The sequence below is a fragment of the Gordonia sp. 11cp genome, assembly GCF_057767225.1.
Genome location: NZ_CM173437.1, coordinates 2,815,484 through 2,873,154, shown reverse-complemented (window position 1 = coordinate 2,873,154; position 57,671 = coordinate 2,815,484). Strand labels below are relative to the sequence as shown.

At 69.4% G+C, this 57,671-nt stretch carries 43 protein-coding genes, 4 tRNA genes and 1 riboswitch (2 of these 48 running past the window's edge); of the genes, 21 read left to right on the top strand and 26 right to left on the bottom strand.

All coding sequences use genetic code 11. The features are described 5' to 3' along the window. The first annotated feature begins 90 nt into the window (after window positions 1–90). Window positions 91–272: riboswitch (cobalamin riboswitch) on the top strand. Window positions 273–319: 47 nt separating this feature from the next. The 4 genes from AC3B6C_RS12845 (at window position 320) to AC3B6C_RS12830 (ending at window position 5,188) form a co-directional block, all read left to right on the top strand. Further along, window positions 320–1,399 (top strand): FecCD family ABC transporter permease, encoded by a 1,080-nt coding sequence (locus AC3B6C_RS12845; RefSeq protein WP_488373006.1) that lies wholly within the window; start codon window positions 320–322, stop codon window positions 1,397–1,399. Further along, window positions 1,396–2,226: an ABC transporter ATP-binding protein gene (locus tag AC3B6C_RS12840; protein WP_488373004.1), complete on the top strand. Its 831-nt coding sequence runs from the start codon at window positions 1,396–1,398 to the stop codon at window positions 2,224–2,226. Before AC3B6C_RS12845 ends, AC3B6C_RS12840 begins: the two co-directional genes overlap by 4 nt. Before the next feature lie 82 nt (window positions 2,227–2,308). Next, complete coding sequence (locus AC3B6C_RS12835; RefSeq protein WP_488376254.1) at window positions 2,309–3,334, top strand: ABC transporter substrate-binding protein; 1,026 nt, start codon at window positions 2,309–2,311, stop codon at window positions 3,332–3,334. Window positions 3,335–3,532: 198 nt separating this feature from the next. Next, complete coding sequence (locus tag AC3B6C_RS12830; RefSeq protein ID WP_488373003.1) at window positions 3,533–5,188, top strand: HNH endonuclease signature motif containing protein; 1,656 nt, start codon at window positions 3,533–3,535, stop codon at window positions 5,186–5,188. A 100-nt stretch (window positions 5,189–5,288) separates the two neighbouring features. On the opposite strand, the gene rplA is transcribed toward AC3B6C_RS12830, so the two are convergent. From rplA to AC3B6C_RS12780, 10 genes are all read right to left on the bottom strand, one after another. Next, entirely contained in the window at window positions 5,289–6,005 is a 717-nt protein-coding gene (gene rplA / locus AC3B6C_RS12825; RefSeq protein ID WP_010841971.1) for a 50S ribosomal protein L1, read from the bottom strand. Window positions 6,006–6,088: 83 nt separating this feature from the next. Then, window positions 6,089–6,523 (bottom strand): 50S ribosomal protein L11, encoded by a 435-nt coding sequence (rplK, locus tag AC3B6C_RS12820; protein WP_004021736.1) that lies wholly within the window; start codon window positions 6,521–6,523, stop codon window positions 6,089–6,091. 146 nt (window positions 6,524–6,669) lie between these two features. Next, on the bottom strand, window positions 6,670–7,539 hold the full coding sequence (nusG, locus tag AC3B6C_RS12815) for a transcription termination/antitermination protein NusG (protein WP_488373002.1): 870 nt from the start codon (window positions 7,537–7,539) through the stop codon (window positions 6,670–6,672). A gap of 70 nt (window positions 7,540–7,609) precedes the next feature. Next, window positions 7,610–8,083, bottom strand: coding sequence for a preprotein translocase subunit SecE (secE, locus tag AC3B6C_RS12810; RefSeq protein ID WP_010841973.1), 474 nt, complete (start codon window positions 8,081–8,083; stop codon window positions 7,610–7,612). A gap of 39 nt (window positions 8,084–8,122) precedes the next feature. Further along, window positions 8,123–8,195: transfer RNA gene (locus AC3B6C_RS12805), tRNA-Trp, on the bottom strand. Between the two features lie 242 nt (window positions 8,196–8,437). Continuing rightward, a complete protein-coding gene (locus tag AC3B6C_RS12800; protein WP_488373001.1) occupies window positions 8,438–9,535 on the bottom strand; it encodes a fused (3R)-hydroxyacyl-ACP dehydratase subunits HadA/HadB in 1,098 nt (365 codons plus the stop codon). 97 nt (window positions 9,536–9,632) lie between these two features. After that, window positions 9,633–9,800 carry a 50S ribosomal protein L33 gene (rpmG, locus tag AC3B6C_RS12795; RefSeq protein ID WP_003929651.1) on the bottom strand — a complete coding sequence of 56 codons (168 nt, stop codon included), beginning with the start codon at window positions 9,798–9,800 and terminating at the stop codon, window positions 9,633–9,635. Between the two features lie 93 nt (window positions 9,801–9,893). Then, a tRNA-Met gene (locus tag AC3B6C_RS12790) sits at window positions 9,894–9,967 on the bottom strand. A 21-nt stretch (window positions 9,968–9,988) separates the two neighbouring features. Then, window positions 9,989–10,061, bottom strand: a tRNA-Thr gene (locus AC3B6C_RS12785). 117 nt (window positions 10,062–10,178) lie between these two features. After that, window positions 10,179–10,259: transfer RNA gene (locus tag AC3B6C_RS12780), tRNA-Tyr, on the bottom strand. Between the two features lie 127 nt (window positions 10,260–10,386). Here AC3B6C_RS12780 and AC3B6C_RS12775 point away from each other — a divergent pair. Together AC3B6C_RS12775 and htpX are read left to right on the top strand one after the other, a co-directional pair. Next, window positions 10,387–10,878 (top strand): YajQ family cyclic di-GMP-binding protein, encoded by a 492-nt coding sequence (locus AC3B6C_RS12775; RefSeq protein ID WP_044505993.1) that lies wholly within the window; start codon window positions 10,387–10,389, stop codon window positions 10,876–10,878. Between the two features lie 159 nt (window positions 10,879–11,037). Then, window positions 11,038–11,904 carry a zinc metalloprotease HtpX gene (gene htpX / locus AC3B6C_RS12770; RefSeq protein ID WP_488373000.1) on the top strand — a complete coding sequence of 289 codons (867 nt, stop codon included), beginning with the start codon at window positions 11,038–11,040 and terminating at the stop codon, window positions 11,902–11,904. 55 nt (window positions 11,905–11,959) lie between these two features. Here htpX and AC3B6C_RS12765 read toward each other — a convergent pair whose 3' ends face one another. Next, on the bottom strand, window positions 11,960–12,976 hold the full coding sequence (locus AC3B6C_RS12765; RefSeq protein WP_488372999.1) for a polyprenyl synthetase family protein: 1,017 nt from the start codon (window positions 12,974–12,976) through the stop codon (window positions 11,960–11,962). A gap of 118 nt (window positions 12,977–13,094) precedes the next feature. Between AC3B6C_RS12765 and AC3B6C_RS12760 the strand changes: the two genes are divergently transcribed. Both AC3B6C_RS12760 and AC3B6C_RS12755 read left to right on the top strand, forming a co-directional pair. Continuing rightward, window positions 13,095–14,354 (top strand): geranylgeranyl reductase family protein, encoded by a 1,260-nt coding sequence (locus AC3B6C_RS12760; RefSeq protein ID WP_488372998.1) that lies wholly within the window; start codon window positions 13,095–13,097, stop codon window positions 14,352–14,354. 122 nt (window positions 14,355–14,476) lie between these two features. After that, window positions 14,477–15,448, top strand: coding sequence for an oxygenase MpaB family protein (locus AC3B6C_RS12755; protein WP_488372997.1), 972 nt, complete (start codon window positions 14,477–14,479; stop codon window positions 15,446–15,448). On the opposite strand, the gene AC3B6C_RS12750 is transcribed toward AC3B6C_RS12755, so the two are convergent. Further along, window positions 15,445–16,167, bottom strand: coding sequence for a demethylmenaquinone methyltransferase (locus AC3B6C_RS12750; protein WP_488372996.1), 723 nt, complete (start codon window positions 16,165–16,167; stop codon window positions 15,445–15,447). The genes AC3B6C_RS12755 and AC3B6C_RS12750 overlap by 4 nt on opposite strands. A 73-nt stretch (window positions 16,168–16,240) precedes the next feature. Beyond that, window positions 16,241–17,401, bottom strand: a complete 1,161-nt coding sequence (locus tag AC3B6C_RS12745) for a glycosyltransferase family 4 protein (RefSeq protein ID WP_488372995.1) — start codon at window positions 17,399–17,401, stop codon at window positions 16,241–16,243. A 109-nt stretch (window positions 17,402–17,510) separates the two neighbouring features. On the opposite strand from AC3B6C_RS12745, the gene AC3B6C_RS12740 reads away from it, so the two are divergent. Further along, window positions 17,511–18,131 (top strand): Type 1 glutamine amidotransferase-like domain-containing protein, encoded by a 621-nt coding sequence (locus AC3B6C_RS12740; protein WP_488372994.1) that lies wholly within the window; start codon window positions 17,511–17,513, stop codon window positions 18,129–18,131. On the opposite strand, the gene AC3B6C_RS12735 is transcribed toward AC3B6C_RS12740, so the two are convergent. Together AC3B6C_RS12735 and menD are read right to left on the bottom strand one after the other, a co-directional pair. Continuing rightward, window positions 18,112–18,618 carry a hypothetical protein gene (locus AC3B6C_RS12735; RefSeq protein ID WP_488358709.1) on the bottom strand — a complete coding sequence of 169 codons (507 nt, stop codon included), beginning with the start codon at window positions 18,616–18,618 and terminating at the stop codon, window positions 18,112–18,114. The genes AC3B6C_RS12740 and AC3B6C_RS12735 overlap by 20 nt on opposite strands. Window positions 18,619–18,690: 72 nt before the next feature. Next, entirely contained in the window at window positions 18,691–20,394 is a 1,704-nt protein-coding gene (menD, locus tag AC3B6C_RS12730; RefSeq protein WP_488372993.1) for a 2-succinyl-5-enolpyruvyl-6-hydroxy-3-cyclohexene-1-carboxylic-acid synthase, read from the bottom strand. A gap of 63 nt (window positions 20,395–20,457) precedes the next feature. Between menD and AC3B6C_RS12725 the strand changes: the two genes are divergently transcribed. From AC3B6C_RS12725 to AC3B6C_RS12710, 4 genes are all read left to right on the top strand, one after another. Then, entirely contained in the window at window positions 20,458–21,075 is a 618-nt protein-coding gene (locus AC3B6C_RS12725) for a class I SAM-dependent methyltransferase (protein ID WP_488372992.1), read from the top strand. 54 nt (window positions 21,076–21,129) lie between these two features. After that, window positions 21,130–22,215 carry an AbrB family transcriptional regulator gene (locus tag AC3B6C_RS12720; RefSeq protein ID WP_488372991.1) on the top strand — a complete coding sequence of 362 codons (1,086 nt, stop codon included), beginning with the start codon at window positions 21,130–21,132 and terminating at the stop codon, window positions 22,213–22,215. 57 nt (window positions 22,216–22,272) lie between these two features. Beyond that, window positions 22,273–23,580, top strand: a complete 1,308-nt coding sequence (locus tag AC3B6C_RS12715; protein ID WP_488372990.1) for a saccharopine dehydrogenase family protein — start codon at window positions 22,273–22,275, stop codon at window positions 23,578–23,580. Between the two features lie 257 nt (window positions 23,581–23,837). Then, window positions 23,838–24,284 carry an Hsp20/alpha crystallin family protein gene (locus AC3B6C_RS12710; RefSeq protein ID WP_055475173.1) on the top strand — a complete coding sequence of 149 codons (447 nt, stop codon included), beginning with the start codon at window positions 23,838–23,840 and terminating at the stop codon, window positions 24,282–24,284. 125 nt (window positions 24,285–24,409) lie between these two features. Here the strand turns inward: AC3B6C_RS12710 and AC3B6C_RS12705 are convergent, their stop codons facing one another. Further along, on the bottom strand, window positions 24,410–25,615 hold the full coding sequence (locus AC3B6C_RS12705) for an EAL domain-containing protein (RefSeq protein ID WP_488372989.1): 1,206 nt from the start codon (window positions 25,613–25,615) through the stop codon (window positions 24,410–24,412). Between the two features lie 459 nt (window positions 25,616–26,074). On the opposite strand from AC3B6C_RS12705, the gene AC3B6C_RS12700 reads away from it, so the two are divergent. Then, window positions 26,075–27,280 carry a GGDEF domain-containing protein gene (locus AC3B6C_RS12700; RefSeq protein WP_231632658.1) on the top strand — a complete coding sequence of 402 codons (1,206 nt, stop codon included), beginning with the start codon at window positions 26,075–26,077 and terminating at the stop codon, window positions 27,278–27,280. Here AC3B6C_RS12700 and AC3B6C_RS12695 read toward each other — a convergent pair. Next, on the bottom strand, window positions 27,226–27,984 hold the full coding sequence (locus tag AC3B6C_RS12695; RefSeq protein ID WP_156354189.1) for a hypothetical protein: 759 nt from the start codon (window positions 27,982–27,984) through the stop codon (window positions 27,226–27,228). The two genes, AC3B6C_RS12700 and AC3B6C_RS12695, sit on opposite strands and share 55 nt — an antisense overlap. A gap of 170 nt (window positions 27,985–28,154) precedes the next feature. On the opposite strand from AC3B6C_RS12695, the gene AC3B6C_RS12690 reads away from it, so the two are divergent. Continuing rightward, window positions 28,155–30,281 (top strand): Rv1355c family protein, encoded by a 2,127-nt coding sequence (locus AC3B6C_RS12690; RefSeq protein WP_488372988.1) that lies wholly within the window; start codon window positions 28,155–28,157, stop codon window positions 30,279–30,281. 10 nt (window positions 30,282–30,291) lie between these two features. On the opposite strand, the gene AC3B6C_RS12685 is transcribed toward AC3B6C_RS12690, so the two are convergent. Further along, window positions 30,292–30,942 (bottom strand): PaaI family thioesterase, encoded by a 651-nt coding sequence (locus AC3B6C_RS12685; RefSeq protein ID WP_488372987.1) that lies wholly within the window; start codon window positions 30,940–30,942, stop codon window positions 30,292–30,294. A 34-nt stretch (window positions 30,943–30,976) separates the two neighbouring features. Beyond that, the gene (locus tag AC3B6C_RS12680; RefSeq protein WP_193748569.1) at window positions 30,977–31,234 is read right to left on the bottom strand and encodes a hypothetical protein; all 258 of its coding nucleotides are present in this window, start codon (window positions 31,232–31,234) and stop codon (window positions 30,977–30,979) included. A 180-nt stretch (window positions 31,235–31,414) separates the two neighbouring features. On the opposite strand from AC3B6C_RS12680, the gene AC3B6C_RS12675 reads away from it, so the two are divergent. Continuing rightward, the gene (locus AC3B6C_RS12675; RefSeq protein ID WP_488372986.1) at window positions 31,415–32,389 is read left to right on the top strand and encodes a 1,4-dihydroxy-2-naphthoyl-CoA synthase; all 975 of its coding nucleotides are present in this window, start codon (window positions 31,415–31,417) and stop codon (window positions 32,387–32,389) included. On the opposite strand, the gene AC3B6C_RS12670 is transcribed toward AC3B6C_RS12675, so the two are convergent. The 4 genes from AC3B6C_RS12670 to AC3B6C_RS12655 form a co-directional block, all read right to left on the bottom strand. Further along, window positions 32,383–34,143: a DUF4012 domain-containing protein gene (locus AC3B6C_RS12670; protein WP_488372985.1), complete on the bottom strand. Its 1,761-nt coding sequence runs from the start codon at window positions 34,141–34,143 to the stop codon at window positions 32,383–32,385. The two genes, AC3B6C_RS12675 and AC3B6C_RS12670, sit on opposite strands and share 7 nt — an antisense overlap. Then, window positions 34,140–34,727: a low molecular weight protein-tyrosine-phosphatase gene (locus AC3B6C_RS12665; protein ID WP_488372984.1), complete on the bottom strand. Its 588-nt coding sequence runs from the start codon at window positions 34,725–34,727 to the stop codon at window positions 34,140–34,142. The genes AC3B6C_RS12670 and AC3B6C_RS12665 overlap by 4 nt, the downstream gene beginning before the upstream one ends. Beyond that, window positions 34,721–49,735 carry an amino acid adenylation domain-containing protein gene (locus AC3B6C_RS12660; RefSeq protein WP_488372983.1) on the bottom strand — a complete coding sequence of 5,005 codons (15,015 nt, stop codon included), beginning with the start codon at window positions 49,733–49,735 and terminating at the stop codon, window positions 34,721–34,723. The genes AC3B6C_RS12665 and AC3B6C_RS12660 overlap by 7 nt, the downstream gene beginning before the upstream one ends. Window positions 49,736–50,438: 703 nt before the next feature. Then, window positions 50,439–51,503, bottom strand: a complete 1,065-nt coding sequence (locus AC3B6C_RS12655) for an LLM class F420-dependent oxidoreductase (protein WP_488372982.1) — start codon at window positions 51,501–51,503, stop codon at window positions 50,439–50,441. Between the two features lie 141 nt (window positions 51,504–51,644). Between AC3B6C_RS12655 and AC3B6C_RS12650 the strand changes: the two genes are divergently transcribed. From AC3B6C_RS12650 to menE, 4 genes are read left to right on the top strand one after another with little or no spacing between them, the layout of a single operon-like run. After that, a complete protein-coding gene (locus tag AC3B6C_RS12650; RefSeq protein ID WP_488372981.1) occupies window positions 51,645–52,940 on the top strand; it encodes an inorganic phosphate transporter in 1,296 nt (431 codons plus the stop codon). 2 nt (window positions 52,941–52,942) lie between these two features. After that, window positions 52,943–53,224: a hypothetical protein gene (locus AC3B6C_RS12645; RefSeq protein ID WP_010842001.1), complete on the top strand. Its 282-nt coding sequence runs from the start codon at window positions 52,943–52,945 to the stop codon at window positions 53,222–53,224. A gap of 29 nt (window positions 53,225–53,253) precedes the next feature. Beyond that, window positions 53,254–53,622, top strand: a complete 369-nt coding sequence (locus tag AC3B6C_RS12640) for a DUF3349 domain-containing protein (protein ID WP_488372980.1) — start codon at window positions 53,254–53,256, stop codon at window positions 53,620–53,622. Then, complete coding sequence (menE, locus tag AC3B6C_RS12635; protein WP_488376253.1) at window positions 53,619–54,779, top strand: o-succinylbenzoate--CoA ligase; 1,161 nt, start codon at window positions 53,619–53,621, stop codon at window positions 54,777–54,779. Before AC3B6C_RS12640 ends, menE begins: the two co-directional genes overlap by 4 nt. An 83-nt stretch (window positions 54,780–54,862) precedes the next feature. On the opposite strand, the gene AC3B6C_RS12630 is transcribed toward menE, so the two are convergent. Next, on the bottom strand, window positions 54,863–55,738 hold the full coding sequence (locus AC3B6C_RS12630) for a DUF559 domain-containing protein (protein WP_488372979.1): 876 nt from the start codon (window positions 55,736–55,738) through the stop codon (window positions 54,863–54,865). Between the two features lie 170 nt (window positions 55,739–55,908). Here AC3B6C_RS12630 and AC3B6C_RS12625 point away from each other — a divergent pair, with 170 nt between their 5' ends. Next, entirely contained in the window at window positions 55,909–56,778 is an 870-nt protein-coding gene (locus AC3B6C_RS12625; RefSeq protein ID WP_488372978.1) for a 1,4-dihydroxy-2-naphthoate polyprenyltransferase, read from the top strand. Between the two features lie 18 nt (window positions 56,779–56,796). Here AC3B6C_RS12625 and AC3B6C_RS12620 read toward each other — a convergent pair whose 3' ends face one another. Then, a protein-coding gene (locus AC3B6C_RS12620; protein WP_488372977.1) for an ATP-dependent Clp protease ATP-binding subunit crosses the window boundary here: on the bottom strand, window positions 56,797–57,671 show its 3' portion. Its footprint extends 7 nt past the window's final position; the window shows 875 of its 882 coding nt (coding positions 8–882); its start codon lies beyond the right edge, outside the window — the gene reads right to left on this strand; it ends in the stop codon at window positions 56,797–56,799. Continuing rightward, window position 57,671, bottom strand: partial view of a hypothetical protein gene (locus AC3B6C_RS12615; protein WP_014925567.1) — a 1-nt sliver only. Its footprint extends 281 nt past the window's final position; a 1-nt sliver of its 282-nt coding sequence is all that appears in the window; its start codon lies off the right edge, out of view — the gene reads right to left on this strand; only part of the stop codon is in view: it crosses the right edge, with 1 base visible at window position 57,671. Before AC3B6C_RS12615 ends, AC3B6C_RS12620 begins: the two co-directional genes overlap by 8 nt.

Sequence of the window (57,671 nt, the reverse complement as noted above, 5' to 3'; positions counted from 1 at the left end):
AGGTCGTCGCGTCCAGCCTAGGCGGTGACACCCGGGATGTCCGGGCACGGCGACCGACCCGCGCCGCGCCCGGCTCGGGTGGATGTTGATAGCCTCACGACCGAGAACGGTCGCACCTGCACGCGCGGGTGCCGGGGAACCTGGTGCGAATCCAGGACTGGCGCGCAGCGGTATGGGGGACGGAACCGGCACGAAGCCACTGGGGAGACCCGGGAAGGCGCCGGTTCCGAACGAACCCGAGTCCGAATACCCACCGCTCTCGCTCGAGTCCACCGTGTATCTCGCGCACAGATACCCAGACCGTAAGGCCGTACCCGCCGTGTCCCGTCGTACCGTCGGCACGACCGAGATCGCCACCGCTCCGCCGGTTCGGCGACTCCGTTCGACGCCGCTAGCCGCAGTTCTGCTCGTCCTCACCCTCCTCAGCATCGCCCTGGCCACGGCGTTCGGCGCCGAGACCATTCCCGTCGCCGACGTGTGGAAGACCGTCGTCGGTCGCCTGACCGGTGCGGAACCCGACACCGCGCACGCCGTGATCATCTGGGATCTCCGTCTCCCCCGGTCCGTCCTGGCCGCGCTCGTCGGCGCCGGCCTCGCACTGGCCGGCGCTCTCATGCAGGCCCTGGTCCGCAACCCACTGGCCGAGCCCTACCTGCTGGGCGTGTCGGCAGGTGCGGCGGTCGGGGCCACCGCCGTCATGACCCTCGGTGTGCTGGCCGGCCTCGGGGTGTGGTCGCTGTCCGGCGGGGCGCTTCTCGGCGCACTCGCGGCCACCGTCACGGTGTACCTGGTCGCCCGCGCGCAGGGCGGGTTGACCGCGCTGCGACTCATCCTCTCCGGCGTGGTGTTGTCGTCGGCCTTCATGGCGCTCTCGTCGCTGCTCGTGTTCACCGCCGCCGATCCACACGCCGCCGACAACGTGATGTTCTGGATGCTGGGCAGCGTCGCCGGCGCCACGTGGGCGAAGGTGCAGATCGCGGGGGTGGTCGTGCTGGTCACCGTGATGGCGATGCTCGCGATCCATTCGTGGCTCGACGCCTACGCGGCCGGCACGGACACCGCGACGTCACTGGGGGTACCGGTCCGCGCGATGCGCAACGCGCTGTTCGGGATTCAAGGCGTCCTCGTCGGCGTCCTCGTCGCGGTGGCGGGCGGGATCGGTTTCGTCGGTCTCATCGTTCCCCACGCCGCCCGGTTGCTCGTCGGCGCCACCCACCGCGCGATGCTGCCGGTGGCGGTCTGCGGCGGGGCGCTGTTCCTGGTGTGGGTCGACGTCATCTCCCGGGTCGCCGCCGCGCCTCGGGAGATGCCTCTCGGTATCGTGACCGGGCTGATCGGCGCACCGATCTTCCTGTTCCTCATGGGTCGACGCCAGTACGTGTTCGGCGGGGGCTCATGACCGACGCACCCCGGCACCCGTCGATGGCGTTGCGCGCGAACGCACTCGCTTGCCGGCGGGGCGGTCGCGTCGTGCTGCGCGATGTCCACCTCGACGTCCCGGCGGGCACCCGACTGGCGATCGTGGGTCCCAACGGCTCGGGCAAGACCACCCTGCTGCGCACCCTGTGTGGTCTCGAACGCCCGGGCGCCGGCACCATCGACGTGGGCGGCGACGATCTGCACCGCATCCCGTCACGGCAACGCGCGCGGTCGATCGCGGTGGTCGGTCAGGAGGAACAGCCCTCCGCCGAACTGACCGTCGCCGAAGCGGTCGGACTCGGCCGGACCCCGTACCGGTCGGCCTGGTCCACCGGGAGTTCCGACGACTCGACGGTGGTCGCCGACGTGCTGGCGCGGGTCGGCCTCGACGGCTGGGGCACCCGCTCGTGCACCACCCTGTCCGGCGGCGAACGGCATCGCGTCGTCCTCGCCCGTGCACTCGCACAGCAGACCCCGATCCTGGTGCTCGACGAACCCACCAATCACCTGGACGCCGCCTGGCGCCTCCGGCTGATGGACATCCTCGACGAACTCGACGCCACCGTCCTCGCGGCGATGCACGACCTCGACCTCGTGCTACGCCACTTCGATTCCGTCGCAGTGGTTTCCGATGGTGGTGTGGTCGCCCACGGCCGACCTGTCGAGGTCTTGACGCCGGATCTGCTGGCCAACGTCTTCGAGGTGTCCGGGACTGTCGTCACGCACCCGTCGACGGGCTTACCGCACCTGCTGCTCGACACCCCGACCTCATCTGTGCCCCGAACCCGCCTGTCCCCCGAGCTCTGACGAAAGTCACCCCGTGAGAGGAAAACCCTTGAGTACACGTTCCTTCCGAATCCACCCGACCGCAGGCGTCCTGGTCGCCGCGTTGACCCTGGGGGCTGTCACCGCCTGCGGAACCGACAGCACCGCCGCGCCGGAAAGCACTGTGACCGTGACCAATTGCGGAACCGACGTCGCATTCCCCCAGCCCCTCGATCGACTGTTCGTCAACGACGGCGGCATGATCGCGATCGCACTGGCCGCGGGCGCCCGGGACAGCATGGTGGCGGTCAGTGCGCTCGCCCGCGACAAAGACGTCCTGCGGCTCGAGTACGGACCTCAGGTGGACACGCTCAACGAGGTCGCGGCCGAACGACCCACTCTCGAGAACATCGTCGCGGCCGAACCCCAGGTTCTCTACGCCGGATACAACTACGGCATGAGCGAATCCCGCGGGATCACGCCGGAGATCCTCGCCTCCCACGGCATCGACGTCTACCAGCTGTCCGAGGCATGCCGGCAGGTCGAGGGTGAGGCGCAGCGCGGCACCATGGACCCGTGGGTCGCGCTCGACACCGATCTGCGCAACATCGGCACCATCACCGGCAACCCGGATCAGGGCGCCGCTGCGGCCGACGAAGTGTCCGATCGCCTCGAAAAGCTCCGCGCCGCTCCGCAACCGGCCGACAAGCCCACGGTCTTCGTCTTCGACAGCGTGTCCGACACCATCTTCTCCTCGGGGTCCTACGGCGGCCCGCAGGGCATTCTCGACGCCGCCGGCGCCCGCAACGCGACGGAGGACATCCAGGACACCTGGACCGCCGTCAGCTGGGAACGCCTCACCACCGCCGACCCCGACGTCATCGTGTTCGTCGACTATCCCGGCCAGTCGGTCGACGAGAAGATCGCCGCGCTCCGGTCGAACCCGGCGAGCCGAAACCTCAAGGCGGTGCGCGAGAACCGATTCGTGAACCTGCCGTACGCGATGTGGGTGTCGAGCCCGCTCAACATCGACGCCGCCGAGATCATGCGCAACGTCCTCGAGAACCACGGTCTCGCACCGGAATCCGGGATCACCCCGACCCTCGACGTCGCGCAACTGGACCTCGGGGGCAACAACTGGCTGGAGTGAGGCCGACGTCGGGCTTGCGGCCCCGTGGACCACGCAGCCTTCGTGGACACGGGCCTCGTCAGCGGCCCTATCATAAGCCACCGACAGATCGCCGTCGCTCAATAGCTTTGCACAACAGAGATTTTGGCCTCACCGTACGTCCACTTCGGTGTACACTCGAACGTACATTCGCAGCTACGGTTCTCGGGGGTGACCGTCATGGCCGACACCACGCACATCGACGGTTCGCTGCCCACGTCGCGGGCGCCCGAACTCCTCGCCGAACTGCACCGGCTGATCGGTGAACTACAGACCGTCGACCTGAGCGCGTGTTCGGATACCGAACTCGTCGACGTCGCCGCCGGCACCGAGAAAGCGATCGCCCGCCTCACCTACGCCGGTGACCGGCAGATGGTCACCATCGCCGACCGCGACTTACCCCATCGCACCGGATACCGCTCCATCACCGCGTTCATCACCCACCGACTGAGGGTGTCGGACCCGATGCGCCGCAACAACCAGCGTGAGGCGACCGCCACCCACCTCACCCACACCGGCGAAGCACTGCCACCCGAACACCCCACCCTCGCCGAGGCGTTGGCCGACGGCCGGGTCGGCACCGCCCACGTCCGGGCCGTCATCGATGTCCTCGACCAGATCCCACATGGCACCGACCACGATGTGAAAGTCGCTGCCGAACGACAGATGGCCGAGATCGCCGAAGCCCACACCCCCGCCGACATCACCCAACTCGGCGCACGGCTCCTCGCCCACCTCGACCCCGACGGCACCCTGGCCGACGACACCGAACGCAAACGACGCCGCAACCTGTGGGTCAACCGCCAACGCGCCGACGGCACCGCCAAACTCACCGGCACCCTCACCCCCGAACTTGCCGCCCGCGTCACCATGCTCTTGGCCGTCTGGGCCAAGCCCGGCATGAATAACCCAGGTGATCCAGATTCGCCGACCGGTTCGGTCGAGGACGCCGACCCCGAACAACTGGCCGCCGCAGCCGACCGAGACGACCGCACGCCGGCCCAGATCAACCACGACGCGCTCAACGCGCTACTGAAGGCTGTCCTCGAGGACGGACTGCTCGGGAGATCTCACCGCGGACTACCCGTGCAACTGATCATCAAAGCCGACCTCGGCGACCTCGTCCGTGAAGCCGGACTCGCCACCACCGCCACCGGCACCCTGCTGCCCATCCCCGACCTGATCGCCATGGCCGGTGAGGTCCAACCCTGGCTCGCGATCTTCAAGAACTCCACCACTGTGCCGCTGTACTTCGGTAGGGGCAAGCGTCTGGCCACCCGCGAACAACGCTTCGTCTCCTTCGCCCGTCCCGACGGCGAAGTGTGCTCGGCACCTGGGTGCGATCAACCCGCCACGCAGGTGGAACTCCATCACGCCGACAAGGATTGGGCCAAAGGCGGTCTCACCGACATCGACGACCTCGCCCCGGCCTGCCCGCGGCACAACCGCATGGTCGGCACGAACCCCGGCCAGTACACCACCCGGATCGAACGGTCCGGACCCGACGAAGGCCGCTGCGTCTGGCGATTGAACGCCGAACCCGGCGCGCCACCCAACCCCGGTCGCCTCAACCGCCGGCCCGACATACCTCGGCGGTTCGCAGAACATCTGAACACCGTGCGCGACGAGATTCACGGACCGACCACCCGGCCCGGCGAACAGGCGCGCCCAGACCAGTCGCGCCCCGACGCCATCGGCCACGGCGACCGCGGCCGACGCCTCGAACTCGCCTACCGACAACTCGTCCACCCACCGGCACCGCCGGAGCACCTCACCACCCAACCCCTGACCCCAGTCGAAGCAGCCCTCACACGCATACTCGCCGACCACGCGTGAGTGCCACCCAACGCGGCGAGCGGACCACGCAGACACAACACGAGGGGCCCGGCATCGGAATGCCGGGCCCCTCGTGGGTGTCAGTGCGCCTGATGCGAGATCAGGCCTGCGGTGCCTCCGCGAAGTTGCGGGCGACCGCCGGGTCGACCGGGATGCCCGGGCCCGTGGTGGTCGAGACGGTGACCTTCTTGATGTAGCGGCCCTTGGCTGCCGACGGCTTGGCGCGCATGATCTCGTCGTAGGCGGCGCCGTAGTTCTCGGCCAGCTTGGCCGGGTCGAACGAGGCCTTGCCGATGACGAAGTGCAGGTTGGCTGCCTTGTCGACGCGGAAGTTGATCTTGCCGCCCTTGATGTCGTTGACGGCCTTGGTGACGTCGGTGGTCACGGTGCCCGTCTTCGGGTTCGGCATCAGGCCGCGCGGTCCGAGGACACGCGCGATGCGGCCGACCTTGGCCATCTGATCCGGGGTGGCGATCGCGGCGTCGAAGTCCAGCCAACCGCCCTGGATGCGCTCGATCAGGTCCTCGGCGCCGACCTCGTCGGCACCGGCGGCGGTGGCCTCGGCGGCCTTGTCGCCGGCGGCGAACACGATCACGCGGGCAGTCTTACCCGTGCCGTGCGGCAGATTGACGGTGCCTCGAACCATCTGGTCTGCCTTACGGGGGTCGACGCCCAGGCGAATCGCGACCTCGACGGTCGCGTCGGTGTTCTTCGACGACGTGTCCTTGGCGAGCTCCACAGCCTCCAGCGGGCTGTACAGCTTGGTCTTGTCGACCTTCTCGGCCGCGGCCGCGTAGGCCTTGCTCTTCTTGCTCATTGCTCTGTTCCTTCTCCGCACTCGAACGGCGGGGTGTGTGGTGCGGGCCGAGCCGGCCCTCCCACGGGGATGACTTGGGTGTGTCAGCCTTCGACGGTGATGCCCATGGACCGAGCAGTGCCGGCGATGATCTTCGCGGCCTGATCGATGTCATTGGCATTGAGGTCTTCGGCCTTGGTCTTGGCGATCTCACGGACCTGGTCCATGCTCACCTTGCCGACCTTGTTGGTGTGGGGCTCGCCGGAGCCCTTCTGCAGCCCGGCGGCCTTGAGGAGGAGCTTCGCAGCCGGCGGGGTCTTCAACTTGAAGTCGAAGGAGCGATCTTCGTACACGAAGATCTCGACCGGGATGACGTTGCCACGCTGCGACTCGGTCGCCGCGTTGTACGCCTTGCAGAACTCCATGATGTTCACGCCGTGCTGACCGAGCGCCGGACCCACGGGCGGGGCCGGGTTGGCCTGGCCTGCCGAGATCTGGAGCTTGATGATCCCGGCGAGCTTCTTCTTCTTGGGAGGCATCTTCTGTTCCTTGCTTGTTTCCTTGCGAATTCACGCCCGCTGGAGACGTGAAAGTCTGTGTTTGTCTGCTTCTCCCGCTCCCTGAGGTGCGAGCGAAGCTCTCCCCCTCCGCCCCCTGAGGTGCGAGCGAAGCGAGCCTCGAAGGGTCAGATCTTCTCGACCTGATTGAACCCGAGCTCGACCGGCGTCTCACGACCGAAGATCGACACGAGCACCTTGACCTTGCGCTGCTCGGCGTTGACCTCGCTGATCGACGCGGGAAGCGTGGCGAACGGGCCGTCCATGACGGTGACCGACTCGCCGACCTCGAAGTCGACCTCGATGACGTTCGACGCGGCGGCGGCTGCGGCCTCGACACCCTCGGCGGCGGAACCCCGCGAGGAGGCCGGCTTCTTCGCCTCGGTGCGCGGCATCAGGAACTGCAGCACCTCGTTGAGCGAGAGCGGCGACGGCTTGCTGGTCATCCCGACGAAGCCGGTGACACCCGGCGTGTTGCGCACGGCGCCCCACGACTCGTCGTTGAGTTCCATGCGAACCAGGATGTAGCCCGGCAGCACCTTGCGGTTGACCTTCTTGGGCTGGCCGTTCTTGATCTCGGTGACCTCTTCGGTCGGCACCTCGACCTGGAAGATGTAGTCCCCGACATCGAGATTCTGCACGCGGGTCTCGAGGTTGGCCTTCACCTTGTTCTCGTAACCGGCGTAGCTGTGGATCACGTACCAGTCGCCGGGTGCCCGCCGGAGCTGCTTGCGCAGTTCCTCGACCGGATCGACCTCGGCTTCTTCGGCCGGGGCTTCCTCGGCAGGAGCCTCGGCGTCATCCGCCTCGGCCTCACCTGCGTCGGGGGCTTCCTCGGAGACCGTGTCCTCGGCCCCGGCCTCGTCACCCTCGACGACCGTGTCGTCGGCAACCGCGTCACCCTCGGTGTCCACCGCGTCGGCCACGGCCGCGTCGACATCGGCGTCAGCCACGTCGACGGAATCGGTCGAGGCGAGTTCGTTCTCCGGGGTGCTCACTGCAGCCCACGCTCCTTATGGTTCATCTGGCGGTCGTACTCCTCGTCGCCGGCCGAGCCCACCGCGTGGGTCAGCCGAACAACCAGAGAACGCCCTTGGCGAAGGCGAGGTCGAGGCCGGAGATGAACGCGGTCATCACGATGACGAACACGAGCACGACGATCGTGTACGTGATCATCTCGCGCCGCGTAGGCCAGATGACCTTCTTCAGCTCGGCGACGACCTGCGTCAGGAACAGCCAGATCCGAACGAACGGATTCCGGCTCTCCCCCGCAGACGCCTTCTTCTTCGTTTTGCGTTCCTTGACGGCGACGGACCCCGAACCGGAGTCGGTGTCACCGTCGTTTGCACCCGCCGACGAGCGACGCCCGCGAGCAGAGCGTTTACCGGACGGACGCAGCTCCTTGGCGGTGCCGGTCGACGTCTCGTCGCCCGTTCCCGCGTCGGTGGCCTCGTCGCGACCGTCGAGCTCAGCCGCAGCCGAATCGGCCGCAGAACCTTCTGCGGCGTCTTTGGCGCGGGCGGCCCGGTCTCGCTTGCTCAACTTCGCGGTCCTCTCGTCAGCGTGTGCCCTTCACCAGGGCAGGGGCGACAGGACTTGAACCTGCAACCTGCGGTTTTGGAGACCGCTGCTCTGCCAATTGAGCTACGCCCCTTTGCGACGCCCTCCACCGGAGTGGTCGGCGTTGCCGTCTCATCGACCCGGCCTCACGACCCGCCGGCGATTCGTCGCCGACAAAACCAACGCGCCACCCTATGGGTAGCGCGCAAGCCTGAATCAATCAGACACTTCAGTGTAGATCACCGGGGCGGTGGACCCAAAACGGGCTCGCCTCCGACCCCTCGACGACCGTACACGTCGGTCCCTCGGCCTGCCGTCGGCATGCCCCGTGACCAGTCAGTTGAACTGGATGACCGCCTGCGCGCGTCCGAAGATGCGGCGGTCGCCCTGCTTGGCGGTGATCGCGATGGTTCCGCGGCGTGTCGCGGGGTCGAGCGACTTGACCTTGCCCGTGAAGTCGACGGCCGCACTGTCGTCGGCGGGCACGTAGACCGGGCTGGTGAAGCGCACGTTGTACTCGCAGAAGGCCGCCGGGTCACCGATGAACTCCGAGACGAAGCTCGCGCCGAGCCCCATGGTCTGCATGCCGTGGGCGACCACGTCGTCCATCCCGGCCGCGCTCACGACATGGTCGGAGAAGTGGATCGGGTTGGGGTCGCCGGCGACGCCCGCATAGTTCGCGAGGTTCCCGCGCGTCAGCAGGTAGCGCTTCGGGGCCAGTTCCTGCCCCACCGCGAGGGTGTCGAAATCGATGGCACCGAAGGCGCCGGGCGACTGCGTCGGATCGGGGAGGTCGTAACGACCTGCCTTCGGCTCCACGGTGTGCCCGGATTCACCGATGGCGCCGACCTTGATCATCACGTGGTCGAGGGACGCCTCCAGCTCGGGGTCGACGTCCATGCCGGGGCGCGCGGCCAGCGACGTCCAGGTCGTCATGACCGGCTCGTCGTGCTGGTTCCAGATGACGTTCTTGGTGACCATCAGGTCGATCATCTCGGGACTGCTGACGTGACGGAACGACTCGAGGGAGACGTCGCAGATCAGGCGGTCACCGACCTTCATCGGCTGGTGGTAGATCAGCCGCTGATCGGTCTGCATGATCTGCCACATGTCGTAGCCGGTGATGACGTCGGAGAAGAGCTTGCGCTGGGCGATGATCCCCAGCACGGACACGTAGGTGGGCGCGGCGATCAGGCGGTCGTGACCGAAGGCCCGTGCGCCCTCCTCGCTCCAGTGGGTCGGGTGCGCATCCTGCACGGCCATCGCGTGCTTACGGATCTCCTCGCGGCCGATCTCGTAGTAGTCGTCGACGGTGTAGTGGAAGCCGACGAGGCTCTGGGTGTGGGCGGCGATCTCCTCGGGGGTCGGCTTCGCACCACCGTTCGACGCCTCGTCCGCACGATCCTGGATCTCGGCTTCGTTTACCTGTGACATTGAGCACTACTCCCTTCGGGCCCGACACAGCAAGACGGGCCGCCTCTCCGAGAGGCGACCCGCTGCTGGATATACTTCGAAAAGGCCGACGACAGCGTCAGCGCGATTCCTTGTGCGCCTGATGCTTGCCGCAGTTCGGGCAGAACTTCTTGATCTCGAGGCGATCGGGATCGTTGCGGCGGTTCTTCTTGGTGATGTAGTTACGGTGCTTGCACACCTCGCAGGCCAAGGTGATCTTGGGGCGAACATCTGTTGAGGAGGCCACTTGATTGCCTTCTTTCGGGTGGTACGTGGTCGGGTTCGGAAGTTCCCTCAGGGCTTGCGACCCTTGCGCTCGGTTCCGGTCGGACCCGATGTGTAGCGGTGGAGGGACTCGATCCCTCGACCTCACGATTATGAGTCGTGCGCTCTAACCAGCTGAGCTACACCGCCCCGCGGACTTCTCGTCCAGCGAGCCCCCTGACGGAATCGAACCGTCGACCTTTTCCTTACCATGGAAACGCTCTGCCGACTGAGCTAAGGGGGCGTGCCCCGGGCAGTTGCGCCCGAGAGCCTTAACGAGGTTACACACTCGCGTCTGCGCTAGACAAATCGCTGGTCGGCGACCGTCTGTAGTGCAGTTTCGCGAGGATGAACCACGCTGTGGCAGGTATAGGATTCGAACCTATGTAGCTTGCGCGACGGATTTACAATCCGCTCCCTTTGGCCGCTCGGGCAACCTGCCGTGCCGCTCTCCCAGGCCGTCGCGACAGCCGTTCGAACAACGCCGTGAAGAATACAACGAACACCACGTCCGCGCGCAAACCGGCTGGTCAACTCCACTCCGATCGCCATGACATACCCTGTCGGACATGGCTGATTCATCGTTCGACGTGGTGAGCAAGATCGACCGCCAGGAGGTCGACAACGCCCTCAACCAGGCTGCCAAGGAGTTGTCCCAGCGGTACGACTTCCGGGGCACCAACACCGGCATCGAGTGGTCCGGCGAGGAGAACATCGTGATCACCTCCGACGCCGAGGAGCGCGCTCAGGCAGGCCTCGAGGTGTTCAAGGAGAAGCTGATCCGTCGCGACATCTCCCTGAAGGCGTTCGACGCCGGCGAGGTCGTCGGCTCCGGCAAGACCTTCAAGATCACCGGCACCCTGGTGCAGGGCATCGACTCCGAGCACGCCAAGAAGATCTCCAAGAAGATCCGCGACGAGGGACCCAAGGGCGTCAAGGCACAGATCCAGGGCGACGAGCTGCGCGTGTCGAGCAAGAAGCGCGACGACCTGCAGGCCGTCATCGCGCTGCTCAAGGGCGAGGACTTCGGTATCGCCCTGCAGTTCGTCAACTACCGCTGACCGCCGCCACCGCGCCCGCACCGACATCGGCATGCGGAAACCGATTCGGGTTCTGCGTCGTTTGACCGGATGAAGGCGCCAGCACTCCTCGGCCGTCCGGGTTCGCCTGGACCGGCCCGAGGACACCGAGACCCGCGGCGCCGGACAGACGAGGACCCGATGCATCTCAACGGATTGAAGACGGCGGCGATGCTGGGCCTGATGTCGGCGATCATCGTCGGCATCGGCGCGCTGTTCCAGAGCCCGCTGATCCTGTGGGGATCGGTGGTCGTCGCCGTCGGCATGAACGCCTACGTCTACTTCAACAGCGCGAAGATGTCGCTGAAGGCGATGCACGCGCAGCCGGTGACCGAACTGCAGGCGCCGGTCATGTACCGGATCGTGCGTGAGCTGGCGACGACGGCGCACCAGCCGATGCCCGCGCTCTACATCTCCCCCACCGAGTCACCCAACGCGTTCGCCACGGGCCGCAACCCCAAGAACGCCGCGGTGTGCTGCACCACCGGCATCCTGCACCTGCTCGACGAGCGTGAGCTGCGGGCCGTGCTGGGCCACGAGCTGTCGCACGTGTACAACCGCGACATCCTCATCAGCTCGATCGCAGGTGCGATGGCGGCGGTCATCAGCGGGCTCGCCAACTTCGCGATGTTCGTGGGCGCCTTCGGCGGCCGCGACAACGCGCCCAACCCGCTGGCGATGCTGCTGATCGCCGTGCTGGGACCGATCGCGGCGACCCTGGTGAAGCTGGCGGTCTCCCGGTCGCGCGAGTTCCAGGCCGACCAGTCCGGCGCAGAACTCACCGGCGATCCGCTCGCGCTCGCCTCGGCGCTGGCGAAGATCTCCGGCGGCGTGCAGGCCGCGCCGCTGCCGCCGCAACCCGACATCGCGGCTCAGTCACATCTGATGATCGAGAGCCCGTTCCGCGCCACCGATCGGATGGCCCGGATGTTCGCCACCCACCCGCCGACCGCGGAACGCATCCGCAGGCTGCAGGAGATGGCCCGCGACGACCGTTCCGCCGGTTGAGCGAGTTCCCTGCCGGTTGAGCGAGTTCCCTGCCGGTTGAGCGGAGTCGAAACCCTCAGCCGACGCGTTCGATCGTGTAGTCAACGAGCGATGCCAGGGCCCGGTGGGCCGGTGACTCGGGAAGCTCGGCCAGCATCGCGTGCGCCTCGTCGGCGAACTCCTGCAACCTGGCCCGGGCGGCGGTCATACCCGCCGACGAGCCGAGCAGCTCGATCGCCTCGGCGACCTCGGCGTCGTCGGTGAGCGGCCTGGCCGTGCCGTCGGCGGCGACGAGGAGCTCGCGTAACCGGACCGACGTCGCGTCATCCCCGGCGACGGCGTAGAGCACCGGCAGCGTGTGCACGCCTTCGCGGAGGTCGGTTCCCGGCGTCTTGCCCGACTCCACCGACACCGAGCTGATGTCGATGATGTCGTCGGATACCTGGAAGGCGACGCCGACGATGTCGCCGATGCGCGAGAGCCGCTCGATGTCGTCGGCGGTCGCCCCCGAGGCCATGGCCCCGAAACGGGCGGCGGCGGCGATCAGCGACCCGGTCTTCTCCCAGACGACCCGCAGATAGTGCTCGACGGGGTCGGCGCCGGGCTTGACGCCGACCGTCTCCCGCATCTGGCCGGTGACGAGTTCGGCGAAGGTCTCGGCGATGATGCGTACCGCTTCGGGACCCAGCGTCGAGACGAGTCGCGAGGCGCGCGCGAACAGGAAGTCACCGGAGAGGATGGCCACGCTGTTGGTCCATCGAGCGTTGGCGCTCGCCGCACCGCGCCGCATGGCGGCCTCGTCCATGACGTCGTCGTGGTAGAGGGTGGCGAGGTGGATCATCTCCACCACCGTCGCCGAGGTGATGACGTCGTCGGAGTCCGGGCGCGGACCGAACTGGGCGGCCAGGATCGCGAACATCGGGCGGAATCGCTTTCCCCCGGCCTTCGCGAGGTGGGTCGCCGCCTCCGTCATGACCTCGTCGCCCGACGAGAGCTCGGCGAGGAGTAGATCCTCGACCCGCTGTAGCGAGGAGCGCACCGTATCGGCGAACTCATCCGACACCAGGTCAACCCCGGCGAATGTGGACTTCACGGAAACGCGGCCCCATCTCGTCTGATCCGGCAATTCTCGTCGGTGCGACACGCGATCGCCGCGTCAACCCCACCTGCTGCTGAGCCTAACCCGTCGGGGGTCCGGACATACTGGTCGGGTGAGCACGGACACGACCCCTCTCTTCCCCGATTCCGCCGACGTCCTCGTCGTCGGCGCCGGACCGGGTGGATCCGCGGCGGCCGCCCATGCCGTCGCCGCCGGCCGGGACGTGGTCCTCGCCGACGCCGCGGTGTTCCCGCGCGACAAGACGTGTGGTGACGGACTCACGCCGCGCGCCGTCGCCGAACTCGACGCGCTCGGGTTGGGCGCGCTGCTCGCCGACCGTCCGCGCATCGACGGACTCTTGCTCAACGGTTGGGGTGCCCGCCAACAGGTCCGGTGGCCGTCCGGCCGTTTCCCGTCGTACGGGAGCGCGGTGGCACGAACCGAGTTCGACGAGGCCATCCGCGCCCACGCGGTGTCGGCCGGAGCGCGAATGATGCAGGGCGTCAAGGCTGTTGACGTTGAAATGGACGGCGACCGGGTGGGCGCGGTGACCTTCGCGACCCCCACGGGCTCGCACACGATGCGGGTGACCGACCTCGTCGTCGCCGACGGGGTCCGGTCGGGAGTCGGCAAAGCACTTGGGCGGCAATGGCATCGAGACACCGCCTACGGTGTGGCCGCACGCGCATACGCACCCTCCGCGCGCGCCGATGCGCACTGGATGGGGTCGCACCTCGAGCTCCGCGGACCCGACGGCGGACTGCTGCCGGGGTACGGCTGGGTCTTCCCCCTCGGCGCGGCGGGCGGCGGCCAGGTCAACGTCGGCGTCGGCGCGCTCGCCACGTCGAAACGGCCGGCGCACATGGCGCTTCGGCCGATCCTCGAGCACTATGCCGCGATGGTGCACGACGAGTGGGCACTCGACGGCCCGCCCGTCCGCATCACCTCGGCCCTGCTGCCGATGGGCGGTGCGGTGTCCGGCGTCGCCGGCCGGAACTGGATGCTGATCGGCGACGCCGCGGCATGCGTCAATCCGCTCAACGGCGAGGGCATCGACTACGCCCTGGAGACCGCGAGGCTCGCCGTCGAACTCCTCGGCACCGACGACTACACGGACCGGTGGCGTGATGTCCTGGTGGAGCACTACGGGCTCGCGTTCTCCGCCGCCCGCCGCCTCGCCGGCCTGCTCACCATGCCTAAGACCGTCCCCACGCTGGGACGTCCCGGCATCCGGTCCCCGCACCTGATGTCCATGGTCGTGCGGGTGATGGGCAACCTGATCACCGCCGAGGACGCCGACCTCGTCGCCCGTGCGTGGCGCACCGCCGGACGCGTCTCCCGGCAGATCGACACGCGTCCGCCGTTCTCCTGAGGTCCGGCCGTCGACACCGTCGTCTGGCGCATTGAGACGGCAGGGCTGTAGTGTTCCAACCGGTGTGGTCGCCGCCACACCTGTGACACAATCAGACCACCCGTCGACCCAGGAGATGCACGATGTCCGCCGCATCCACTCTCGCCACCCGAGCCAAGCACGCCCTCCAGAACCGGCTGGCACAGCGCTATCACCTGCGCGGCGAGATCGACCACATGGATGCGGTCAGAGACCCCACCGCCATCGCGCGCGCCCTCGCCACGCGAGAGTTCCCGTGGGGCATCACGCAGGCCTTGAGTTTCGCCCTGTTCCGGACGTACGCGGTGCCGTCGATCGGCGACCTCCTCTACAAGACCGGTCAGTTCACGGAGTCGACGCAGAAGCGCTACGACGACACGGTGCTGCTGCTCGACGCCCCGATCGAGCACGGTGTCGACAGCCCGGCCGGACGGGCGGGCATCCGCCGCATCAACCAGATGCACGGCATGTACGACATCCCGAACGACGACTTCCGCTACGTGCTCGCCACCTTCGTCGTCTGCCCGGTGGAGTGGGTGAACGCCTACGAATGGCGCTCACTGACCAACCACGAGATCCTCGGTCTCACCAACTACTACCGCCGGCTCGGCCAGGTGATGGGCATCAAGGACATCCCCGAGACCTACGACGATTTCAAGAAGTTCTACGACGAGTACGAGACCGCCCATTTCGCCTTCAGTCCCGACTCGCTCGCCGTCGCCGACGCCACCCTGGATCTGCTGGGCACGTTCATGCCGTACAAGCTGCTGCCGCGTGCGGTGGTGCGCCGGATGTCGTTCGCGCTCATGGACGATCGGCTCCTCGACGCATTCGGCTATCCGAAACCGACCGCGGTCGAGCGGGTGCTGGTCCGCGGCGGACTCAAGGCTCGTGGACTCGCCATCCGGTTCTTCGCACCGCCGCGGACAGAACCGCTCTTCGGACGGCAGACGAAGCAGGTTCGCAGCTACCCCAAGGGTTTCCGCATCGACGACCTCGGCACCTTCGCGCCGGGGTGCCCGGTGTCGCACGACACCGTTCCCGGCGTCGGGACACCGCGGGCCGCGAACTCCTAGGCCCGCGCCGAGTGGATCGCGGCGATACCACCGGTCATGTTCTCCCACCGCACCCCGGAGAACCCGGCGTCGCGGATCAGGTCGCCGAGGGCGAACTGATCCGGCCAGGCCCGGATCGACTCGGCGAGATAGACATACGCGGCCGGGCTGCTCGACACCTTCGTCGCGACCGCGGGTAGCGCCTTCATCAGGTACTCCATGTACACCGTCCGGAACGGCTTCAGCGTCGGCGTCGAGAATTCGCAGATCACCAGCCGCCCACCGGGTTTCAGCACTCGTCGGAGTTCGGCGAGTGCGGTCGGCACGTCGTTGACGTTGCGCAGGCCGAACGAGATGGTCGCGGCGTCGAAGGAATCGTCGGCGAACGGGAGCGACAGGGCGTCCGCGGCGACCTTCGGCACGGCCCGGTGCGCCCCGGCCTTGAGCATGCCGAGCGAGAAGTCGGCGGCGATGCAGTGCGCACCCGACGACGCCAGCTCGACGGTCGACACCGCGGTACCGGCCGCGAGGTCCAGGACGACGTCGCCCTGGTGCAGGTCGAGTGCCCGACGGGTCTTCTTGCGCCAGCCACGATCCCGACCGAATGACAGGACCGTGTTGGTGAGGTCGTAGCGCCGTGCGACGCCGTCGAACATCGCCGCGACCTCGGCCGGGTCCTTCGCCAGGCTCGCCCGGCCCAGACTCGCTCGTTCCGGTGGTGTCGCGCCCGTCGATGACATGCCGATCACGCTACCGGGCGGCGCGGGTCGGACTGCCGTGAGGTTCGTCGCCGAAGGAGCGGCCCGGCGCACCTCAGGCCGGCCGCCCCACCTCGGTCACGACCCCACCACCGGTCACGGCGGCGTAGTGGTTCACCAGCTCCGCGCACACCGACGGCCACGTGCGGGCGCGCACGGCCTGCACCGCCGCGCGGCCGAAGGCCGCTCGCACCGACTCGTCGTGCAGTGACTCGACGATCGAGGGGAGCGTGTCGGCGAAGCTCGCGACCTCCAGCAGGTATCCGGTCCGGAAGGCCGAGACCAGGTCGCGCGGGCCGCCCGCGTCGGGACCGATCACCGGCAGCCCGCTGGCCATCGCCTCCTGGATGGCCTGGCAGAACGTCTCGTGTTCGCCCGCGTGCACGAACACGTCGAAGCCGGCATACGCGCGCGCCAGGGCCTCACCGCGCAGTTCACCGGTGAACACCGCATCGGGCATGACACGTTCGAGCCGGTCCCGCTCGGGACCGTCGCCGACGATCACCAGCTGGACTCGCGGGACCCCGGACAGCCCGGCGAGCCGCTCCACGTGCTTCTCCGGAGCGAGCCGTCCGACGAACCCGACGATCAGGGCGTCGTCGTGTGCTCTCGACCCCAGCCACTCCGCGCGCAGCGACGCGTCGCGCTTGTCCGGCGAGAAGAGCCCCACATCCACCCCGCGGCCCCACCGCGCGAGCCGCGGCACGCCGTGTGCGGCGAGTACCTCCAACGTCGCCGTCGACGGCGCGAGGGTGAGGTCGCACATCTCGTGCAACCGGCGCGTGTATCGCCACGCGAGCTTCTCCACCGCACCCAGCCGGTAGGACGCGGCGAATCCGGCGACATCGGTCTGGAACACGGCCACCACGGGCACGCCGAGCGCTCGGGCGGCGAGCGCGCCGGCGGCACCCACCACGAACGGCGACGCCAGGTGCACCACGTCCGGTTCGAAGTCGCGCAGGGTGCGGTACAGCAGCGGCGACGGCACTCCCACCGGGAGCGAGGTCACCCGCGGCACCTGCACGGCCGGCAGCAGGTGCACCGGGGTCCGGCGGCCGACCAGCCGCGGCCCGCCCGGCTCGCCGCGCGGGGTGTCGGGTGCGATGACGACGGCGGTGTGCCCGGTGGACTCGAGATGGTCGACAACCCGGAGGACGGAGTTGACCACCCCGTTCATCTGGGGCAGGAAGCTCTCGGCGACGATCGCGACGCGCATGAGCACGATGGTCGACCGTGGACGTGACCGGCCCGCACTCCAGGACGTGTCGGCCCGCCCAATTCGGGGTGAACACCTCCTTGCCCGCGCACCAGGGCACAGTGGAGAGGTGGCCGACACCCACCTGCTCCTGCTGAGCCGCTGGCTCACCCCCGTGCCGGGGTTCCTCACGCCGCTCACCGGGCCGGGTTGCCGCATCGGCTACCTGCCCACCGCGTCGTCGATCTATCCCGATCACGCGTGGCTCGACCTCGAGCGGGACACGCTACGTCAGCAGGGATACGAGGTGACCGGGCTCGACCCGGAAACATCCGGCACGACTGCCTTCGCCCGGCGACTCGGGGAGGTCGATGCCGTCTTCGTCGCCGGCGGCAACACTTTTCACCTGCTCGGCGCGCTGCGGGCGGCCGGCGCCGACCGTGTGCTCGTCGACGCGGTACGAGCCGGCCTGCCCTACATCGGGGTCAGTGCCGGCGCCGCGGTGGTGGGCCCCGACATCGCGCCGCTGGCACTTCTCGACGATCCCGCCGAAGCAGCTCCCCTGACCTCGACCGAAGGTCTCGGGCTCGTCGGGGTCACGGTGATCCCGCACGCGGAGGGCACGGTCGGGGGTCGCGGCCCGGTCGAGGCGACGCGGAGACTGTTCGGTGCCGGCCACCGGCTGCAGTTCCTGCGTGACGACGAGGCGATCGTCGCCACCGGCGAAACCCTCAGGGTGATCCCGGGCTGACCGTCGCGTCGCGCTCGGCCGTGTCTCCCTCGGCCGCAACGGCATCCGGCTCGTCCGGCTCGTCGCGTCGCGCCCAGCGCCGGCTGAACTCCGCGACCGCGACCATCAGCAGGCCGACGACCAGCCACGCCCCGACCACCACGGACAGGGCCGGGATGATCGACAGCACCGCGGTGCGACCGGTCGGGCGTGCGAGATCGGGGTTGTAGACCGCGTAGTCCACGCTGATGCGCTGCCCCTCACTCAGCTCCGTCGGATACAGCAACCCGAAGCGCGGGCTGTGGAACGATCCGTCGGGCGTCTGGAAGTTCACCGCGGCATGCAGGCTGTCCACGGAGACGACCTCGGCCATCACGGTCGCCTTGCTCGCCTCGATCGTCGAGTCGTTCTTGAAGCACCCGGCGATCAGGGTCAGCGCCATGAAGGTGATCGTGACGCCGACGACGAGCAGACCGAGCTGCACGCGTCGCTGGATCACCGGATTCATGCCGTTCAGCCTAGCGGGCATCGATCGGGCGGTTCGTGCCCCGACCACCGCTGCCGTGTCACCGCCGCCGCGTCACCGCAGACGTGCCGCGATCGCCGCGTGCACGGCTCGCAGCCGCTCCCGGTCGGTGGCGACCTCGACGACCTCGATACCGCCCGACACCGGGTCCTGCGCCAGCACCGCACCCAGTTCGCCGACGGTGACCCGCCGATGCGGGATGTGGAAACCCGCGCACATCGACGCGATGTCGGTGCGGTGAGGTGTGCCGAAGACCCGTTCGTATGCTCCCGCGTAGACCCCGGTGTTGTACCGCGGATCGCCCTGTTCCAGCAGGCCGAAGATGCCGCCGCCGTCGTCGTTGGCGACCACGATCCGCAGCGACGACGGGCGCGGCTCCCCGGGTCCGACGACCAGACCGGTCGCGTCGTGCACGAACGTCAGGTCACCCATCAGCGCGATGGTCCGCGCGCCGGCCCGCTCCCGGTCGAGCGCCATCGCGGCACCGATCGCCGTCGAGTTGGTGCCGTCGATACCCGCGACGCCGCGGTTGGACAGGACCCGCACGCCGTCGGCGATCCGACCGGCCAGGGCGATGTCGCGGATCGGGTTGCTGGCCCCGACGACGAGTTGGTCACCCGCGGCCATGGCGTCGCCGACCGCACGTGCGACGTGGAGTCCGGTCGCCGGCCCCGGTTCGTCGAGTTCGGCGGTCACGGCGAACGCCACGCGTTCCTGGACCGCCGCGCACTCCTTGAGCCAGTCCTCACGCGGTTCGCCGACGACCTCGATGCGCGTCCCGGTCGCGTAGACGTTGCCGGAGACGTCCGGCCAGCGCGGCCCGGTGGTCAGTGCGTAGACCCGGACCTCGGGGTCGGCGAGCAGGCGGGACACCCCGCGATGCAGCGTCGGCCGGCCGCAGATGATCGCCTGCTGGGGCCGCACCGAGCCGAGGCCAAGCGGATGCAGCGGCGTCGTCGCACGCGGAGCCGTCGGCTCGGCGACCGTCGGGACCCCCGCCAGACCCGGATGGACGCCCGATCCGTGCCCCGACACGACCACGGTGTCCAGGGACAGGTCGATGGGCAGCGGAACATCGAGCCGGCCGACGGGCGCCTGCGTCCAGGGCAGTCCCCCGGGCCGGCCGGAGAAGGCGCCGAGGTCACTCGTCGGGTCGGCGCCGGCGAGCTCGTCCGGGTCGGGGACCAGCGGTTCGCGCAGCGGGATGTCGAACTGCACCGGGCCGGCATTGCCGGTACGGGCGCCACGCGCGGCGGCCAGCACGCGGCCGACCGCCGACCGCCACTGACTGTTGGTGTCGAGATCCTGTTCGGCGAGACCGAGACTGATCGCCGCGCGCACCTGGGTCCCGAAGATGCCGAACTGTTCGACGGTCTGATTGGCGCCGGAGCCGAGGAGCTCATAGGGACGGTTGGCACTGACGACGACGAGCGGCACCCGCGCGTAGTTCGCCTCGAAGACGGCCGGTCCCATGTTCGCGACGGCGGTGCCGCTGGTCATCACGATGGGCACGGGCTGCCCCGACGACACCGCGAGCCCGAGCGCCAGATACCCGGCCGACCGCTCGTCGATCCGCACGTGCAGCCGGAGACGCCCGGTGGCATCGGCGGCGTGCAGAGCGAAGGCGAGCGGCGCATTGCGCGATCCCGGGCACAGGACGGCCTCACGGACACCGCCGCGGATCATCTCGTCGACGATGACCCGGGCCTGCAGCGTGGACGGGTTGGGCCCCGGGGCGTTCTGGGCCGGTCGGTTCATCCCACAAGACTAGGTAAACCCGAGTTTCGACATCGCGGCGGGGAGCGGCGTTACCCTCGTCACGTGGGCTTTTACGACGACCGAGTCCTGCCGCACCTCATCGAACGCACCTGCGGCATGGCCGCATTGACACCGCTGCGAGCGCGGGCCTGCGCCCCGTTGTCCGGCCGGATGGTCGAAATCGGATTCGGTTCGGGCCTCAACGTCGGCGTCTACCCGGTCGCGCTCAGCGAGGTCGCGGCGGTCGAACCGTCCGCGGTCGGCTGGTCGATGGCCGCCGAACGCGTCGCCGCCTCACCGGTGCCCATCGAACGCGCCGGACTCGACGGCCAACGACTCCCCTTCGACGACGACTCCTTCGACTCCGCGCTCACCACCTTCACCCTGTGCACCATCCCCGATGTGAGGGCGGCGCTCGGCGAGCTCCGACGAGTGTTGCGCCCCGACGGCCGGCTTGCATTCCTCGAACACGGCCGCGCACCGGACTCCCGCGTCCGCCGATGGCAGCGGCGACTCGAGCCGATCCAGAAGCGCGTCGCGGGCGGCTGCCATCTCACCCGCGACGTGCGAGCCGAACTGACCGCCGCCGGCTTCGCACTCGAACCCGTCGACGAGTTCTATCAGCCGGGCGTCCCGAAGCCGTTCGGCGCGTTGAGCCTCGGGACCGCCCGCCCCGCCTGACCTTCGACCCGCTCGATTCGCCCCGCTCCCGGCGGCGGGCCTAGGGTGGACCCAGTGCGTCGCTGGACAGTGCTGGTACTCCTCACCGCGGTCGCGACGCTGGTGCTCGAGGTGTTCGACGTCGACGCCGCGGCCCTGTTCGCAGGCCTCGTGGTCGCAGGTGCCCTCGCGATCGCCGGCCGGGCACCCGGACCGACGCATACCGGTTCCGACGACTCCGACGACCCGATCGTCCCGCGGTGGGCGTTCGTGGCGTCGCAAGGCGTCCTCGGGGTCTTCATCGGCACGATGGCCGAGCCGGAGACGATCAGCGGCCTCGGGTCGTCGTGGTTCCCGGTCCTCGTCATCGGTCTGGGCACGCTCGTCATCTCCATCGCATGCGGCGCCCTTCTCGGACTGCGCCGCGACGTCGATCCGCTGACCGGCTCCCTGGCGCTCGTCGCCGGCGGGGCGTCCGGACTGGTGGCGCTGACCCGCGAATTCGGCGGCGACGAGCGGATGGTCGCGGTCATCCAGTACCTGCGCGTCGCGCTGGTGACCGTCACCATCCCGCTGGTCGCCTCCCTCGTGTTCGGCGCCGACGGCGACGCGGTCACGCCTGGCGCCGACGCGTGGTCGGCGGAAAGCCTGCAGGGTCAGGCCTGGGGCCTGCTGCTGCTCGCGGTGTGCCTCGGCGTGGGGATTCCGCTCGGCCGGTTGCTGCGCATGCCCGCCGCCGGTCTGCTCGGTCCGCTGGCGCTGGCGACCGTGGCCGAGCTGACCGGGATCGCCGGTCCCGCGGAGGTCTCCCCCGCCCTGCTCGCCGTCGCCTACGCGGTGATCGGATGGCAGGCGGGTCTGGGTTTCACGATGCCGCGCCTGCGTGCGATCGGCCGCGTCCTACCCCTCGCGATGGTGCTGATCCTCGTCATCGGGGCCGGATGCGCACTTCTGGGCGTGGTGCTCTCGGCATGGACCGGCGAGTCGATGTTCGACTGCTATCTGGCGACGACACCGGGCGGTATCTACGCGGTGCTCGCCGCCGCCACCGGGGCCGGCGGGAACGTCGCCTTCGTCGTCGCCGCCCAGATCCTGCGCGTGCTGCTCATGCTGTTCGTGGCGCCCTTCGCGGCCCGTCTCGCCGCGCGGCGGTCGCCGTGAGCGTTCCGGACCGGTCGGCGGTTACGTGTGACCCGCGTCCCACGTAAAGTCGGGGAGATGAGCGGGGAATCGAACATCGACAGCACATCCACTCCCGACAACCGATCCACCGGGCACGGTCGCGAATTCGACGTCGTGGTCTACGGCGCCAGCGGCTTCGTCGGTGAACTCACGGCGCGGTATCTGGCCGATCACGCGCCCATCGGCACGAAGATCGCACTCGCGGGACGCAACGAGTCGAAGCTGACCGACGCCCGCAAACGACTGCCGCTGCGAGCGCACGACTGGCCGCTGATCATCGCCGACGCGGAGTCGCCCGCGGCGCTCGACGCCATGGTCGCGCGCACCCAGGTCGTCTGCACCACCGTGGGTCCCTACCTCAAGTACGGCGAGGCCCTCGTGGTGGCGGCGGCCACCGCCGGCACCGACTACGTCGATCTGACCGGCGAGGTCCCGTTCGTCCGCTACTCCATCGACAAGGTCCACGACGTCGCCGCCGCCTCCGGGGCACGCATCGTCCACTCCTGCGGCTTCGACTCCGTACCGTCCGACATCACCACCTACGCGCTGTACAAGAAGGTCTCCGACGACGCCGCCGGCGAGATGACCGACACCACCCTCGTCGTCGCCTCGTTCCGCGGCGGGATCTCCGGCGGCACGATCGACTCCATGCGGGTCATCGCCGAGGAGGCACGCAACGCGCAGTCGCGGCGGCTGATGCTCAACCCGCAGGCACTCTCGGGCGGCCCGGGCGACGTGCCGCGGGTCAGCCTGTCCGACGAACCGAGCGACCTGTCCATCATCAACGCCAAGAAGGTCGACCCGTCGCTGCGCGGCACGCTCGCCCCCTTCTTCATGGCCGCGCACAACACCCGGATCGTCCGTAGGTCGAATGCGTTGCTGGACAACGCCTATGGCAAGAACTTCCACTACGCGGAGACGATGAGCGTGGGCAGCGTCCCCGCGGTGTCGACCCTGCTCGCCGGCGCGGTCGCGGTCGGCACCGGCGCGTTCATGGGGGCGATGAGCTTCGGCCCCACGCGTCGGGTCCTCGACCGCGTGCTGCCGAAACCCGGTGACGGACCGAGCGAAAAGGCCCGTGACAGCGGATATTTCGTGGTCGACACATTCACGCGGACCACCACCGGCCGTCGTTACCGGGCCCGGATGCGCGCCCAGGGCGACCCCGGATACAAGGCCACCGCGGTGATGCTCGCCGAGAGCGCATTGGCATTGGCCCTCGACCGCGACCGGCTCCCCAAACGCTCCGGGGTCCTGACCACGGCGGTGGCGATGGGCGACGCCCTCGTCGACCGCCTGCGCAACGCCGGCTTCACCATCGACGCCACCGAGCTCACGGACTGATCAAACCCTCATCCGACGACGCCCGACCGCGCCGTTCGACCCCGCTCCGGGTTGTCCCTGCCATTCCGGGACCACTACCGGCACAGTCGAACTCGCGGCCGGGCGGTGTCGTTTCCGCGGTCTGAAATTTTCTGGCACTCTCACCCCTGGAGTGCTAGACGAGCCCGGGATCCGGTGCTATCTTCGTTGGCAGTACAGCGATGAACTGCTCGTCTGACGGGTGGCGAGCAGCCTTGTAGAACAGGAGGTGAACTGCTGTGCTTCGTTTCGATCCCTTTTCCGACATGGATGCCTGGACCCGAGGCATGATGACCGGTTCAGCGGCCGGAACCGCCCGCACTCCCCGTTTCATGCCTCTGGACCTGTACAAGGTCGAGGATCACTATCTACTCGTCGCGGATCTGCCGGGCGCCGATCCCGGCTCCATCGACGTGAGTGTCGACAACGGCGTCCTGACGTTGTCCGCCCAGCGGAGTACGCCATCCGACGACGGCGTGCAGTGGCTGACCAGCGAACGATTCTCCGGAACCTACCGCCGCCAGCTGACCCTCGGCGACGCCATCGACAGCTCGGCGATCTCGGCGCGCTACGACAACGGCGTCCTCACCGTGACGATCCCGGTCGCCGAGAAGGCCAAGCCGCGGCGGATCGAGGTGGAGAGTTCCGGCCGGCCACAAGCGATCGAGACCGGAACGGTCACGTGACCGCCGCCCGCTGAACGCAGGTGATCCCTTGCCCCCCTTGAGGTGTGAGCGAAGCGAGTCATCGCTCCTCACACCTCAGGGTGCGGTGCGGCTCGCTCACCACGCATTCCGGCCGGGAGCGACCCTCAGGAATCAGATCCGAACAGGTCCGCGAGGGGCGCGGGCCGGCCGAACAGGTAGCCCTGGGCGTAGTCGAAGCCGAACTCCTCCAGTATCGGAAGTACCTCTTCGGACTCGATGCCCTCGGCCACCATCTTCACCCCGGTGGCCGCGGCCATCTCGCCGATCGCCCGGACGACGGCGCGGTCCGGGGAGCTGTCGGCCAGTTGCGCGATGAGGGTCCGGTCGACCTTCAGCACATCCACCGGGAGGTCCCGGACGTAGCGAAGCGCCGAGAACCCGGCGCCCAGGTCGTCGATGCAGATCGTGCAGCCGAGATCGTGCAGTGCGTCGATCGCCCGCGAGGCGGATGTGTCCACCCGGATCGCCTGGTCCTCGCGCACCTCGACCCACACCCTCGACGGGTCCACGCCGTGTCCGTCGATCAGACCGGCGACGTAGGAGACGAGCCCGTCGTCCCACAGCTGCTGCCCGGACAGGTTGAGCGAGACGAACGTGGTCGCGCCGACTTTGCGGGTGATCTCGCCCGACAGGTCCCGGATGGCCTCGCCGATCGCATGCCGTCCGATGGGCGCCAGCAGCGAGATTCCTTCGGCCACAGAGAGAAACGCGTCCGGAGCGAGGACACCGAGTTCGGTGTGCCACCGGAGCAGGGACTCATACCCGACGACCCGGCGGTCGCCGACTGCGACGATCGGCTGATAGAAGACGGAGAAGTCACGCTCGACCGACCTGGTCAGCCACCCGGCGAGATCGACCTCGGCCCGGATGTGACGCTGCATCGTGGGAGAGGCGAACACGACGGCCCGCCGGCTGCTGAGCGCGATACACAGCGCGGCGTCGGCATGGCGGACCAGATCGTCCTCGGAACTCGCCTCGAGCTGCTCGTCGCCGACGGCGACACCCATGCACACGTCGAGGAACCAGCTGCGATCGCCATCACTCACGGTGTGGGCGCCGAGTTTGGTGCGGGCCGCCTCGATCAGTGCGTTGCGTCCGAGTTCGTCGTCACCGGCGCCGGTCCACGGGAGGTAGATGAGCCAGTAGAAGTCCGATCGCCGGTGGAATCGAGCCCGCGGACTGATGGGCATCAGCACCTGCTCGATGAACCGTTCAGAAGCCGCGGCCGACGCCTCGTAGCCATACGCGACCACTGCTCGGTGATACGGGTCGACCGACACGGCGATGACCGAGGTGCCGACCGTCAACACGACGTCATTCGCTGAATCCGATCCCCCCAGGCGGCGCGGGCGCCGCAGTTCTCCATCGGCTGATTCTACTCAGCCGGCCTGTTCTCCGGAAGGCGGGCGAGTCGACCCGGGTCGGGGGTCCGGTCCGGGCGATATGACTGTTCTCACAAGCGCCGGGCAGTGGCGACGAAACCGTCGGCGGGTTTTTCCGACCCGGCCCGGCGAGGGGACACATTGCTTTCTTATGTGATGTTCGAGAGGGCCCGGACCGGCGCGCGCGCCGTTTCGCGACTATTCTCGGCAGGTCTGCTAACGATTTCGGGAGCGACCGCAAAACTGCTGGTAAGGTGCTTTCATTGCCTATGCGTAGGACAGGAAAGATTGCGCGATTTCCGCCAATGCGGTCGCAGTGGCTTTAATGCGAATCTCGGCGAACAAGCGGCTGCCCCCACAGCCGCCGACGGAAAGCGGTCGTGGTTGATGGCGTTGATCAGAAGGGTGCTCCGTCGCTACGACGCCCGGTCGATGGCGACGCTGATCAGCACCGGTGGTGTCATCCCGCTACCGGTCATCAGCGTGCTCGCTCCGGAGACCCTCTACCCGGGCGGGATGCCGATCCTCTTGACCATCTGGTCGTTCATCGCCGTCGTCTTCGCGGTGACGGCCATCCGCGCACGGCTGACCGATCTCGAATTCGCGTTCCTCGGCGGCCTGGGCATAGTCGGGATCTGTGGGACGTCGATGATCCTCGCCTCGCCGCGTTCGTCGGCGCTCGTCCTCGCGATCGTCGCGGTCATCCCGGCGATCGGCGCCATCTCGGCGACGACCCGGCTCATCCTGTCCCATCTGGCACTCGCGGTCGTGTGCGCCGCCTTCGTCCTGGCGGTCACCTCTCCCTCGCTGCCCGCCTACCTGATCAGTTTCGGCGCGATGCTCGGTCTGATCGTGGTGCCGGTCTTCCTCGTGGTCGCACTGCGCAAGTCGATGGAGGCCGTGCTCGATCAGCAGACCCGTCTGGTCGGAATCGATCCGCTGACCGGCCTGCTCAACCGTCGCGGTTTCCTGATCCGCGCCTCACAACTCCTCTCGGCCGCACGCTCGTCGACCGGGTGGATCGGCATCCTGCTGCTCGATGTCGACCACTTCAAGAAGATCAACGACCAGTACGGTCACCTCGCCGGCGACGGCGTACTGCTGGCGGCCTCGGCGGCCATCCGTGAGCACGCGCCCGTCGGTTCGGAGGTCTGCCGCTACGGCGGCGAGGAATTCCTCATGTTCCACGTGGTCCACGACGCCGACGAACTCTGGCTCAGCGCCGAACGTCTTCGGGCAGCGGTGGCCGCCGCCGCGCCGGTGACGATCAGCGTCGGTGGTGTCTGCGCGCCGTTGCGCCTCGCGGGTGACGATCTCGTCTCCGGCCGCTACGAGACCGCCTCGTCCACCGACGACGTGATCGGCAACCTCCTGGGTCAGGCAGATGCCTGCGTGTACCAGGCCAAGGAGAACGGCCGGGACACCACGGTGATCGAGTCCATCGACGCGGTGATCTGGGACGATGGCGCACCCAGTGCGCATGCGGCCGACGCCGAGCGGACGGTGTCACCGCCGTCGGCGAGCCTGTACGAGGTCTTCTACCGGCGCCCGGCCGACTTCGTCGACATCGACAGCCGGACCAGCGGACGCTGAGTCGTGACCGCCTGCAGGGCGTCGGCCTCCCGGCGCATCCGCTGCCAGGTCTCCGGGCTGGTGAGGCTGTTCAGGCGGGCACGATCCCACCACATGAGCCGGGTGCGGTAGCGGTCGTCCGGGAACGGGGTGGCCGGCACCGACTCGTCGACACGCCCGCCACCGGACTGCCAGCGCCGCAGGACGTGGTCGGCCGCGGTCGCCATCATGGCATCGACTCCGGACATCTCCATGATGACCAGTCCCAGCCGCGACAACTGACCGGCGACCGAGCCCGCGATCGACGAGCGCTCGTCCACCCAGGCCGTCTTGACCTCGACGATGCCGCCGTGCAGACGTTCCTCGATGGCATTGACGAGCTGGACCTGACCGGGTTGGCCGGCCCATTCGACCAGCGCATGCGACTGCGCGGCCGCCTCGAACCGTGGCTGGACCCGCAGTCCGCCGACGACCTTGCCCTCGGCGTCGAGCACCGCGAAGAACATCGCCGTGCCCTCGCCGCCGGCGACCTCGTCGTATTCGAGCGCGGCGGCGCACCCGTGACGGTGGTATGAGGCGTCCGCGCCGGCGAGGTACTCGTGCCAGAGGGCGGGTTCGGACCGCGGGCTGGCCACGACCACCGAGTACTCCGTCCCGGTTTCGGGCGCGACCGATCGCAGCATGCCGGTGCGGACCACATCATTGGTAGTTGTCATCTTATTCATCGCAGTATTCCCTTCCAGGAATTAGGAAATTTAGAGACGAGATCTCCCCCGACCCCGCGTGTAATGCTGCCACAGGGCGGCATTTATGCACTCCCACAAGCGCACTTCTTTTAACCGAACCGCCTCATTGGCGGTTGGCGTCGCGCAATCTCCTGCGACACCATGGGCGTATGCACACGCCGCCGGACGCCGCCGCCACCCTCTACTCACCGGGTGAACTACCCGCCGAGTTGACCGCCGAACCCTCGCTGATTGTGTCCGATATCACCGAACGCGCGGGCCGCGCACTCGACGAACTCCTCCCGCCCCCGGAGGCCGCGCTGTGGGACGAGGCGCCGCGTTTCGTGCACTTCCCCTGGCGTAATGCCCTCGTCAAGATCCCCGGTCCGCGCACGTTCCGACGACTCCGGCTCGACCGCAACCGACACAAGCTGACCGCCGCACAGCAGAGCGCCGCCGGCAACCTCCGGATCGGCATCGTCGGTTTGAGTGTGGGACATGCGATATCGCTCACCCTCGCGCTCGAAGGACTTGCCGGCGAATTACGTCTGGCCGATTTCGACGAACTCGAACTGACAAATATGAATCGAATTCCGGCCACGCTCATGGATATTCATGACAACAAGGCGGTGATTGCCGCGCGGCGGATTTCTGAGATCGATCCCTATCTCACAACCGCCGTATACTCCGACGGAATAACAACCGAGAACATCGATGAATTCCTCGACGGCCTCGATCTCGTCGTCGAAGAATGTGATTCCTTCGATGTGAAGGTGCTCGTCCGCGAGAAGTGCCGTTCGCGCGGAATCCCCGTCCTGATGGAAACCAGTGACGGCGGCACTCTCGATGTCGAGAGGTTCGACCTCGAACCCGACCGGCCTCTTTTCCACGGTCTGGCGGGCGATCTGCGGATCGAGGATCTCGTCGGACTCGACCGCGCGTCCTTGACCCCACTGGCCGTTCGGGTGCTCGAGCCGACGAAGGTCACCGCGCCGATGGCGGCGTCGGCCATCGAGCTCGGCCACACGGTCACCGCCTGGCCGCAACTCGGCGGCGATGTCCTGCTGGGCGGTGCCACGGTGGCCGCGGCGGTTCGGCGCCTCGTCCAGGGCAAGCCCCTGCGCTCGGGACGGGTCCGATTCGATCGCGACTCGTGGCTCGACGGTCTCGAGGACCCGATCGGGACAGCTCTGCCGGATGGTGGTCGGCAGACGGCGGCGGCACCCGAACCGCTGCCACCCAACGAGCAACCGCCCGTCGAGGCGATGACCGACCTCGAGCTCGTCCTGCACGCCGCGAGGCGCGCGCCGTCGGCGGGCAACCAGCAGCCGTGGCAGATCACCGCCGACGAGGATGCCGTCACCATCACTCTGGACCGTACGCGTACCTCGACCCTGGATGTCGGACACCGGGCGTCCGCGGTGGCGGTGGGCGCGGCGCTGTACAACGCACGGATCGCGGCGACCGCGCGTGGTGTGCTCGACGACATCGAGATCGTCGACGACGCCGAGACCCTCGCCGGTCGGGCCCGGTTGAAGGGCCTCGACACCGGTTCACGGTCGCCGGAGGCGGAGGCCGAACTCAGCGCGCTGCTCGCTCGCGGAACCCGACGCGGTGTCGGGGACGGGTCCCCGCCGTCGGACGACGACGTCGCCCGGTTGCGCGACGCCGCCACCAGCGACCGGACCCGCCTGCTGGCGCTCACCGACCGCGCGGACATCGACCGCTATGCATCGATCATCTCCCGCTCGGATCGCGCCCGGTTCCTGACGCCGGAGCTGCACGGCGAGATGTTCGAGGAGCTGACCGACGACCCGGCCGCCGCCGAGGGCATCGACGTCGCCTCGCTCGACCTGCCACCGGCCATGGCGGGCATGTTCGACGTGCTGCGCCGCGCCGACGTGATGGCCCTGCTCGACGAATGGGGTGGCGGCACCGCGCTCGGCGCCGACGCCGGCTCCCGGGTCGCGTCGTCGTCCGCGGTGCTGGTGCTGGTGCAGCGGGGCACATCCGCCGGGGACTATCTGCGCGGCGGGATCGTGGCGGAGCAGTTGTGGGTCGCCGCCGAGCGGCTCGGCTACGACGTGCATCCGATGACGCCGACGTTCCTCTATGCCGGCGACGACGAGACCGCGCGCGGGTTGTCGAGCAATCACGGCGACGAACTGGCCGCCCTGCGCCGCGAGATGCTCGACACGTGGCCGCTCGACGCCGACGAGGCACCCACCATCGTGCTGCGGCTGTCGCGCGCGGATTCGCCGTCGGTGGTGAGCCGGCGCCTGCCCACGGGCTCGTGAAAGGGCGGGACTAGGGCTGGCCGGGGTTGAGCTTGATGAACAGCGCATCCATCTCGGCGCAGAGGCGATCGCCGTGGTGCAGGGTGCCCCTGACGAAGACCTTGCGGCCCTCGACACGCTCCGCCCAGGCGTGGATGCGCAGCGGGGTGTTCAGGGGCGTGATGGACCGGTACTGCACGTTCAGGTAGGCGGTCCGGCTGACGTGCTGGATCGCGACCGCCGACGCGAAGCCGCCCACGTCGTCGAAGGCGACGGCCACCTGTCCCCCGTGCGCGGCGTTGTTTCCGCCGAGATGGAAGTCGCGGAACGTCAGCTCGGCGACGACCCCGGTGTCGCCGACCTCGGTGACGACGTAGGGCGGCAGGGTGATGTTGCCCCGTGAGGGCAGGTCGATGCGGGTGCCGGCCGGCGAATGCCATTCGTCGATCCGGACTTCGGCGAGCCGTTCGTTGACGGCGGCCAGCCGGTCAATGAGGTCGTCGACCAGCGCGTCGTCCGGGCAGGCGTAGCGAGCGTTGTCCATGAGCAGGCGGACCTGCTCGCTGAACTCACCGTAGCGGGGCCCGCCACGCTCGGTGGTGATGGCCGTATGAGCCCGGAAACCCCCTTCGTGGGGATCCTCTTCGACGGTCTCGACGGCGCGATCGTTCGCTTCAGTCACCGGTCAACCGTATAAGAGGCAACGGTGCCGCGACCTAGTCGGTGTCGGTGTGCCGGTGATCGAACGACCCGCTCGCAGCGCTCCCGGCGCCGCGACGATGTTCGGCGAGATCGACGCAGACCTTTCCACGAGCCAGCCGCCGCGTGGACTCCGGTATGTAATCCGGCACCCCACGCGGCCCGCGTTCCTTCTCGTCTCGGATCCGGACCGCCCTCCCGACGATCACCGCGACCGCCGCGGACACGACACACCACGCGCCCCCGATGATCAGAATCCACCCCCATACAGCCATACGTACAGCTAATCACCCCAAACTGAGATTTCGGTGATGTTCGACCCGACGGCGGACCGCCATCCAATACTTGAATGCAATCCGCGTCGAAGCTGTGTCGACTTCGTGACCTCCGCCCACCAATCCGTACGGCGTCGGGCACGGTGGGTTCGGCGGAGGCGGCGTCGATAGGCTGACCCCATGACTGCGACGTCAGAAACCCAGGGACCCGCCGACCAGCCGTTCGACCCGTCATCGTGGGCGGCGGTGCCCGGCTTCGACGATCTGACCGACATCACCTATCACCGCCATGTCGGCGAGGGGCGCGAGCACGGCATCGTGCGCGTCGCATTCGACCGCCCCGAGGTCCGCAACGCCTTCCGTCCGCACACCGTCGACGAGCTGTACCGCGTCCTCGACCACGCGCGGCGTTCGCCCGACATCGGCACCATCCTGCTCACCGGCAACGGACCGAGCCCCAAGGACGGCGGATGGGCCTTCTGCAGCGGCGGCGATCAGCGCATCCGCGGACGTTCCGGTTACCAGTACGCCACGTCGCACGACGACGACGTCGCAGCGGCCGGCGCCGACACCGTCGACGCGGCACGGGTGAGGGCCGAGGGCGGGCGCCTGCACATCCTCGAGGTCCAGCGCCTCATCCGGACGATGCCCAAGGTCGTCATCGCGGTCGTCAACGGCTGGGCGGCCGGCGGCGGGCATTCCCTGCACGTCGTCTGCGACCTGACCCTCGCGTCGGCCGAGCACGCCCGCTTCAAGCAGACCGACGCCGATGTGGGTTCCTTCGACGCGGGCTACGGAAGCGCGTATCTCGCCAAGCAGGTCGGACAGAAGTTCGCGCGCGAGATCTTCTTCCTCGGGGAGGCCTACGACGCCGAGACCATGCACCGGATGGGCGCGGTCAACCGCGTCGCCCCGCACGCCGACCTCGAGGCCACCGCCATCGAATGGGCGCGCCGGATCAACAGCAAGTCCCCCACCGCCCAGCGCATGCTGAAGTTCGCGTTCAACCTCACCGACGACGGCCTCATGGGTCAGCAGGTCTTCGCCGGCGAGGCCACCCGCCTGGCCTACATGACCGACGAGGCGGTCGAGGGGCGCGACGCCTTCCTCGAGAAGCGCGACCCGCGCTGGGACGACTACCCGTACTACTACTGATCGGCCCCGCAGGCGGGGACGTCGACCTTCACGGTCGGGTCGTCGACGAGCGGCTGGATCGGCACCTCGGCGTCGCCGTGGGCCGAGGTGGGCTCGTCGATCTTGAGGACGATCGTGGCGGTCTGCCCCGGCGCGATGCCCACGCGGGTCGAGTAGTACGGGCGGCCGTGCAGCGTCTGCTCGACGTAGAAGGCGCCGCCGTCGCCGAGGGTCATCTCCTTCAGCACCGCGCCCTTGGTCGCCAGGAACTCCACGTTGGCGAGGTTGGTGCCCTTCTTCACCGACAGTTCGGTGCCGAGGTTCCCGGCGACGTAGTCGGTGGTGTCGGTGGTGTCGAGCGTGTTGGTGAGTTTCACCGTGATCGTCGACTCCCGCGTGTCACCGTCACATCCACCCGAGGAGTAGCTGATCTCACGCCGGAGGTAGTAATCCAGTTTCGTCCCCGACGCGTTGCCGACGGCCACCTGCAGGTAGGGCGAGGAGGTGTCGGAGATCTGGTGCCCGAGCTTGGTCGACTCCAGGATCCGCTGGTTGTCGGCGTCGGTGCTGTAGATCATGATCCGCCGCTCGTGGACACCGCGGCCGAGTGCCTCCAACAGATCCCGGGTACTCCCGCCGGACGTGACGAGTTTGTTCACGACGGCCTGGGAGATGGACTGCAAGTAATCTTTTCGCGCCGCGTTGTCGTCGGCGAAGCGCTGATAGGCCGTGGACAGGGTGATCGGGACGACGTTGTCGGCGGTGATCTTCTCGCGGCCCACCGACACCGGCCCGACCACCTCGAGGACGTACTTCAGCGCGATCGGGTCCAGCGCGATCGCCCCGTCGAGCTGCCGGCCGGTCTGTGCCCGCCAGTTCGCCAGCCAGATCTGTGCGGCGTCGGGGAAGTGGGCGCTGAGGTTGCCGTTCCGGAAGTCGGTGTAGGGCCGGTAGTACGAGTAGACGGCGTCGTACTCGGGCCCCAGGTTGATCTGCGGGGTCGCCGGGTCGCGGAACTCCGAATTGGCGCCGAGCTCGGGTATCGTCACGCGGCCCCCGGTCGCGTTCAGCACCGCGAAACCGCCGACGAGACCACCGGTTCCGCGCGCCTCGGACGGCGTCTGGAACGCCATGAAGTAGTTGCGGGGACCGTCGGCGCCCAGCATCGACGGGACGAGTTGGGCGGCGATGTTCGTCGCCTGCACCGTCGAATCGGCGGCATCGACCTGCTCGGCGAGCTGATCCCGGGCATCGGCCACCACGCCGAGCCAGCTCGGCTCGATCGCCGAGACCTGCGCGGCCACCTCCGCCGACTTCTCGGCGACCGACTGCAGGGCCGGCTGGGCCTCGCGCAACAGAGCCAGGTTCACGGTGTTCCCGGTACGCAGACGATTCGGGTCGAGCACGGTCGCGAGATCGGCGGCCGGCACCAGCACGTCACCCGAGAGCGCGGCCACCGCGTCGCTCATCTCCTGCACCGACTTCAGCGGCGAGCCGACGACCGGCACGGCCGCGGCCGCCGACCACAGGAAGCCGGAGCTCCGGTCCTCGGCGTCCTGGGCGCGCGCGGTCGCCGCCTCGGCGGCCTGCCGGGCACCGGCCTGATCACCGTCGAGCATCAGGGCCCGGGCCCGGCTCGCATCCGCCCGCACCGACTCCAGGTCGTCGCGGACCTGGAACGCCGAGTACGCCAGCCACACCATGGCCGCCGCGACCAGCACCAGCAGGACCGCGACGATCTGGACCACGCGGTTGCCCGCCACCCGCCGGATCATCGGCCCTCCCCCGCGACCCGCTCGGTCGCGGATGAGGGGGCCTGTGCCGCCAGCCACGCGACCACCGCCGTCACCTTCGGCTCGACCTCGGCGAACACGCGGTCGAAGTCCTCGCGCGGCCGGCCCATCGGGTCCACGATGTCGAGCAGGTCGGAGTTGGGGTCGAGGCGCCCGCGACCGGCGATGATCTCCGGCAGCGCGCCGAGGTCGCAGAGTGCGGCGAACTCGGTCAGCGTGAACACCCGCTTCCACCGCGCCGGCGCCATCTGCTGCGCCGCGGCACGGTGTTCGCGACTCATGCACAGCACCAGGTCGGACTCCACGAGCATCGGCGGACGGAGATACCGAGACTCGAATCCTGCGGCGTCGTAACCGTTCTCGATCAACACGGCCGAAGCGTGCGGATGGATGGGCTGGCCGTTGAGCGCTCCGACGCCGGCACTGGTCGACGTCACGGGGACACCCGCCCGGCCGGCGAGACCGGTCAGCACGCGTTCGCCGATCGGCGAACGGCAGATGTTCCCCGTACACACGAACAGGATCGACATCGGCGGCGCCGCCGTGTGATCGGATCCGGTCACCATTCCTCCTCGATTCTGCGGGCCACCCGCGCCATCACTTCCGACTGCCCCAACTGCGCATGCGTTGCGGCGGCGGGCATCACGTCGACGACCCCCACTCCGCCCGGATCGACCACCCGTACCCAGTTCTCCGGATCCGGGTTGTCCTGCGCCGCGACGTAGACGACCTTGCCGACATCGACGGGACGCAGGTCATAGCTGCGGGCCGCGGCGGCCAGACTCCTCGTCCGGCCCTCGAAACGCCGCACCGCCTCGGGGTCGTGCCGCTCGGCCAGCTCCCGCAGCGGGTGGTCCGCGGCGCGCAGCTCCTCGTCGTCCACGGTCCCGAGTTCGGCCGGGGTACGGGGGTCCAGCAGCACCAGCAGCGCCACCTCCTCACCGAGTTCGACGAGCCGGCGGGCGATCTCGTGGGCGATCACACCACCGACCGACCATCCGACGAGCCGGTACGGCCCCTGCGGCTGGGTCGCCCGGATGGCCTCGACGTGCAGCTCCGCGATGCCCTCGACCGTCGGCGGGAGTTCCCGGCCGGGGAGTACGAGTTCAGGCAGTTGCAGGCCGAACACCGAGGCCGATCGCAGGGAGTCGCCCAGCACCCGGAACGGTTCGACGATGCCGGCCGCGGTGTGCACACACCAGACCTCCGGGCGCCGGGCCGAGGAGTCCGGTGAGAGGGACACGACGCGTTGCGCCGGAAGCTCCACGCCGGCAGGCCCGTCCACCAGTCGGGCGACCTCGGCCGGTGTGCGGTGGCTGAACAGGTCCGCCGCGTCGAGGATGCGCCCGGTCCGGGCGGCGAGCTCGTCACGCAACTGCAGCAGGGCGAGCGAATGCCCGCCGGCGGCGAAGAAGTCGTCGTCCATCCCGACGTGTATCCCGGCACCGCCGTCGGCCGCGTCGAGACCCGCCGCATCGCGACCGAGTGCGGGCTGACCGAGGACGGTGCGGAAGGCCTCGAGAACCGCTGCCTCGGTGTCGTTCTCGGGGTCGCGCCGGGACTCCGACCAGATCGGCTCGGGTAGCCGTCTCGTGTCGATCTTGCCCGCACCGCTGAGCGGCAGGTCATCGAGTGCGACGATCCGGCTCGGCACCATGTGCCGCGGCAACGACGACCGGCACACGGCCTGGAGCTCGGCGACCGGCACCGACGGCGACACCACGTAGGACACGAGGGCCGGTCCCACCGGGCCCTGCCGCAACACCGTCGCCGAACGTTCGGCGCCCGCCCGCACGAGCACCGCATCGATCTCGGCGGGCTCCACCCGCTGCCCGCGGATCTTGACCTGACGGTCCGCCCGGCCGACGTAGACCAGCTCACCGGTGTCGCGGTCCCACCGCACGAGGTCGCCGGTCCGGTAGCGCCGACCGCCGCCGGGGCCGGCGACGAAGTTCGCGGCGGTGAGCGCCGGGTCGCCGAGATAGCCTCGGGCGACTCCGGTTCCACCGATGTACAGCTCGCCCACGACGCCCGGCGGGACGTGGCGCAGCTGCGCATCGAGCACCTCGGCACCGATGCCGGGGCGCGGATGCCCCAGCCGGATCGGGTCGCCCCGGCGGTGGGCGCTGGTGGACACCGTCACCGTCGTCTCGGTCGGGCCGTAGATGTTGAGGACCTGTGCGTGCTCCGACCACGTCGTGGCGAGATCGGCCGACAGGGCCTCGCCGCCGATGTACACCAGTCGCAGCGCACCGATGGCCGCCGGGCGGAGGGTACGGATCACCGACGGTGTGGCGGTGAAGACGCTGACGCGCGTGTCGTCGAGGAACCGGGTGAGATCGTCTCCGCCGGCGATCCCGGCGGGAACCACCACGAGGGTCGCGCCCGCCGCGAGCGGCAGCAGCATGTCGTGGAACGTCGCGTCGAAGCCGGGACTGATGGCCATTCCGACCCGGTCGGTCGGTTCGACGTCTCCGAGCGAGGCCACCCGGTGGACTCCGCGATGGGTCACGCCGACGACGTTCGGGGTGCCGGTGGTACCCGACGTGGTGATGATGTAGGCCAGCGCGTCCGGTGACACCGGCGTGACCGGTTCGGACACCACCGGTTCCGTCGGTCGTCCGGGTATGTCGGCGGGCGTGAGCACACTCGCGCCCGCACCGGAGACCACATGATCGATCCGGGCAGCGGGGTAGGTGACATCGACCGGTACGCACACGCCGCCGATTCGGCTGACCGCCCAGATCGCGACCACCGACTCGATCGACCGCGGCACCACCACCGCCACCGCGTCGCCGGCGCCGAGGCCCCGCTGCCGCAACGCGCGCGCGGTCACCGACACCCAGCCGTCGAGCTCGCGGTAGGTGAGCGACCTGCTCTCGTCGGCGATCGCGGGACGGTCCGGGAACGTCGCGACGGCTTCGGTGAGGAGCTCGGCGAGCAGCGGTTCGGCCCCCGTCACCGATGACGACCGCGCACGGCTGGCGACGAAGCGCCGCTCCGCGCCGGTGAGCGGTTCGATCGACGCGAGGCGGCGCGCGGGCTCCCCGACCACCGCGGCGACCGCCGCGACCAGGCGCTCGCCGAGGGCGCGTATCGCGCTCTCGTCGAACAGTTCCCGGCCGTGGTCGACACGCAACCGCCAGCCGCCCGCGTCGGGTACCGCCACGACGTGGATGTCGAACTCGCTGCGCGGCAAAAGCCACGCGTCGTCCGAATCGGCGTCCGCGGGAACCGAATCCGACATCGGCGGCTCCGGCGCGCCGGCCGGGTCCGCGAGCGAGAACGCGACCTGCACCAGCGGATGGCGTCCGGGGACGCGCGGCGGATCGATCAGTGCGACAACATCGTCGAACGCGATGGCCGCGTGATCGAGGGCCGCGAGGTCGTCGTCGCGGACGCGTGCGATCAGCTCGCCGACCGTCATGCCGGGGACGACCCGGGTGCGCAGCACGACGGTGGAGATGAGCATGCCCACCGTGCCGGCGGTGCCGGAGTCGCGACGCATGGACGCCGGTGTGGCCAGGGCGATGTCGTCGGACCCCGACTGAACCGCGAGGGCCAGCACCACGGCCGCGTGCAGGATGTGGAACTCGCTCGCGTGCGCCCGCCGCGCAGCCGACGACACCGCCTGTCCGACATCGCCGGCCAGCGGATACTCGATGGTCGAGGTCCGGAGGTCACGAACGGCGGGCCGTCGCTGCGCGAGATCGAGTTCCCCGCTGTGCCCCTCGAGAGCACGACGCCAGAAGTCCAGCAGATCGGCCCGGGACCGCTCTTCGTCGGCCACCATCTGTCGGGCGACCGTCGCGAATCCGGTCGGTGCCGGACCGAGTTCGAGGCCGGCGAGGAGGAGTCCGAGCTCGCGCTGCGCGATGGCGGCGGACTCGCCGTCCATCGCGATGTGGTGCGCGACCATCACGACCGCCACCGGGGTGAGCTGGTCGTCGCCGGTGACCAGCCACACCCGAACCGGCGGCTCGCCGGTGAGATCGAAGGGCTCCCCGAGCATCCCGATGCCCGCGGCGGTCGCGAGCTCGGTCGTGCTCACCCGCTGCAGGGGCGGTCGCCATGCCCCGAGAACCCGCTGTCGGGGCCCGTCCGGGGTGGCGAGATACCGGGTGCGCAGCGCCGGATGGCGGTCGACGAGCGTCTCGACGGCGGTGATCACGGCGGGTTCACCGGTGCCGACGGGGATGGGCACCACCACGGGCACCGCGTAGATCGGCACGGCGCCCAGCATCTGCGCGCCCACCCACATCCGACGCTGCGTCGGGGCGAGCGGCAGGTCGCCGAGGTCGGTCTCGGGCACGGCCGTGTCCGTCCGGTGCGACACCGTCGCGTCCATCGGCGCCGATGCCGAGGCAGCGCGGGCGGATTCCTCGTCGGGAAGGTCCGACACCGCCTGCGCGAGGGCGACCGGGGTTGGGTTCTCGAAGAGCAACCGGGTGGGCACGCGGACGCCGAGACGACGCCCCAGAGCGGAGGTCACCCGGGTGGCCGACAGCGAGGTCCCGCCGAGCGTGAAGAAGTCGTCGGTGTCCCCCACCGACCCCGGCGTCACCTCCAGCACCTCGGACATCACCTCGGTGATCGCCACGACGAGCGAGGTCGGGGACGCTCCGCGCGAGGACGGAAGCGACGACGCGGACAGCGACCGGCCAGCGTTCGACGTTCCCGGCAACCGTTGCGCCACAGATTCTTCGGTCAGCGGACCGGTGGCCCCCGGGAACGGTTGCTCGGCGTCGCCGGCGGCGGCGAGCACGAATCTGCGGAAGTCGTCGAGCAGGGTGCGGGCGACGTCGGCCGGGACGGCTGCGGAGTGCACGACGGTGATGTGCAACTCGTCGTCCCGTTCGGCGAGGACGACCTCGATGTCGAACTTGGCGTCGACCGTGGCCGTGAACTCCGGGATCAGGGTGGCCACCACGGAATCCGCCCCGGTTCCCGGATGATTCGACGACGGACCGGCGAGCACGACCTCGCCCGACGACTGGGGCACGACGTCCTGGTTGACCAGCAGCACCGAGATCAGCGGATCCCCCGCGGCCCGACCGTCGGGGCGGACCGTGCGGGCGACGTCCTCGTAGGGGACCTCGCTGTGGGGCTGGGCGGCGAGGGCGGCATCGCGTGCCCGCTCGACGGCCTCGCGGATCGTCAGGTCCGGATGCAGGCCGGTCCGCAGTGCGACGGTGTTCACGAACATGCCGACCACCGACTCCCACTCCGGCGCAAGCCGGCCGTGCACCGGTACGCCGATCAACAGGTCCCACTCACCGGTCCACTGCCCCAGCACCGTCGCGAGCGCGGCGTGGGCGACCTGGAAGATGCTCGCCGACAACGTCTTCGCGGTCTGGTGCAGGGCATCGGTCCCCACGATGGTGGTCGACAGTCGCCCGGTGGCGCCGCCTCGTACCGCCTCGTGGAGATCGGGGTCGTCACCGTCGAGGTCGACGCTGCCCGGCAACCGGAGCGGCCCGGGGGCATCGGCGAGGGTCGAGGCCCAGAACCGCAGCTCCCGCGCGTATCTGCTGTGCGGATCGGACGGATCGCCGAGCCGTGCGATCTGCCATTGAGTGAAATCGGCGTACGTGAACGCCTCGTCGGCGGGCACCGACAGCCGCTGGCCGTCGTACGCGCGGAGGAGGTCGGTGAGCAGCACCCGGATCGACCACCCGTCGATCGCGATGTGGTGCAACACCGCCGCCAGATGCGTGTGGGGGTCCTCGGCCGAGTCGAGTTCGAAGACCGCGGCCCGGAACCCCGACTCGGACTCGAGGTCGAAAGGCCTGCGCAGGAAGTCGTCGATCTGTCGGCGGAGCCCCTCGGGACCCGCCTCGGCGTCGACGAGGCGATGTCGCAGCACCGGACTCCGGTGCTCGATCCGGCGTTGCCGCGGACCCGACGGCGAATCGGGATAGACGGTCCGGAGGACGGCGTGCGCCGCCACCACCTCGTCGACCGCCTTCCGCAGGCGGGCGAGGTCGACGCGGCCACGGATCCGGAGCACGACGGGAACGTGGTAGGCAGTCGAACGCGGATCGAAATGGTGGTGGATCCACATGCGCCGCTGCGGATATGCCAACGGCAACAGCTCCGGCACCGGCAGCCTCGCGGGAGACGGCTCGGACGCCGACCCACCTGCGGTGTCGCGGATATCGTCGACGCGCCGGGCGACCCCGGACAGCGTGCGCGCCTCGAAGATCACGCGGACCCCGATGTCCGCGCCGGTCGCCGCGGTCAGCCTCGACGTCACCTGCGTGGCCGACAGCGAGGTGCCCCCCTCGGCGAAGAAGTCGGAATCGGCGTCCAGGGACTGCACGGGACGTCCGAGGACCTCCGCCCACACCGTGGACACCAGCTCTTCGGTGACCCCCGACGGCTGACGCCCCGCACGGGCCGTCGGACTCCCTGTGGTGCCGGCGAAGTCAGGATCGGGCAACGCGGCCACGTCGACCTTGCCGTTACGCCCGATCGGCAGCGCGGACGCCGGCACGAACGCACTCGGTATCATGCTGCGCGGCAACAGGTGTGCCAGTTGCCGTGGCAGGTCCGCGACCTGGCCGCCGTCCTCGGCCACCACCCACGACACCAGGATCTTCTCCCCCGACGGGCTGGTCCTCGTCGCGGTCACCGACGTCGCGACACCGGGCAGCCCCGACAACGCCGCGTCGACCTCGCCCGGTTCCAGACGCACGCCGCGGATCTTCACCTGGTCGTCGGTGCGGCCGTGGATCACGAAGGTGCCGTCGGGACGGCGATGGACGAGGTCGCCGGTCCGGTACATCCGCCCGCCGTCGACGCGGGGATCGGCGACGAACCCGCGCGCCGTGGCGGCCGGATCGTCGAGATACCCACGCGCCAGGCAGTTCCCGGCGAGGTAGAGCTCACCGACCGTGTGATCGGGAACCGGCCGCAGCGCATGATCGAGCACGTACATGCCGACGCCCTGCAGAGGCACCCCGATGTGTACCGGCCCGCTCGCCGCGCTCCCGTATCGCGCGCTGCTCACCGCGACCGTGGCCTCGGTGGGGCCGTACTCGTTGCTCAGCGTGTGCTCGACCGTCCAGTCCCGGACCAGCCCGGCGCCGAGCGCCTCACCGCCGACCGCCACGTGCCGGACGCCGGGCAGTTCGTCCGGGCTCAGGGTCGCCAGCACCGACGGCGTGGTCAGCAGGACGCTCACGCGTTCGGCGTCCACGAACTCGGCGAGCTCGTCGGCTGCGATGACGTCGGGCGGGCACACGACGATGGCCGCGCCGGCGACCCGAGGCGGCACGAGACCCATCAGGTGCGCGTCGAATCCGGTTGCGTACGTGTGCAATACCCGGTCGGACTCGTCGAGCCGGAGACGGGCCACGGTGTCCCGCGCCCAGTCGGAGAGACCCCGATGGGTCACCTGGACCCCCTTGGGCAGTCCGGTGGTTCCCGACGTGAAGGTGATGTAGGCGACGTCGTCCACCGACAGCGGCCGCACCCGCTCGGCGGTGTCGAACGGCGCCGGGTCCGAGGCGTCCGTGCCGGAATCGACTGCATCGGCGAGCAACTCGTCGAGCACGAGAACCGGCACGCTCGCGGGTACCGACTCTGCCGTCGCCGCGAGGGTGAGGACCGCGCGGGGCCGGCACCGCTCGATGATCATCTGCCGCCGCCCCGCGGGGTCCGCGGGATCGACGTTGACGAAAGCCGCACCCGCTCGGGCCACCGCGGTGGTCGCGATGACGCCGAAGGACGAGCGAGGCAGCAGTGCGACCACCACGTCACCCGGGCCGATCCCCGAATCGATCAGCGCGCGTGCGGCGAGCGTCGTCAAGCGGTCCAGCTCGGCGTTGGTGAGCGCGGAACCGGATCCGGGGACACGATGACGGCGATCGACGATCGCGATCGCCTGCGGATCACCGACGAGTCCCGCGGTCAGCAGCTCGTCGAGCGTCTCGGGACCGCGAGACGCGTTCTGGGCGTCGAGATCCGGCAGGGACGGGGCCGACCGGGCGGGGGCGAGCAACTCGGCGACCGGGCTGAGCGGCTCGCGCACCCCGCGCCGGATCGTCTCGACCACGAGGTCGCACAACGCATCCAGCCGCGCCGCGCTCGCCACCGCACCCGTGCACGCCATCGTCAGATGGAGTGCGCCGTCGCGGCGGAACATCGACACGTCCACCCCGAACAGCGGGACACCACCGAAGGGGATGCCGCCAGAACCACTGTCCCCGGACGAGATGACCCCGGGTGAGATGACCTCGAACCCTGCCGGGCTCACTGCCACGAGTTCGTCCGGGACGCTGCCGAACGAGACCTCGAACAGCGGCGTACCCGCCTTGACGCGTTCGGGGTCGGCGATCTCGGTGATCTCGGTGAGCGGGAGATCCGCGTGCGCGAACGCGCCGAGGTCGACCGCGGTGACCGCGGCCAGGAGGTCGACGAACCGAAGGTCGAGGTCGATCGGGGTGTGCAGCGGAACGGCACGGGCGAACAGTCCCGGTACGTCGAGCAGCTGCGGATCGATGCGCCCGGACAGTGCCGTGCCGATCGTGACGACGTCGGTGCCGGCCTGTCTCGCCAGAACCGCCGACAGCGCGGTGTGCACGACGATGAAGGGCGTGCTCTGTCTCGTCACGGCGAGCCCGTCGAGTACCTCGGTCTCGGTGCGGTCGAGGGTCCGGAGCGCGCGGTGCACCACCATCTGGTCCGAGGAGGACGGGTGAGTGGCCCCGGGGTCGAGCTCCGGCAGGCGCAGCGGTTCGACGGCACGATCGAACGCGGAGACCCAGTGCGCGACGAGCTCGTTCCGCCGCGCGGCCAATGTCCCGGCCCGCCACGCCGAGTACTCCCGGTAGTCGACTCCGCCGGCGGCCGGGAGTGTCCCGGCCAGTGCCGACTCGAGTTCTGCGAACAGGATCGGGAACGACTCACCGTCGACCGCGATGTGATGCGCGACGACGAGAAGCCAGGTCTGGCCGGCCATCTCGCCGATGCGCACCCGCCAGGGCAGCTCGGCGGCCAGGTCGATCGGGGCGTGCAGTGCACCCAGCGTCGCGGCCAACGACTCGTCGTCCGCGACCGGGACCGTCGTCGCCAGTTCGGCTTCCAGGACATCGAGGACGTCCTCGTCGCGGAGGCGGTGCTGCACCGGCCCGTCGACACCGACCGGGAACACGGTGCACAACGCGTCGTGTCGCGTCACGATCTCGACGAGGGCGCGGCGGAGAGCGTCCGGGCGTGCGTCGACCGGGAGCGCGAGCGGCATCAGGTAACCGGTGAAGTCCGGTTGGGTGCGCCACCGGAGCCACAGGTCCATCTGTTCGGGGGTGAGCGGCAGATCCGCACCGGCCACCGGAGTCACGAAGCCGGCGAGACCGGAGCGGACACCGTCGACGGCGCGGCCGGTCTGCGCCGCGGTCTCGAGGTGCGCGGCGAGCGCGGCGACCGTCGGGTGCGCGAAGACGTCGGCGACGGTGACGTGATTGCCTGCTCCGGCCAGGGCGGCCGCGAGCCGCGCCGCCGACAGCGAGGTACCCCCGGCCGCAAAGAAGTTGGTGTCCGCGGCGACGTCGGCATCGGTCCCGATCACCGCGCGCATGGCGTCCGCGATGGACTGCTCGACCGGCGTCAGCGCCCGCGACGACCTCGCGGCGGCCTCGGGGAGCATGCCGGTGAGGCGGCGGCGGTCGAGCTTGCCGGTCGGCGTCATCGGCCAGCCGTCGACGATCGCGACCCTGGCCGGAACCATGTGGCCGGTAAGGATGTTCGCGCAGAACCCGAGGATCTGTTCCTCGTTCAGGGCGTCCAGGACGTCGAAGTCGGCGAGACCGTCCTCCGTGACGAACGCGAGAAGCCGTTCGTCACCGTTCCGGTTCCCCGGATCCACTAGCACACGCGCGTCGCCGACGCCGGGCACGTCACGAAGCGCGGACACGATCTCGCCGAGTTCGATGCGGTGACCGCGGATCTGGACCTGGTCGTCGGTGCGGTCGAGATAGACCATGCGGCCACCGGCGATCTCGCGCACGCGGTCTCCGGTTCGGTACATCCGTCGTCCGGTACCACTCGGATCCGCGACGAATCTCGATGCGGTGGTCCCCGGTGCGTTGTGGTAGCCGAGGGTGACCTGATCGCCGCTGACGTACAGTTCGCCGACGGCGCCGACCGGGACCGGGCGGAGGTCGCGGCCCAGGATCGTCATCGCGACACCGTCGAGCGGGACGCCGATGTCGCTGCGATCGTCGTCGACGTCGACCTCGGTGGCCGTCAGGTGCACGGTCGTCTCGGTGATGCCGTACATGTTGACCAGCGCGACCTCGGGATGGGCGGCCGCCCAGTTCCGTAACAGGGCCGGCGACAACGGTTCCCCGCCGAAGACGACGGTCCGCAGCGCCGTCGGTCGAGAGTGCGGGACGGTGGCGGCCACCGACGGGTCGATGAGGTTGCCGAACGCCGTCGGGGTCTGTGAGCAGACGGTGACCCCGTACCGGTCCATCGCCGAGCCCAGCAGCCGTGGGTCGAGGACCGTCTCGCGCTCCAGCACGACGACGGAGCCGCCGGAGGCCAACGGGCCCAGGATCTCCCAGACCGAAAAGTCGAACGCATAGGAGTGGACCCAGCTCCACACGTCGTGATCGGTCGCCGCGATCGTGTCCAATGCGGCGCCGAGCATCGCCGCCAGGTTCGTCCGGGTCACCATCACGGCCTTCGGGGCACCGGTGGACCCGGAGGTGTGGATCACATAGGCCCCGCCCGGGACAGGTAGTGCTCGCACCTCTTCCGCGGCCGGGCGGACCTCGACCCCGGTCTCGATGAACGCGGCGGGGGCGGTGGCGGCCACGATCAGTTCGGTCCGGGACGGTGGGTCGCCGGGTTCGATCGGCACGTACACCGCGTCGGCCATCAGCACCGCGACGATGGCGATCACGGTGTCGGCACTCCGCGGAAGGATCAGGGCCACCCGATCCCCCTGCCGCACACCGTTCTCGCGCAACCTGTTCGCGACGGTCTCGGCGCGGTCGAGGAGTTCCCGGTAGGTCAGGGTCGTGTCACCGGCGATCACCGCCGTGGCCTCCGGCCGGGTCTCCGCCCGGCGCCGCAGTGCGTCGATCGGGTCGACGGGTGTGGTCCGCCGGGCCGCCCGGTCGGGTCGCGCCCGATCGACCGGGGCCGGCACGCATCGGGCGACGACCGACTCCGGCGGCGCGACGCCGAGCGCCACGACCGTCTCGACGAAACGATCCAGCAGATGCTCGGCGACGACAGTGTCGACTCGGCCGCCGGCGACGGTCAGCACGACCGACAGGCCATCCGGTTCTTCGAAGACGGTGAATTCCAGGGCGGTTCGTGCCTGCCCGCTCGGCAGCGTCTCGACATCGGCGAAGACGGCTGCCCCGGGGAGATCCGGCCGGGAGGCGTGGTAGGCGAAGATGACATCGGCGAGCCCGGTCGGCGCCGCGTCGGCGTGCGTGATCGCCGCGGTGAGGTCCGCTCCGACGCGGGCGAGGGCCTCCGCGACACCGCTGTGCCGCACGCCGGTGGTCCGCACCGGAACAGTCTCGACGAACATGCCCACCGGACGGAGTTCCTCGGTGGTGAACCGCCCCGCCACCGGCACCGACATCACGAGATCGTCGGAGTCCGTGTACTCCGCCACGGTGGCCGAGAGGGCCACGCACAGCAGGGTGTTCAGCGTCGTCCCGGCGTCCCGTGCACGAGTGGCGGCACTCTCGCGGGCGGCGAGACCGATGGTGCGGCGCAGGATGGTCGCCGGACCGGAGGTGAGCCCCGCCGGCAGCGTCCGCGCCGGTTCGGGCAACGCGATGCGGGCGGGGGCCTCACGCATCACCTTCGCCCAGTGGACTTCTGCCGCCGGATCGGTCACGTGCGGCCGTGCCGCGAGTACGGCGCCGAAACCCACGGCATCCTCGGCCCATATCGGCTCCGCGCCGTCGAGACGGGCGCGCAGCGCGTGCGCGAAGTCATCGACGACGATGTGCAGTGACCACTCGTCGATCGCGATGTGGTGGGCGACCAGGACGAGCTCGGTCCGTCCGCCGGTCTCGTCGACGATCGCGCGCCAGGGCAGATCCACCGTCAGGTCGAACGGGACCGAGACCGCGAGTTCGACTCCCGCGGCGTCGAGTGTGGCCGCACTGATCGGCGCGGCGGCACGCGCTTCGTCGACCGCGCGGACGACCGCGACCGGCTCCCCGTCGGCGTCGGGATACACGGTCCGCAGCGCCTCGTGCCGGGCCGCGACATCGACGAGGGCGGCCCGCACGACGTCGGCTGCGATGTTCTCGGCGAGAGCGAGGCGCACCGGGAGGTGATAGACGGTTGCGTGCATGTCGGCGCGGTTGAGCAGCCAGATCTCCTGCTGCGCCCGGGTCGGGCGGTAGCCGTCGGCTCCCGGGGTTCCCGGTGACTCCCCCGGTCCGATGCGGCGCGGCGCGGAGGCCTCGAGGACCGCAGCGAGCTCGGCGAGAGTCGTGACATCACCGAGATCGCGCACGCTCACGACGACCCGGAGCGTGTCGCCGAGGTACGTCGCCAGCTGCATGAACCCCAGCGAGGTGGCGCCGAGCTGGACGAGTTCGTCGTCCATCGACGGATCGGGTACGCCGAGAACGTCCGTCACCGCGTCGGCGACGGCGATCTCGATCGGTGTCGACGGACGACGTTGCGCGGCACGCGGTTCCGGAACCGCCGCGATCAGCGGGGCGGCGGCGGATCGATCGACGACGCCGTTCCGGTCGAGGGGCACCGAATCCAGGACGGCCACCCGGCGCAACCACTGAACGGCCGGCAGCTCGGCATTGACCCGGCGCCGTACCGCGGCCCGAACCCGTTGCGGGTCGCGACTTTCCGCTGTCCCCGTCACGCCGGGTCCGGTCTGCGCAAGGCGCAGCGCGATCCCGACACCGTCGTCGAGTACCGCCGCGGTCGCCGCCGCGACACCGGGTACCTCGGTGGCAGCACGCTCGAGGAGCGCGAGATCGACGCGGACGCCATCGATCTCGACGACATCGCCGGATCGGTGATCGATGACGAGGTCACCCGTCCCCGGTTCCCGGTGGCCCTTGTCCCCGGTGGCCACCATGCGCCGACCGGGCTGCCACGGACAGGCGACGATCATCGTCGCGGTACGCGCCGGATCGGCGGCGAAGTACTGCGGCGCACCGCTTCCCACGACGTAGACGTCGCCGGTGATCCCGGGGGGAAGGGGACGAAGCCGGTGGTCGAGGATCGCGACGTCGACCCCTGGCCGCGGCCGCCCACTCGGCAACGGCCGATCGATCGGCTGATCCGGCCGGATGCGTTCCGTCGCGGTGAAGGGCCCCAGCATGCCCCCCGGACCGTAGGTGCTCCGCAGGTCCCGTCCGAACGCGTGCCGGACGGTCGGGGCAGGCGCGGTGCCGGAGTCGACGACCAGCACGGTCGTCGCGTTGCCCGGCACCCCGTCGGCGAAAATCCCGGAGGGGACGATTCCGTGCGTCGCCAGGTCGGCGTCCGGGTCGACGAGTCGCAGCCCGTGCGCGGCGCACGCGACGATCTCGAGATGCGCCGCCCAGGAGGCCTTCGGCGCCGTGCACGCGAGTCGCCCATAGCCCGGGTCGGATGCGGCCGAGGCGAACACGCCGTCGGCGATGAGCCCCGCAACCGCCCGCTGCGTCATCGCGGCGACTCCCGCCGCCCCGACCACGAAGCACGCGGTGTCGTCCGGACGGGGCGCCGGGTATCCGGCCGCCGGCGCGACGCCGGACAGTCCGGCGAGCGTGTGCACGTCGCCCGCGCGGACACCGACCGGCGGGTCGGCGTCGTCGTCACCGATCACCAGCACCGAGCCGGCGGATGCGCCGATCGCATCCGGGATAGGTTGCGGCGCTGAAGGATCGAGCAGGAGTGCCGCGGCACCCGAGGCGGCGACGGCCCACCAGGCCAGCAGCCGGTCGGCATCCGACGCGACAGCGATGGCGACCGTGGCCCCGGGACGCGCACCGAGGGTGCGCAGCTGTGCGCCGAGTCGGCGCGCACGGGCGTGCAGTTGCTCGAAGGTGAGCAGCGCCGGTGACGACGTTCCGGGGAACTCGACAGCAGGCTCGTGCCGGCGACGGGCAGCGACGTCGGAGACGGCGTCCCAGACGGTGTCCGGGGCCTGGTCGAGTACCTCGCCCTCCGACGACAACCGGTACGAACCGTCATCGGGGAATCGCAGCGGGAGGTCGTCGACCCGGGTGTCCGGGGCGTGGAGGAATGCGTCGGCGAAAGTGTCGAGCATCGACAGGAATTGAGCGTGGTGTTCGGCGACCTCGGCGTCGTCGTACCGGTTGGGATTCGCCTCGACGCCGATCATCAGCGAGGAGTCCTGGTCCTCGCCGGGTACCGGGTAGATGTTGATCGTCAGATCGTCGGCCGGGCCCACGGTCAGGATGTGGAACGTGGCCCGCGCCTGCCCGCAAGGGAATTCGCGCTCGAACAGCATCAGGTTGAGCATCGGACCAGAACGTTCCTGGGCCGCCGTCCGCGGCGTCGCCCCGGAGGACTCGTCGCCGGCGATGTCGGCCCAGATGTCCTCGCCACGGTAACGCTGATGCCGCAGCGCACCCATGAGTGCGGCCTGGGTGGTCTGTAGCGCGTCGGCGACCGTGCCCGCTCCGGTGACCCCGGTCCGCAGCGGCACGATGTTGGCCACCGGCAGAGGTGTGGCCCGCAGCGCCGCGGTCGTCCGCGCGGCGACCGGGAACTGGAAGATGACCTCGTCGCCCTGTGCGGCCGCCCGGCCCAGGTAGGCGGCGAAAGCGGCGACGAGCACGTTCGGCAACATCGTCGAACCACGGTGTGCGGCCTCCCGCAGCCTCGCCATGGTGGCGGGCGGCACCGCGGACGCGACGCGTCGGGCCACCGCGGTCGGACGCCCCGGACGGTGTGCCAGCGTCGCGGCGATGCCGACGCCCGCCATGTTCTCCCGCCAGTACGCGCGGTCGGTGCCGAAACGCTTCGACCCGCGATACTCGGCGTCGGCCCGGGCCGGCAGATCCAGATCGACCGGCTTCTGAGGCGGAGCGGGCTCGCCGGTCACCGCCGCGTGATAGGCCGCCAGGGCCTCGACCATCCGGTCCTTGCCGCCCATACCGTCCGAGAGCAGGTGATGGCCACGGTTGTAGACCAGCGACTTGTCGTCGGACAGCCGGAACAGGCACCCGCGCGCGGTCCGGTCCACGCGCGGATCGAGCGGACGTGAATAATCCTGCGCCATCATCTCCTCGGCGACGGCACGCGGATCCGGTCGGTCACGGAGATCGATGATGTCCGCCCAGTAATGCAGGCCGGGGTCGTACACGCCGACCAGACCGTCGTCGGTGTCGACGAACCGGAGCTGGGTGAACTGCGCCCGCTGCACCACCTCGCTGGTCGCGCGCACGAACAATTCGGCGTCGATGGGACCGTCGATCTCGACGTACTGGGCGACGTTGATCGGCACATCAAGCGCTGCCTGCTGGGTGAACCACAGCGATCGCTGAGCGGCGCTGAGCGCGAACGGCCGCGGAGAGTTCGGTGCCACCGTGTCGGGATCGGGCGAGTTGTTCATGCGACGTCCCGGCGTTCGCACCTACGGCCGGAAAGACCCGGGCTCACGGGCCGGGCCGACCGTCTGATCCCCCCGGTCCCTGAACTGCCATGGTCGGCGCTGTGCTCAATAGGCCCGCTAGGCCCGCTCGCTGCGCTCCCAGCGCCGTGATCGACAGGCCCGCTCGCTGCGCCGAACAAAAGAGATCGCGCACGCCGCCACACCCCGACGTACACGAAAAAGACATGCGTCGGCCACGAGATCGAAACACGGGCGCCGTCGAATTCAACGCCTTGCCTCACCACTCACCATGTGCCGCCCTCTTGTCACGCCGCCCGCCGGTCGCGTCGTGAATTCTCACATCGACGCCTCACCGGGACGAACGGTCATTTCCCGACACCGTCATCACATCAGCCGCGTCGACCGAAACCGACGCGCGCCGAGCGGATGACAAGAGCCTATGGGACGGGTAGTCGGCTCACAACTCGGGGGCGAGCACCGTTGCGGGCCTTATTCGGCACAGCGGGAATAGCATTTCCTGCGAGCTGGGTGGATCTGTCGATAACGCATTAACCGTCCCCGGTGAATTCACGTTCACGGACCATCGTCGAAGTGTGGTGAAATGTCGCGGAATTGCACCCGAACAGCGAATGGCCGGAGAAACGAATACGACGACCTGTGACAACAGGCCGCCGCATTCGGATCAACTGCACGAGGAACGAGATCAGCCCCCGAAGACGTCGCGCAGCTGCTCGACCTCGGCGACACGCTCGGCGTGGGTCGGCGCGGTGGGCGAGGCGAGGATGCACGTGACGCCGGCTTCGCGGAACGCCGCGACCCGCTCGGCCACCTGGGCCTTGGAACCGATCAGCGACATCGACGTGACGAGGTCCTCGGGAACCGCGGCCGCGGCCTCCGCCTTCTTGCCGTCCAGATAGAGGTCCTGGATCAGCTTCGCCTCGTCGACGTAGCCGTAACGGACGGCGAGCTGGTTGTAGAAGTTCTTGCCGCGCGCGCCCATCCCGCCGATGTACAGGGCGGCATGATGACGCACAAGCTGCTTGGCGTTGTCGATCTGCTCGGCGTCGTCGGAGATGCGCGCGGTGGCCTGCACGACGATGCCCAGATCGCCCAGCGACGCATCCCGCTTGGCCTTGCCCGCCGCGAGCGACTCACCGAAGGCCGCGTCGATCTGCTCCGGGTGGAACAGGATCGGCTGCAGCTCGTCGAACATCTCGGCGGCGAGTTCGATGTTCTTGGGGCCGATGGCGGCGAGGAGCAGGGGGATGTTGTCACGCACCGGGTGGTTGATGATCTTCAGCGGCTTGCCCAGCCCCGAACCGCCGTGCTCCTCGTCGAGCGGCAGCGTGTAGTGCTTGCCCCGGTAGTTCAGCTTCTCGCGGCGCCAGACCATCCGGCAGATCTCGGCGTGCTCGCGGGCGCGACCCAGCGGGTAGTCGTACTTGACCCCGTGGAATCCCTCGATCACCTGCGGACCCGACGCACCGATGCCGAGCACCGCACGGCCACCGCTGATGTAGTCGAGGCCGGCCGCGGTCATCGCCAGGTTGGTGGGTGTGCGCGAGTACATGGGGAGGATCGCGGTCTGCAGTTCCATCGTCTCGGTCTTGGCCGCGATGTAGCCGAGCTGGGAGACGGCGTCGAAGCTGTAGGCCTCCGGGACCGCGATGCGTTGCACGCCCGCCGCTTCGAAGTCCGCGAGGTTGTTGATGGTCTCGCGGAAGTCCCCCGCGTAGTTGATCGGCATGCCCAGCTTCATCGATGTCATGCCGTCGGATTCTTCCACAGGGACGCCCGGTTTCCGAGAGTCTGTTGAACGTCCGATAGGTGGGCCCCGCACGGGTCCCGTTCGGCGGAACTGTGCCGGGATTTTAGGAGAATAGGGGCGGTAGGTCCCACAATCATCACCATGAGCGGCGAGATGCTGATCCTGGTGCTGTTGGTGATCACAGCCCTCGGCTTCGATTTCACCAACGGCTTCCACGACACCGGCAACGCCATGGCGACGTCGATCGCCACCGGCGCCCTCAAGCCGAAGGTCGCCGTCGGGCTGTCGGCGGTACTCAACCTGGTCGGCGCCTTCCTGTCCGTGGAGGTCGCCGCGACCATCACCAAGGACGTGCTGAATATCCAGCAGACATCCGGCCCCGACGCCGGCGAGCTGGTGGAAGGCCTGTCGGCGACGACGGCACTGCTGATCATCTTCGCCGGGCTCATCGGCGGCATTCTGTGGAATCTCTTCACCTGGCTGTTCGGCCTGCCCTCGAGTTCGTCCCACGCCCTGTTCGGCGGACTGATCGGTTCGGGGCTGGCCGCGATCGGGGTCAGCGGCATCAACTGGTCCGGGATCACCTCCAAGATCCTGATCCCCGCGCTCTTCGCGCCCGTCATCGCATGTCTCGTCGCGGGCTGCGGCACCTGGCTGGTCTTCGCGATCACCCGCCGGATCGCCGACCGGGAGAAGGAGTCCGGCTTCCGCTACGGACAGGTCGCCACCGCATCGCTCGTCTCGCTGGCCCACGGCACCGGTGACGCCCAGAAGACGATGGGCGTCATCGCCATGGCGCTGATCGCGACCGGGCACCTCGAGGCGTCCAGCGTGAGCCACGGCCTCCCGTTCTGGGTGGTCCTCAGCTGCGCGGCCGCCATCGCGATCGGCACGTATCTCGGAGGCTGGCGGATCATCCGCACCCTGGGCAAAGGTCTCGTGGAGATCACCTCGCCGCAGGGCATGGCCGCCGAGGCCTCGTCGGCCGCCATCATCCTCACCTCGAGCGCGGCGGGTATGGCGCTGTCGACCACGCAGGTGGCCACGGGCTCGATCCTGGGCTCGGGGGTGGGCCGCAAGGGCGCCCAGGTCCGCTGGTCGGTCGCCGGCCGGATGGCCGTCGCCTGGGTGACCACCCTGCCGGCCGCCGGCGCGGTCGGCGCCGCCTGTTACTTCATCGCGCACCTGTTCGGCGACGTCACCGGCGCGCTCATCATCTTCGCGGTGCTGGTCGCGGCGTCGGGCTACATGTACTGGCGCGCGCAGGAGAACAAGGTCGACCACGAGAACGTCAACGACGCCTGGGAGGGCGACGCCCGCGTCGGCGAGGAATGGGAGGAGGCGGTCGCGACCGAGGAGAACGACACCAGCCTCCCGCTACCCCCGGTCATCCCGGCCGAGATCATCGTCCAGCACGACCCGGAGAGGAGCTCCTGAGAGTGGACACCTTCGAGGCCATCGGCAAAGTACTCGTCGTCGGACTGGCGTTCGGGGCAGGCCTACCCGCTCTGTTCGCCATCGGACTGCGGGTGCAGTCCCTCGCCAACGGTGCCGTCGACGCCGACGGGACCACCTCCGGCCCGCATCCTGCGCTGAAGCCCCTGGCGTATGTGATCTTCGCCATCGTCATCCTGGTGATCGTCGTCGGGATCCTCTGGATCACCCGGCAGACGATCTACTACTACACCGGAATCAAGCTCTTCCCGTTCGGCTACAAGTGATCGTCCCCGCTTCTGATCGGAGACACGCCGTGGACCGCCCGACGCTTCTGCAGAAGGTCGTGGAGTGGTTGCGCGCCGGATACCCCGACGGCGTCCCGCACAACGACTACATCCCGCTCGTCGCGCTGCTGCGACGACAACTGACCGACGACGAGGTGACCCAGGTGTCGGCCGAGCTCGTCCGCGAGTCGCCGCCGCCACCCGAGCCGATCTCCCGGATCGACACCGCCGTGAAGATCACCCACTACACCCGTGACCTGCCCCACGAGGACGACATCTCGCGGGTGCGTGCACACCTCATCTCCCGCGGATGGCCGTTCAGCGACGACCCCGACGGGGACGATGCAGACAGCGCCGATCCCGACAGGAACGATCCGACCGACGGGGATCCGTCCTGAGAACACTGCGCCCGCTTCTGCTGCCCGCCACGCCGGCGGTCCTCGACCGGGTCGACGACCTGCGTGCCGTCCTCGACGGCTCGACGGCCGTGCTGCCCGTGCCCGACGACGCCCGCGCCGCGGCCGAACTCGGTTCCGCGCTGGACGCAGGGGCTCCGATCGACGACCGGGTGTCCCTGGTCGTCTCGACGTCGGGGTCGACGGGCACCCCGAAGGGTGCGCAGCACTCCCCCGCGACCCTCGCCGCGTCGTCGCAGGCCACCGCCGATCGCCTGGGGGGACACGGCAACTGGTTGCTGGCGCTCGCGCCCCATCACATCGCCGGCCTGCAGGTCATCCTCCGCGCGCTGACCGCCGGCCAGACCCCGACCATCCTGGACATACGTACCGGTTTCGATCCCGACGTGTACGCCCGTGCCGTAAGCGAGCTCGACGGTCCGCGGCGGTACACCTCGCTGGTTCCCACCCAGCTCGTCAAGATCCTCGACCATCCCCGCGCGACGGCCGCCTCGCGTGCACTCGACGCGATCCTCGTCGGGGGGGCGGCGACTCCGAAGCCGTTGTGGGACAGAGCAGTCGCCGAGGGCCTCCCGGTTGTCGCGACGTACGGGATGAGCGAGACGGCCGGTGGTTGCGTCTACGACGGGCGGCCTCTCGACGGTGTCGTGGTCCGCATCGCCGACCCCGCCCCCGACGGCGTGGGCCGCGTCCTGCTCGGCGGCCCGGTCGTCGCCTCCGGATATCGCAATCTGCCCGACCATCCGGCGTTCGCCGAGCCGGGCTGGTTTCGAACCGACGACCTCGGGGTCGTCGACGACGCCGGGCTGCTCAGCATCGTCGGCCGCGCCGACGAGGCCATCTCGACCGGCGGGCTGACCGTGGTACCGCAGGTCGTCGAGGCCGTGATCGCCGACGACGCGGCGGTCGCCGAATGCGTCGTCGTCGGGCTCCCCGACGACCGGCTCGGCGAGGCGGTGACCGCGTTCGTCGTGGTCCGTCCCGGAGAACGCCTCGACGCCAACCGCATTCGCGGATCGGTCATCGACCGGCTCGACCGCTACGCGGCACCCCGGCGGATCGTCGAACTCGACGCACTCCCCCTGCGCGGCCCCGGCAAGTACGACCGCCGCGCGTTGCGGACGCTATTCGGTTCCTGAATTCAAGTCCGCCCCGATCGGCGACATCTGAGGCAGGTGTCGCCATTCGTGGCGCTGGGCGCACCGTTGCACGACAGCTGCATTCAGGCAGCGGTCGCGAGCGCCTGGCTGATCGTCGTCGCGACGTAGTGGGCTCGGCCACGGAGGTCACCCCAGGTGTAGTTCAGCACCGTCCAGCCGGCCGCGATGAGCGCATTGCGCCGGGCGCGGTCACGCTGAAACGTCTGCGCGTCGCGGTGAAAGGCAAATCCGTCGATCTCCACCGCCACCATCCGGTCGAGAAAGGCGAAGTCGATCACGTACCCACAGCTCGGATGGTTGGCCGCCCAGCCAGTGAGACCCGCGTCGCGCATGACCTGTACCGCGAGACGCTCCGCAGCCGACCGTGCACCGGTTTCCAGCAACGTAATCATCTGCCCCATCTCGACGGCGCCGAGGCACCCGCGCCGACGCTGGTAGGCCTCACCGAGACGTTCGATGGTGATGAGGTGCTTCTGCAGTGCGGCGTCGATGACTTCGACGCCGCTTTCGACCGCACCTTCCAGCACCGACAACGCGATTCCCGTCACCCGAAGGTCGCTGCGTACCAGAAGGTCCGCGTCGGCGAGGGTGCGGTGAACGATCCGCACGCCCATGACCGCCCCGCCGTGCCGGCTTCGAGGTGCGGTCACGGTCATGACCACGGGTAGCTCGTCGACGACGCCCAGCCACCACGCGGCCGCCAGGCCCGACAGCACCGCTCGGGGACCTACCGACAAGGTGGCGATCCGAGCCCGGGTTCGTTCGGTCGCCGGATGATCGGCGAGCCGGTACAGGCGTGGTCCCACACGAATCCAGTCACCTGCCGCCACCCGGCGGCGGACTGCCCACCGGTCGAGGTCGTGTTCACGGGCCTGGGCCGCGGTGATCAGGCCGTCGTGGTCACGAGCGAGCGCGCGGAGTCCAGGGGGGAGATGCATGAAAAGTCAGACGCACCAAGCCTCACGCGGGTTCCACCCGCTTCCACGCGTCGCGCAACCCTCCGCGGCATCTGAGGCAGGTGTCGCGTCCCGTAGCGCGAGGAGCAACGTTGAGCGACACCTGCCGGGCCGCCGCCGCACCGGCGCGACCCCGTGACACGATGAACTCCGTGGCTACCCCTTCGCAGTGGATTCAGGGCGCTCGTCCGCGCACGCTCCCCAACGCCATCGCGCCGGTCGTGGCCGGCGTCGGCGCGGCCCTGCACGCCGGCGACGTGACGTGGTGGAAGTCGGTACTCGCGCTCGCGGTGGCCGTCGCGTTCATCATCGGCGTGAACTTCGCCAACGACTACTCCGACGGTGTGCGCGGAACCGACGACGACCGCGTCGGCCCGATGCGCCTGGTCGGATCGGGTGCCGCCTCGCCGAAGGCCGTGAAGACCGCCGCGTTCCTGTGCTTCGGGATCGGCGCGGTCTGCGGGCTCGTACTCGCGATCGCGACCGCGTGGTGGCTCGTGCTGGTCGGGGCGATCTGCATCGCCGGCGCCTGGTTCTACACCGGCGGCAAGCGCCCCTACGGGTACGCCGGTTGGGGCGAGGTCGCGGTGTTCACCTTCTTCGGACTCGTCGCCGTCCTGGGCACCCAGTACGTCTCCTCGGGCCGCATCGACTGGGTCGGGCTGGCCTGCGCGGTCGGCGTCGGCGCGATCTCGAGCAGCGTGCTGGTGGTCAACAACCTGCGAGACATCCCCAGCGACACCGAGTCCGGCAAGATCACGCTCGCCGTGCGCCTCGGCGACGCCCGGACCCGAATCCTCTTCGCGGTGCTGCTCCTGACCCCGCTCGCGATGAGCGTGGTGCTGGCCTTCGCGACCCCATGGGCGCTGGTCGGGCTGGTGACGTTCCCGCTGCTGTGGCAGGCCTACACGCCGGTGAGGACGGGTGCGGCCGGCCCCGGTCTGATCCCGTCGATCGGTACCACCGGCAAGGCGATGCTCGCGTGGGCGGTCGTCACGGCGGTCACACTCGCACTGACCTGAGGCCGGCCGCTCCCGGGATCAGACCTGGGCCTCGACGTCGGGCAGGATCGCCACCACGGCCGTGCGGAGTTCCGCTGCGGTGGTGGCGGATTCGATCAGTGCCCGCGATGCGTCGTCGGCGGTGTCGATGATCCCGAGCAGCAGGTACTCGGCGCGCAGCCGTCGGTCGCCCCGTTCCCGCGCGATCTCCATGGCCCGGCCGAAGGCGTCCCGGGTGTCGCTCGCGAAGCGCGGCCGGGAACCCCGGCCTCGCGGTCCGCGCCGGCCGCGCCCCGGCTCCCACGGCCCCTCCCCGGCGAACGGTCCGCCCGGACCGGGGCCGAAACCCTGGCCCCAGGGACCCGGTCCGAAGGCGCCCGGTCCGAAGGCGCCCGGACCGAAGGGACCCGGGCCGAAGCCCTCGGGACCGCAGTCGGGCCGGGGGCCGCGACCACGGCCGTGACGGTGACCATGGTCCCCTCGTCCTTCCCCGCGGCGTCCATCCCCGCGTCTCCCGCGACCACGACCTCGGGGTCCGCGCTCGGCGCGCTCGCCCCACCCGTCGGACACGTCCTCACCGAACCGCCCGCGCACCGCCTCGCGGACCTTGTCGAGGTCGATCCCGATCGTGCGCAGTGCATCTCGGTCCTCCTCGTAGCGTTCGCGGAACGACTCGTCGTCGGCGGTCTCCGCGGTGTCGGACCGATCCGCGTGCTCGTCGTGGTACTGACGTACCGCCTCCCGGGCCGACGACAGCGTCAGGCCATGGTCGGCGAGCAGCGCGAACAGCGGGCTGCGGGCATTGCAGAGCATGCCCAGGATCAGGTGGTCGTTACCGAGTTGCCGGTGACCCAGGTCGCCGGCCTCCTGCGTGGCGAAAGCCAGCAGCATCTTGTCATCGCGACTGATTCGCT

Excerpts from the sequence above, each read along its gene's own strand:
- AC3B6C_RS12840 (WP_488373004.1), top strand. The coding sequence starts at position 1,396 with ATGACCGACGCACCCCGGCACCCGTCGATGGCGTTGCGCGCGAACGCA.
- AC3B6C_RS12830 (WP_488373003.1), top strand. The coding sequence starts at position 3,533 with ATGGCCGACACCACGCACATCGACGGTTCGCTGCCCACGTCGCGGGCG.
- rplA (WP_010841971.1), bottom strand. The coding sequence starts at position 6,005 with ATGAGCAAGAAGAGCAAGGCCTACGCGGCCGCGGCCGAGAAGGTCGAC.
- rplK (WP_004021736.1), bottom strand. The coding sequence starts at position 6,523 with ATGCCTCCCAAGAAGAAGAAGCTCGCCGGGATCATCAAGCTCCAGATC.
- AC3B6C_RS12800 (WP_488373001.1), bottom strand. The coding sequence starts at position 9,535 with ATGTCACAGGTAAACGAAGCCGAGATCCAGGATCGTGCGGACGAGGCG.
- AC3B6C_RS12775 (WP_044505993.1), top strand. The coding sequence starts at position 10,387 with ATGGCTGATTCATCGTTCGACGTGGTGAGCAAGATCGACCGCCAGGAG.
- htpX (WP_488373000.1), top strand. The coding sequence starts at position 11,038 with ATGCATCTCAACGGATTGAAGACGGCGGCGATGCTGGGCCTGATGTCG.
- AC3B6C_RS12755 (WP_488372997.1), top strand. The coding sequence starts at position 14,477 with ATGTCCGCCGCATCCACTCTCGCCACCCGAGCCAAGCACGCCCTCCAG.
- AC3B6C_RS12750 (WP_488372996.1), bottom strand. The coding sequence starts at position 16,167 with ATGTCATCGACGGGCGCGACACCACCGGAACGAGCGAGTCTGGGCCGG.
- AC3B6C_RS12745 (WP_488372995.1), bottom strand. The coding sequence starts at position 17,401 with ATGCGCGTCGCGATCGTCGCCGAGAGCTTCCTGCCCCAGATGAACGGG.
- AC3B6C_RS12735 (WP_488358709.1), bottom strand. The coding sequence starts at position 18,618 with ATGAATCCGGTGATCCAGCGACGCGTGCAGCTCGGTCTGCTCGTCGTC.
- menD (WP_488372993.1), bottom strand. The coding sequence starts at position 20,394 with ATGAACCGACCGGCCCAGAACGCCCCGGGGCCCAACCCGTCCACGCTG.
- AC3B6C_RS12715 (WP_488372990.1), top strand. The coding sequence starts at position 22,273 with ATGAGCGGGGAATCGAACATCGACAGCACATCCACTCCCGACAACCGA.
- AC3B6C_RS12700 (WP_231632658.1), top strand. The coding sequence starts at position 26,075 with ATGGCGTTGATCAGAAGGGTGCTCCGTCGCTACGACGCCCGGTCGATG.
- AC3B6C_RS12695 (WP_156354189.1), bottom strand. The coding sequence starts at position 27,984 with ATGAATAAGATGACAACTACCAATGATGTGGTCCGCACCGGCATGCTG.
- AC3B6C_RS12690 (WP_488372988.1), top strand. The coding sequence starts at position 28,155 with ATGCACACGCCGCCGGACGCCGCCGCCACCCTCTACTCACCGGGTGAA.
- AC3B6C_RS12680 (WP_193748569.1), bottom strand. The coding sequence starts at position 31,234 with ATGGCTGTATGGGGGTGGATTCTGATCATCGGGGGCGCGTGGTGTGTC.
- AC3B6C_RS12675 (WP_488372986.1), top strand. The coding sequence starts at position 31,415 with ATGACTGCGACGTCAGAAACCCAGGGACCCGCCGACCAGCCGTTCGAC.
- AC3B6C_RS12670 (WP_488372985.1), bottom strand. The coding sequence starts at position 34,143 with ATGATCCGGCGGGTGGCGGGCAACCGCGTGGTCCAGATCGTCGCGGTC.
- AC3B6C_RS12665 (WP_488372984.1), bottom strand. The coding sequence starts at position 34,727 with ATGGTGACCGGATCCGATCACACGGCGGCGCCGCCGATGTCGATCCTG.
- AC3B6C_RS12660 (WP_488372983.1), bottom strand. The coding sequence starts at position 49,735 with ATGAACAACTCGCCCGATCCCGACACGGTGGCACCGAACTCTCCGCGG.
- AC3B6C_RS12655 (WP_488372982.1), bottom strand. The coding sequence starts at position 51,503 with ATGACATCGATGAAGCTGGGCATGCCGATCAACTACGCGGGGGACTTC.
- AC3B6C_RS12650 (WP_488372981.1), top strand. The coding sequence starts at position 51,645 with ATGAGCGGCGAGATGCTGATCCTGGTGCTGTTGGTGATCACAGCCCTC.
- AC3B6C_RS12630 (WP_488372979.1), bottom strand. The coding sequence starts at position 55,738 with ATGCATCTCCCCCCTGGACTCCGCGCGCTCGCTCGTGACCACGACGGC.